55 protein-coding genes and 1 pseudogene are annotated in these 56,089 nt (G+C 61.3%); 42 read left to right on the top strand and 14 right to left on the bottom strand.

Features of this window, described 5'->3' with window-relative positions:
* Positions 1-221: 221 nt before the first annotated feature.
* The 20 genes from iscR (at position 222) to RGM2987_RS22015 (ending at position 17,741) form a co-directional block, all read left to right on the top strand.
* Positions 222-713 (top strand): Fe-S cluster assembly transcriptional regulator IscR, encoded by a 492-nt coding sequence (iscR, locus tag RGM2987_RS22110; RefSeq protein ID WP_245144941.1) that lies wholly within the window; start codon positions 222-224, stop codon positions 711-713.
* A 50-nt stretch (positions 714-763) separates the two neighbouring features.
* The gene (locus RGM2987_RS22105) at positions 764-1,978 is read left to right on the top strand and encodes an IscS subfamily cysteine desulfurase (RefSeq protein ID WP_030139598.1); all 1,215 of its coding nucleotides are present in this window, start codon (positions 764-766) and stop codon (positions 1,976-1,978) included.
* A gap of 43 nt (positions 1,979-2,021) precedes the next feature.
* Entirely contained in the window at positions 2,022-2,408 is a 387-nt protein-coding gene (gene iscU / locus RGM2987_RS22100) for a Fe-S cluster assembly scaffold IscU (protein WP_003185157.1), read from the top strand.
* A gap of 24 nt (positions 2,409-2,432) precedes the next feature.
* Entirely contained in the window at positions 2,433-2,756 is a 324-nt protein-coding gene (iscA, locus tag RGM2987_RS22095) for an iron-sulfur cluster assembly protein IscA (protein WP_030139597.1), read from the top strand.
* Positions 2,757-2,764: 8 nt separating this feature from the next.
* The gene (gene hscB, locus RGM2987_RS22090) at positions 2,765-3,286 is read left to right on the top strand and encodes a co-chaperone HscB (protein WP_245144940.1); all 522 of its coding nucleotides are present in this window, start codon (positions 2,765-2,767) and stop codon (positions 3,284-3,286) included.
* A gap of 50 nt (positions 3,287-3,336) precedes the next feature.
* Entirely contained in the window at positions 3,337-5,199 is a 1,863-nt protein-coding gene (gene hscA, locus RGM2987_RS22085; protein ID WP_245144939.1) for a Fe-S protein assembly chaperone HscA, read from the top strand.
* A 3-nt stretch (positions 5,200-5,202) separates the two neighbouring features.
* Entirely contained in the window at positions 5,203-5,544 is a 342-nt protein-coding gene (gene fdx / locus RGM2987_RS22080) for an ISC system 2Fe-2S type ferredoxin (RefSeq protein WP_214380818.1), read from the top strand.
* A 13-nt stretch (positions 5,545-5,557) separates the two neighbouring features.
* A complete protein-coding gene (gene iscX, locus RGM2987_RS22075) occupies positions 5,558-5,758 on the top strand; it encodes a Fe-S cluster assembly protein IscX (RefSeq protein WP_245144938.1) in 201 nt (66 codons plus the stop codon).
* An 88-nt stretch (positions 5,759-5,846) separates the two neighbouring features.
* Positions 5,847-6,272 carry a nucleoside-diphosphate kinase gene (gene ndk / locus RGM2987_RS22070; protein WP_245144937.1) on the top strand — a complete coding sequence of 142 codons (426 nt, stop codon included), beginning with the start codon at positions 5,847-5,849 and terminating at the stop codon, positions 6,270-6,272.
* 28 nt (positions 6,273-6,300) lie between these two features.
* Positions 6,301-7,446: a 23S rRNA (adenine(2503)-C(2))-methyltransferase RlmN gene (rlmN, locus tag RGM2987_RS22065; RefSeq protein ID WP_245144936.1), complete on the top strand. Its 1,146-nt coding sequence runs from the start codon at positions 6,301-6,303 to the stop codon at positions 7,444-7,446.
* 12 nt (positions 7,447-7,458) lie between these two features.
* Positions 7,459-8,220, top strand: a complete 762-nt coding sequence (gene pilW / locus RGM2987_RS22060) for a type IV pilus biogenesis/stability protein PilW (protein WP_245144935.1) — start codon at positions 7,459-7,461, stop codon at positions 8,218-8,220.
* The gene (locus tag RGM2987_RS22055) at positions 8,217-9,236 is read left to right on the top strand and encodes a RodZ domain-containing protein (protein WP_245144934.1); all 1,020 of its coding nucleotides are present in this window, start codon (positions 8,217-8,219) and stop codon (positions 9,234-9,236) included. Before pilW ends, RGM2987_RS22055 begins: the two co-directional genes overlap by 4 nt.
* A gap of 3 nt (positions 9,237-9,239) precedes the next feature.
* Complete coding sequence (ispG, locus tag RGM2987_RS22050) at positions 9,240-10,349, top strand: flavodoxin-dependent (E)-4-hydroxy-3-methylbut-2-enyl-diphosphate synthase (RefSeq protein WP_245144933.1); 1,110 nt, start codon at positions 9,240-9,242, stop codon at positions 10,347-10,349.
* 22 nt (positions 10,350-10,371) lie between these two features.
* Positions 10,372-11,661, top strand: a complete 1,290-nt coding sequence (gene hisS, locus RGM2987_RS22045) for a histidine--tRNA ligase (RefSeq protein WP_245144932.1) — start codon at positions 10,372-10,374, stop codon at positions 11,659-11,661.
* 40 nt (positions 11,662-11,701) lie between these two features.
* The gene (locus RGM2987_RS22040; protein WP_245144931.1) at positions 11,702-12,343 is read left to right on the top strand and encodes a tetratricopeptide repeat protein; all 642 of its coding nucleotides are present in this window, start codon (positions 11,702-11,704) and stop codon (positions 12,341-12,343) included.
* Complete coding sequence (gene bamB, locus RGM2987_RS22035; RefSeq protein WP_245144930.1) at positions 12,336-13,487, top strand: outer membrane protein assembly factor BamB; 1,152 nt, start codon at positions 12,336-12,338, stop codon at positions 13,485-13,487. The genes RGM2987_RS22040 and bamB overlap by 8 nt, the downstream gene beginning before the upstream one ends.
* A gap of 115 nt (positions 13,488-13,602) precedes the next feature.
* A complete protein-coding gene (der, locus tag RGM2987_RS22030; RefSeq protein WP_215002174.1) occupies positions 13,603-15,075 on the top strand; it encodes a ribosome biogenesis GTPase Der in 1,473 nt (490 codons plus the stop codon).
* A 268-nt stretch (positions 15,076-15,343) separates the two neighbouring features.
* Entirely contained in the window at positions 15,344-16,492 is a 1,149-nt protein-coding gene (locus RGM2987_RS22025; protein ID WP_245144929.1) for a pyridoxal phosphate-dependent aminotransferase, read from the top strand.
* Entirely contained in the window at positions 16,480-17,271 is a 792-nt protein-coding gene (locus RGM2987_RS22020; protein WP_245144928.1) for an amidohydrolase, read from the top strand. Before RGM2987_RS22025 ends, RGM2987_RS22020 begins: the two co-directional genes overlap by 13 nt.
* A 68-nt stretch (positions 17,272-17,339) precedes the next feature.
* Positions 17,340-17,741 (top strand): hypothetical protein, encoded by a 402-nt coding sequence (locus tag RGM2987_RS22015; RefSeq protein WP_245144927.1) that lies wholly within the window; start codon positions 17,340-17,342, stop codon positions 17,739-17,741.
* A gap of 202 nt (positions 17,742-17,943) precedes the next feature.
* Here RGM2987_RS22015 and leuA read toward each other — a convergent pair whose 3' ends face one another.
* From leuA to xseA, 3 genes are all read right to left on the bottom strand, one after another.
* Entirely contained in the window at positions 17,944-19,623 is a 1,680-nt protein-coding gene (leuA, locus tag RGM2987_RS22010) for a 2-isopropylmalate synthase (protein ID WP_245144926.1), read from the bottom strand.
* A 440-nt stretch (positions 19,624-20,063) separates the two neighbouring features.
* The gene (locus RGM2987_RS22005; RefSeq protein WP_245144925.1) at positions 20,064-20,885 is read right to left on the bottom strand and encodes a peptidoglycan DD-metalloendopeptidase family protein; all 822 of its coding nucleotides are present in this window, start codon (positions 20,883-20,885) and stop codon (positions 20,064-20,066) included.
* A 3-nt stretch (positions 20,886-20,888) separates the two neighbouring features.
* Positions 20,889-22,268 (bottom strand): exodeoxyribonuclease VII large subunit, encoded by a 1,380-nt coding sequence (gene xseA, locus RGM2987_RS22000; RefSeq protein ID WP_245145018.1) that lies wholly within the window; start codon positions 22,266-22,268, stop codon positions 20,889-20,891.
* Between the two features lie 254 nt (positions 22,269-22,522).
* Here xseA and RGM2987_RS21995 point away from each other — a divergent pair, with 254 nt between their 5' ends.
* The 4 genes from RGM2987_RS21995 (at position 22,523) to guaA (ending at position 27,291) form a co-directional block, all read left to right on the top strand.
* Positions 22,523-23,290 (top strand): sulfite exporter TauE/SafE family protein, encoded by a 768-nt coding sequence (locus tag RGM2987_RS21995; RefSeq protein WP_245144924.1) that lies wholly within the window; start codon positions 22,523-22,525, stop codon positions 23,288-23,290.
* Between the two features lie 67 nt (positions 23,291-23,357).
* Complete coding sequence (locus RGM2987_RS21990) at positions 23,358-23,906, top strand: sugar ABC transporter ATPase (RefSeq protein ID WP_245144923.1); 549 nt, start codon at positions 23,358-23,360, stop codon at positions 23,904-23,906.
* Positions 23,907-24,164: 258 nt separating this feature from the next.
* A complete protein-coding gene (gene guaB, locus RGM2987_RS21985) occupies positions 24,165-25,634 on the top strand; it encodes an IMP dehydrogenase (RefSeq protein WP_245144922.1) in 1,470 nt (489 codons plus the stop codon).
* Between the two features lie 79 nt (positions 25,635-25,713).
* Positions 25,714-27,291 (top strand): glutamine-hydrolyzing GMP synthase, encoded by a 1,578-nt coding sequence (gene guaA, locus RGM2987_RS21980; RefSeq protein ID WP_245144921.1) that lies wholly within the window; start codon positions 25,714-25,716, stop codon positions 27,289-27,291.
* Between the two features lie 75 nt (positions 27,292-27,366).
* On the opposite strand, the gene RGM2987_RS21975 is transcribed toward guaA, so the two are convergent.
* Positions 27,367-28,026 (bottom strand): TetR/AcrR family transcriptional regulator, encoded by a 660-nt coding sequence (locus tag RGM2987_RS21975; protein ID WP_245144920.1) that lies wholly within the window; start codon positions 28,024-28,026, stop codon positions 27,367-27,369.
* Between the two features lie 109 nt (positions 28,027-28,135).
* On the opposite strand from RGM2987_RS21975, the gene RGM2987_RS21970 reads away from it, so the two are divergent.
* The 6 genes and pseudogenes from RGM2987_RS21970 (at position 28,136) to tadA (ending at position 32,595) form a co-directional block, all read left to right on the top strand.
* Entirely contained in the window at positions 28,136-29,029 is an 894-nt protein-coding gene (locus RGM2987_RS21970; RefSeq protein ID WP_245144919.1) for an NAD(P)/FAD-dependent oxidoreductase, read from the top strand.
* A 146-nt stretch (positions 29,030-29,175) separates the two neighbouring features.
* Positions 29,176-29,583 (top strand): DUF6632 domain-containing protein, encoded by a 408-nt coding sequence (locus RGM2987_RS21965; RefSeq protein ID WP_245144918.1) that lies wholly within the window; start codon positions 29,176-29,178, stop codon positions 29,581-29,583.
* A gap of 183 nt (positions 29,584-29,766) precedes the next feature.
* Positions 29,767-30,039 (top strand): annotated as a pseudogene (locus RGM2987_RS21960) (hypothetical protein).
* A 4-nt stretch (positions 30,040-30,043) separates the two neighbouring features.
* Positions 30,044-30,568 carry a DNA-binding protein gene (locus tag RGM2987_RS21955; protein ID WP_245144917.1) on the top strand — a complete coding sequence of 175 codons (525 nt, stop codon included), beginning with the start codon at positions 30,044-30,046 and terminating at the stop codon, positions 30,566-30,568.
* Between the two features lie 153 nt (positions 30,569-30,721).
* The gene (locus RGM2987_RS21950; RefSeq protein ID WP_245144916.1) at positions 30,722-32,098 is read left to right on the top strand and encodes a multicopper oxidase family protein; all 1,377 of its coding nucleotides are present in this window, start codon (positions 30,722-30,724) and stop codon (positions 32,096-32,098) included.
* Positions 32,098-32,595 carry a tRNA adenosine(34) deaminase TadA gene (tadA, locus tag RGM2987_RS21945; RefSeq protein WP_245144915.1) on the top strand — a complete coding sequence of 166 codons (498 nt, stop codon included), beginning with the start codon at positions 32,098-32,100 and terminating at the stop codon, positions 32,593-32,595. Before RGM2987_RS21950 ends, tadA begins: the two co-directional genes overlap by 1 nt.
* Positions 32,596-32,789: 194 nt before the next feature.
* On the opposite strand, the gene cmoB is transcribed toward tadA, so the two are convergent.
* The 8 genes from cmoB to ccsA all read right to left on the bottom strand — a co-directional run bounded on the left by cmoB (position 32,790) and on the right by ccsA (position 42,259).
* The gene (cmoB, locus tag RGM2987_RS21940; protein ID WP_245144914.1) at positions 32,790-33,746 is read right to left on the bottom strand and encodes a tRNA 5-methoxyuridine(34)/uridine 5-oxyacetic acid(34) synthase CmoB; all 957 of its coding nucleotides are present in this window, start codon (positions 33,744-33,746) and stop codon (positions 32,790-32,792) included.
* On the bottom strand, positions 33,743-34,486 hold the full coding sequence (gene cmoA / locus RGM2987_RS21935) for a carboxy-S-adenosyl-L-methionine synthase CmoA (protein ID WP_245144913.1): 744 nt from the start codon (positions 34,484-34,486) through the stop codon (positions 33,743-33,745). The genes cmoB and cmoA overlap by 4 nt, the downstream gene beginning before the upstream one ends.
* 170 nt (positions 34,487-34,656) lie before the next feature.
* A complete protein-coding gene (locus tag RGM2987_RS21930) occupies positions 34,657-35,292 on the bottom strand; it encodes a lysoplasmalogenase (RefSeq protein ID WP_245144912.1) in 636 nt (211 codons plus the stop codon).
* 2 nt (positions 35,293-35,294) lie between these two features.
* Positions 35,295-35,687: a protease inhibitor I42 family protein gene (locus RGM2987_RS21925; RefSeq protein ID WP_245144911.1), complete on the bottom strand. Its 393-nt coding sequence runs from the start codon at positions 35,685-35,687 to the stop codon at positions 35,295-35,297.
* Between the two features lie 208 nt (positions 35,688-35,895).
* The gene (gene lon / locus RGM2987_RS21920) at positions 35,896-38,310 is read right to left on the bottom strand and encodes an endopeptidase La (protein WP_245144910.1); all 2,415 of its coding nucleotides are present in this window, start codon (positions 38,308-38,310) and stop codon (positions 35,896-35,898) included.
* Positions 38,311-38,481: 171 nt separating this feature from the next.
* Positions 38,482-39,795 carry an MFS transporter gene (locus RGM2987_RS21915; RefSeq protein ID WP_245144909.1) on the bottom strand — a complete coding sequence of 438 codons (1,314 nt, stop codon included), beginning with the start codon at positions 39,793-39,795 and terminating at the stop codon, positions 38,482-38,484.
* A 406-nt stretch (positions 39,796-40,201) separates the two neighbouring features.
* Entirely contained in the window at positions 40,202-41,443 is a 1,242-nt protein-coding gene (locus tag RGM2987_RS21910; RefSeq protein ID WP_245144908.1) for a transporter associated domain-containing protein, read from the bottom strand.
* Positions 41,444-41,455: 12 nt separating this feature from the next.
* Positions 41,456-42,259, bottom strand: a complete 804-nt coding sequence (gene ccsA / locus RGM2987_RS21905; protein ID WP_245144907.1) for a cytochrome c biogenesis protein CcsA — start codon at positions 42,257-42,259, stop codon at positions 41,456-41,458.
* Positions 42,260-42,474: 215 nt separating this feature from the next.
* Here ccsA and ffh point away from each other — a divergent pair, with 215 nt between their 5' ends.
* From ffh to xerD, 6 genes are all read left to right on the top strand, one after another.
* Complete coding sequence (ffh, locus tag RGM2987_RS21900; protein ID WP_205889994.1) at positions 42,475-43,851, top strand: signal recognition particle protein; 1,377 nt, start codon at positions 42,475-42,477, stop codon at positions 43,849-43,851.
* 251 nt (positions 43,852-44,102) lie between these two features.
* Entirely contained in the window at positions 44,103-44,354 is a 252-nt protein-coding gene (gene rpsP, locus RGM2987_RS21895; protein WP_003198088.1) for a 30S ribosomal protein S16, read from the top strand.
* A 5-nt stretch (positions 44,355-44,359) separates the two neighbouring features.
* The gene (gene rimM, locus RGM2987_RS21890) at positions 44,360-44,896 is read left to right on the top strand and encodes a ribosome maturation factor RimM (RefSeq protein ID WP_245144906.1); all 537 of its coding nucleotides are present in this window, start codon (positions 44,360-44,362) and stop codon (positions 44,894-44,896) included.
* Positions 44,878-45,651 (top strand): tRNA (guanosine(37)-N1)-methyltransferase TrmD, encoded by a 774-nt coding sequence (trmD, locus tag RGM2987_RS21885; RefSeq protein WP_170845966.1) that lies wholly within the window; start codon positions 44,878-44,880, stop codon positions 45,649-45,651. The genes rimM and trmD overlap by 19 nt, the downstream gene beginning before the upstream one ends.
* Positions 45,652-45,696: 45 nt before the next feature.
* The gene (gene rplS / locus RGM2987_RS21880) at positions 45,697-46,047 is read left to right on the top strand and encodes a 50S ribosomal protein L19 (RefSeq protein WP_003175895.1); all 351 of its coding nucleotides are present in this window, start codon (positions 45,697-45,699) and stop codon (positions 46,045-46,047) included.
* A gap of 131 nt (positions 46,048-46,178) precedes the next feature.
* Entirely contained in the window at positions 46,179-47,075 is an 897-nt protein-coding gene (gene xerD, locus RGM2987_RS21875; RefSeq protein WP_245144905.1) for a site-specific tyrosine recombinase XerD, read from the top strand.
* Between the two features lie 5 nt (positions 47,076-47,080).
* Here the strand turns inward: xerD and RGM2987_RS21870 are convergent, their stop codons facing one another.
* Positions 47,081-47,344 (bottom strand): acyl carrier protein, encoded by a 264-nt coding sequence (locus RGM2987_RS21870; protein WP_245144904.1) that lies wholly within the window; start codon positions 47,342-47,344, stop codon positions 47,081-47,083.
* 821 nt (positions 47,345-48,165) lie between these two features.
* On the opposite strand from RGM2987_RS21870, the gene RGM2987_RS21865 reads away from it, so the two are divergent.
* The 5 genes from RGM2987_RS21865 (at position 48,166) to RGM2987_RS21845 (ending at position 53,780) form a co-directional block, all read left to right on the top strand.
* Positions 48,166-48,897, top strand: coding sequence for a DsbC family protein (locus RGM2987_RS21865; protein ID WP_042730057.1), 732 nt, complete (start codon positions 48,166-48,168; stop codon positions 48,895-48,897).
* A gap of 132 nt (positions 48,898-49,029) precedes the next feature.
* A complete protein-coding gene (locus tag RGM2987_RS21860) occupies positions 49,030-50,334 on the top strand; it encodes a homoserine dehydrogenase (protein ID WP_245144903.1) in 1,305 nt (434 codons plus the stop codon).
* Between the two features lie 102 nt (positions 50,335-50,436).
* Positions 50,437-51,846, top strand: a complete 1,410-nt coding sequence (gene thrC, locus RGM2987_RS21855; RefSeq protein WP_245144902.1) for a threonine synthase — start codon at positions 50,437-50,439, stop codon at positions 51,844-51,846.
* 118 nt (positions 51,847-51,964) lie between these two features.
* Positions 51,965-53,329, top strand: a complete 1,365-nt coding sequence (locus RGM2987_RS21850; RefSeq protein ID WP_245144901.1) for a transporter substrate-binding domain-containing protein — start codon at positions 51,965-51,967, stop codon at positions 53,327-53,329.
* 163 nt (positions 53,330-53,492) lie between these two features.
* Positions 53,493-53,780 (top strand): DUF3509 domain-containing protein, encoded by a 288-nt coding sequence (locus tag RGM2987_RS21845; protein WP_245144900.1) that lies wholly within the window; start codon positions 53,493-53,495, stop codon positions 53,778-53,780.
* Positions 53,781-54,114: 334 nt separating this feature from the next.
* Here the strand turns inward: RGM2987_RS21845 and RGM2987_RS21840 are convergent, their stop codons facing one another.
* Positions 54,115-55,314: a CaiB/BaiF CoA-transferase family protein gene (locus RGM2987_RS21840; RefSeq protein WP_245144899.1), complete on the bottom strand. Its 1,200-nt coding sequence runs from the start codon at positions 55,312-55,314 to the stop codon at positions 54,115-54,117.
* 146 nt (positions 55,315-55,460) lie between these two features.
* Between RGM2987_RS21840 and RGM2987_RS21835 the strand changes: the two genes are divergently transcribed.
* Positions 55,461-56,003 (top strand): YaeQ family protein, encoded by a 543-nt coding sequence (locus RGM2987_RS21835; RefSeq protein WP_245144898.1) that lies wholly within the window; start codon positions 55,461-55,463, stop codon positions 56,001-56,003.
* Positions 56,004-56,089: the final 86 nt, after the last annotated feature.

The following is a 56,089-nucleotide window of genomic DNA, read 5'->3' as shown; positions in this document are numbered from 1 at the left end:
CCTTAATGCGCCGATTGTGTGTGCACCGGTGATCCAATGTGGGAGCGGGCTTGCTCGCGAAGAACGATAACGCAGTATCACTGGTCCTGCCCGCCAAGCCTTTGCTATCATGCGCCCGCTCTTTCGCGGGTAAACCCGAGTAACCCACTAGGTCTTATACTTGACTTAAATACTCGGGAATTGCATACTCGCCCCCATTCCGAACTCCGTGGTAATTGTCCATGCGACTGACTACAAAAGGCCGATACGCCGTGACCGCGATGCTGGATCTGGCATTGCACGCGCAGCACGGGCCGGTGTCCCTGGCCGATATCTCCGAGCGCCAGGGCATTTCCCTGTCTTATCTCGAGCAACTGTTCGCCAAGCTGCGCCGCAGCAACCTGGTTTCCAGTGTCCGCGGTCCCGGCGGCGGCTATCAGCTGTCCCGTAACATGCAGGGCATCCAGGTCGCCCAGGTGATCGATGCGGTGAACGAATCGGTCGATGCGACCAAATGCCAGGGCCTTGGCGACTGCCATGGCGGCGATACTTGCCTGACCCACCACTTGTGGTGCGACCTGAGCTTGCAGATCCACGAATTTCTAAGCGGTATCAGCTTGGCTGACCTTGTCACCCGCCGTGAGGTGCAAGAAGTAGCCCAGCGTCAGGACCAGCGCCGTTGCAATGGCAAGGCGCCGCACCTGGACAAGATTGAAGCGTCCGCCGTCGAATGACCGCCGCAGAGCAAGCGGAACGCCAGCCAGCCTGATTTAGGAGAGAGTCCATGAAATTGCCGATTTACCTTGATTACTCTGCGACCACCCCGGTTGATCCGCGTGTTGCGCAAAAAATGAGTGAGTGCCTGCTGGTCGACGGAAACTTCGGTAACCCGGCGTCCCGCTCCCACGTGTTCGGCTGGAAGGCCGAAGAGTCGGTCGAGAATGCCCGTCGCCAAGTGGCTGACCTGGTCAACGCCGACCCACGTGAAATCGTCTGGACCTCCGGTGCCACCGAGTCCGACAACCTGGCCATCAAGGGTGTCGCGCATTTCTACCACACCAAGGGCAAGCACCTGATCACCTCCAAGATCGAGCACAAAGCGGTCCTGGACACCACGCGCCAACTGGAGCGTGAAGGCTTCGAAGTCACCTACATCGAGCCGGGTGAAGACGGCCTGATCACCCCGGCCATGGTTGAAGCCGCCCTGCGCGATGACACCATCCTGGTTTCGATCATGCACGTGAACAACGAAATCGGCACCGTCAACGACATCGCGGCCATCGGCGAACTGACCCGCTCCAAGGGCGTGTTGTTCCATGTCGACGCGGCCCAGTCCACCGGCAAGGTCGACATCGACCTGTCCAAGCTCAAAGTCGACCTGATGTCGTTCTCCGCCCACAAGACCTATGGCCCGAAAGGCATCGGCGCGCTGTACGTGAGCCGCAAGCCACGTGTTCGCCTTGAAGCGACCATGCACGGCGGCGGTCACGAGCGCGGCATGCGTTCCGGCACCCTGGCGACCCACCAGATCGTCGGCATGGGCGAAGCGTTCCGTGTTGCCAAGGAAGACATGGCCGCCGAGAACGTGCGCATCAAGGCCCTGAGCGACCGGTTCTTCAAGCAGGTCGAGCACCTGGAAGAACTCTACGTCAACGGCAGCATGACCGCCCGCGTCCCGCACAACCTGAACCTGAGCTTCAACTACGTTGAAGGCGAGTCGCTGATCATGGCGCTCAAGGATCTGGCCGTGTCGTCCGGTTCGGCGTGCACCTCGGCGTCGCTTGAGCCTTCGTACGTACTGCGCGCCCTGGGCCGCAACGACGAACTGGCCCATAGCTCGATCCGCTTCACCTTCGGCCGCTTCACCACCGAAGAGGAAATCGATTACGCCGCGCAGAAAGTCTGCGAGGCCGTGACCAAGCTGCGCGCTCTGTCGCCGCTCTGGGACATGTACAAAGACGGCGTCGACATCTCGAAGATCGAGTGGGCGGCGCACTGAAGAAGTCGCCACCAGAGCGACTCACTGATGAGGATTGAAGCAAATGGCATATAGCGAAAAGGTCATCGACCACTACGAGAACCCGCGCAACGTCGGCAAGATGGACGCGCAGGATCCTGATGTCGGCACCGGCATGGTCGGCGCCCCGGCGTGCGGCGACGTGATGCGCCTGCAGATCAAGGTCAACGAGCAAGGCATTATCGAAGATGCCAAGTTCAAGACCTACGGCTGCGGCTCGGCCATCGCGTCCAGCTCCCTGGCTACCGAGTGGATGAAAGGCAAGACCCTCGATGAAGCCGAAACCATCAAGAACACCCAGCTGGCCGAAGAACTGGCCCTGCCGCCAGTGAAGATCCACTGCTCGGTACTCGCCGAAGACGCCATCAAGGCCGCCGTTCGCGATTACAAGCAGAAGAAAGGCTTGATCTGATCCGCGCACCGGTAAGGAGTTTGCATGGCTATCCAGATGACAGAAGCGGCAGCTAAACATGTGCAGCGGTCCCTCGCGGGCCGCGGCAAGGGCGAGGGTATCCGCCTGGGTGTTCGCACCACGGGCTGCTCTGGCCTTGCCTACGTGCTGGAGTTCGTCGACGAAGTGGGAGAGGACGATCAGGTATTCGAGAGTCATGGTCAGAAAGTGATCATCGACCCGAAAAGCCTGACGTACCTGGACGGCACTGAGCTGGATTTCGTCAAGGAAGGGTTGAACGAAGGCTTCAAGTTCAACAACCCCAACGTGCGCGGTGAATGTGGCTGCGGCGAAAGCTTCAACATCTGAGGCGGCTCGTGGGTACTCCTTGTCATTTTGCGTTATTCCAGTTGCAGCCTGCTTTCCAGCTGGATCTCGATCAGTTGTCCGCGCGATACCTGGAACTGGCCCGTGGTGTTCATCCGGACCGTTTCGCTGATGCCTCCGAGGCCGAGCAGCGGCGGGCGCTGGAGCAGTCGGCGAACCTCAATGAGGCCTACCAGACGCTCAAGCACCCGGCCAAGCGCGCGCGATACCTGCTCGCCATCAGCGGCCACGAGCTGCCCCTGGAAGTCACCGTCCACGATCCCGAGTTTCTCTTGCAGCAGATGCAATGGCGCGAAGAACTCGAAGACCTGCAGGACAGTGCCGACCTGGCCGGTGTTGCCGCCTTCAAGCGCCGCCTGAAAGACGCCCAGCAGCAACTGAACGACAGCTTCGCAGCCTGTTGGAACGATGCCGCGCAACGCGAACAGGCTGAACGCCTGATGCGGCGCATGCAGTTCCTCGACAAGCTCACTTACGAAGTGCGCCAGCTCGAAGAGCGCCTCGACGATTAACCCAGTGCCGCTCCGGTCGCACGCCTGATTACAGATAAGACCTGATTACGATGGCCCTACTGCAGATCGCCGAACCCGGCCAAAGTCCACAACCCCACCAGCGTCGCCTGGCGGTGGGAATCGACTTGGGTACTACCAATTCCCTGGTCGCTGCCTTGCGCAGCGGTCTCTCCGAACCGCTGGCCGATGAGCAGGGGCGGGTGATCCTGCCGTCTGCCGTGCGCTACCACGCCGACCGCGTCGAAGTTGGCGAGTCGGCCAAGCTGGCCGCCGCCACCGATCCGCTGAACACCATTGTCTCGGTCAAGCGCTTGATGGGTCGTGGTCTGTCCGACGTCAAGCAATTGGGCGACCAGCTGCCGTACCGCTTCGTCGGTGGCGAATCCCACATGCCGTTCATCGAGACCGTACAGGGCCCGAAAAGCCCGGTGGAAGTCTCCGCGGACATCCTCAAGGTGCTGCGCCAGCGCGCCGAGGCCGCATTGGGTGGTGAGCTGGTGGGTGCGGTCATCACCGTCCCGGCCTATTTCGACGACGCCCAGCGCCAAGCCACCAAGGACGCGGCCAAGCTGGCCGGCCTGAACGTGCTGCGTTTGCTCAACGAGCCGACCGCTGCGGCGGTGGCCTACGGTCTGGACCAGCACGCCGAAGGCCTGGTCGCCATCTATGACCTGGGCGGTGGCACCTTCGATATTTCTATCCTGCGCCTGACCGGCGGGGTTTTTGAGGTCCTGGCCACCGGCGGCGACAGCGCCCTGGGCGGTGACGACTTCGACCACGCCATCGCCGGCTGGATCATCGAGCAAGCGGGCCTGTCCGCTGACCTCGATCCGGGCGCACAACGCCATCTGCTGCAAACCGCCTGCGCCGCCAAGGAAGCTTTGACCGATGCGGCGAGCGTTGAAGTGGTCTACGGCGAATGGAAAGCCTCGCTGAGCCGTGAAGCCTTCGATGCACTGATCGAGCCGATGGTCGCCCGCAGCCTCAAGGCCTGCCGCCGCGCCGTGCGTGATTCCGGTGTGGAGCTCGAAGACGTCAAGGCCGTGGTCATGGTCGGCGGTTCGACCCGCGTGCCTCGGGTTCGCGAAGCCGTGGCCGAGGCCTTCGGTCGCCAACCGCTGACCGAAATCGACCCGGACCAGGTGGTCGCCATTGGCGCCGCGATCCAGGCCGATACCCTGGCCGGCAACAAGCGCGACGGCGGCGAATTGTTGTTGCTCGACGTGATTCCGTTGTCCCTGGGCCTGGAAACCATGGGTGGCTTGATGGAGAAGGTGATCCCGCGCAACACCACGATCCCCGTTGCCCGTGCCCAGGATTTCACTACTTATAAAGACGGCCAGTCGGCCATGATGATTCACGTGCTGCAAGGCGAGCGTGAACTGATCAGCGACTGCCGTTCCCTGGCGCGTTTCGAATTGCGCGGCATTCCGGCGATGGTCGCCGGTGCGGCGAAGATCCGCGTGACCTTTCAGGTCGATGCCGATGGTTTGCTCAATGTTTCCGCCCGCGAACTGGCTTCCGGCGTCGAGGCGAGCATTCAGGTCAAGCCATCCTACGGCCTGACCGACGGCGAGATTGCCCGGATGCTCAAGGATTCCTTCCAGTATGCCGGCGATGACAAGGTGGCCCGCGTCTTGCGCGAGCAGCAGGTCGACGCCCAGCGCCTGATCGAGGCCGTGCAGGGTGCCCTGGAGGCCGACGGCGACCGTCTGCTGGACGCCGAAGAGCGGATGGTCATCGAAATGCAGGTGCAGGAATTGTCCGAACTGATCAAAGGCACCGATGGCTATGCCATCGAGCAGCAGACCAAGCGTCTGTCCAGCGTCACCGATGCCTTTGCCGCCCGCCGCCTGGATTCAACGGTCAAAGCCGCCCTGGCGGGGCGTAACCTGAATGAAATCGAGGAGTAATTGATGCCGCAGGTGATTTTTTTGCCCCACGAGAAGTTCTGCCCCGAGGGCATGGTAGTGGAGGCTGAGCCTGGGACGTCTATCCTTGAGCTGGCCCACGAGCACCATATCGAGATGGAAAGCGCCTGTGGCGGTGTCTGCGCCTGCACGACCTGCCATTGCATCATTCGTGAGGGCTTCGATTCGCTGGAAGAAGCGGACGAACTGGAAGAAGATTTCCTCGATCGTGCCTGGGGACTTGAGGCGCAATCGCGCCTGGGTTGCCAGGCTATCGTCGGTACGGAAGACCTGACCGTCGAAATCCCGAAATATTCGCTTAACCATGCGGCCGAAGCGCCGCACTGATGGTGACACTGTCATGAGCTATGGTTGGAATGATGTACAACGCATCGCTGAGGAATTGGCCGAAGCGAAGCCGGACGTGAACCCGATGGCTGTCAATTTCGTCGATCTGCAGCGTTGGATCATGGAGCTTCCTGACTTCGACAGTACCGCTGGCCGTTGTGGCGAGAAGGTCCTTGAGGCGGTCCAGCAGCTCTGGATCGAGGAAATCGACTGATCGACCTTGCAGGTTAGGCAATACCCCTGAACCCGCGTATAATTCGCGGGTTTAATTTTTCACACATTACCGATTCTGGAGCTACACCATGGCTGTTCAACGTACTTTCTCCATCATCAAGCCTGACGCCGTTGCTAAAAACGTGATCGGCAAGATCGTTTCCCGTTTCGAAGACGCTGGCCTGCGCGTTGTAGCTTCGAAAATGAAGCAACTGTCCAAGGCCGAAGCCGAAGGCTTCTACGCTGAGCACAGCGAGCGCGGCTTCTTCGGTGAGCTGGTTGCGTTCATGACTTCCGGTCCGGTTGTCGTTCAGGTGCTGGAAGGCGAAAACGCCATCGCTCGCAACCGTGAGCTGATGGGCGCTACCAACCCTAAAGAAGCGGCTGCCGGTACCATCCGTGCTGACTTCGCCGAGTCCATCGACGCCAACGCCGTCCACGGTTCGGACTCCGAAGCCGCTGCTGCTCGCGAAATCGCTTACTTCTTCGCAGCTACTGAAGTAACCACTCGCTAAGCATTGGCTTGAGAGTGAAGGTGAATCCATGACGACATCGACTGTTAAAACCAACCTGCTGGGGCTGACCCAACAGGAAATGGAAAAATTCTTCGACTCAATCGGGGAGAAGCGTTTCCGTGCCGGCCAGGTGATGAAATGGATTCACCACTTTGGCGTCGACGATTTCGACGCCATGACGAATGTCGGCAAGGCCTTGCGTGAAAAACTCAAGGCAGTTGCCGAGATTCGCGGCCCCGAAGTGGTCAGCCAGGACATTTCCAGCGACGGCACCCGCAAGTGGGTGGTGCGCGTGGCGTCCGGCAGCTGCGTCGAGACCGTGTACATTCCCCAGGGCAAACGCGGCACCTTGTGCGTTTCGTCCCAGGCAGGCTGTGCCCTGGATTGCAGTTTCTGCTCCACCGGCAAGCAAGGCTTCAACAGCAACCTCACCGCCGCCGAAGTGATCGGCCAGGTGTGGATTGCCAATAAATCCTTTGGCAGCGTCCCGGCAACCGTCGACCGTGCCATCACCAACGTGGTGATGATGGGCATGGGTGAGCCGCTGCTGAACTTCGACAACGTCGTTTCCGCCATGCACCTGATGATGGACGACCTGGGCTATGGCATTTCCAAGCGCCGGGTGACCTTGTCTACCTCTGGCGTGGTGCCGATGATCGATGAGCTGGCCAAGCACATCGATGTCTCCCTGGCGTTGTCGCTGCACGCACCCAATGACGCATTGCGTAACCAACTGGTGCCGATCAACAAGAAATACCCGCTCAAGATGCTGCTGGAGTCATGCCAGCGCTACATGTCGGCCTTGGGCGAAAAGCGCGTGCTGACCATCGAGTACACCCTGCTCAAGGATGTGAACGACAAGGTCGAGCACGCGGTCGAGATGATCGAGCTGCTAAAGAACATCCCGTGCAAGATCAACCTGATCCCGTTCAACCCGTTTCCGCATTCGGGCTACGAGCGTCCGAGCAACAATGCGATCCGGCGCTTCCAGGATCAGCTTCACCACGCTGGCTTCAATGTCACCGTGCGCACCACCCGTGGCGAAGACATCGATGCCGCGTGTGGCCAATTGGTAGGGCAGGTGTTGGACCGCACCCGTCGCAGCGAACGCTACATTGCCGTGCGCGAATTGAACGCCGCCGACGATGTCGTGAACGCGGCGAACCGTCACTAAGAGAGGATCTCTATGTCCCTGCGCTTCGCGCTCGTTTTGCTGTTGGCCGGTCTGTGCACCGGTTGTGTCCTGTCGGGCGACTACAACCCGATGAGAACCAGCAAGGGGCGCGACGAGGCACGTGCGGCCTATGTGCAACTGGGGATCGGCTACTTGCAACAGGGCATGACCGAACGGGCCAAGGTGCCGCTCAAGAAAGCCCTGGAGCTCGACGATTCAGACGCCGATGCCAATGCGGCCCTGGCCCTGGTGTTCCAGGCCGAGCTGGAGCCGGAGCTGGCCGACCAGCATTTTCGCAAGGCATTGTCGGCCCGTCCGCAGGACGCTCGGATCCTGAACAACTACGGCAGCTTTCTATACGAGCAGAAGCGTTACAAGGATGCCTACGAGCGCTTCGAACAGGCCGCTGCCGACACCCTTTATCCGGAGCGTTCGCGGGTCTTCGAGAACCTCGGCATGACCGCCGCCCAGCTCGGCCAGCGCGACCTGGCCCGCCAGCAGCTGGAAAAGGCCCTGCGGCTCAACCGCCAGCAGCCACGGGCGTTGCTGGAAATGGCTGAGTTGTCTTACGAAGACAGGCATTATGTGCCCGCGCGCGACTACTACGAGCGGTTTAGCCTGCTCAGCGAGCAAAATGCACGTAGTCTATTGCTCGGCGTCCGGCTGGCTCATGTGTTTGAAGACCGTGACAAAGCCGCAAGCTACGGCCTGCAACTAAAAAGACTCTATCCCGGTACGCCGGAATATCAGCAATACCTGTCGGAGCAAAGATGAAAGCGGCGCATCCCGAAGTTGTAGCAGCCACTCGCGTAAACCCTGGTGAGACCCTGCGTCAGGCCCGTGAAAGCAATGGTTGGTCGCTGGCCCAGGTGGCCGTCAAGCTCAATCTCACCGTGACTTCGCTGAGCAATCTGGAAGCGGGCGCGTTCGACAAGCTGCCGGGGCATACCTTTGCTCGCGGCTACATCCGCGCCTACGCCAAGCTGCTCGACATGGACCAGACCGTGCTGGTCCAGCAATTCGACCAATACACCGGTTCCGATGCCCAGGGCAGCAGCGTGCACAGCCTGGGTCGTATCGAAGAGCCGGTTCGCGTTTCCCACACCATCCTGCGGCTGGTCAGCCTGTTGCTGCTGATCGGCGTGATTGGCGGCGGTTTCGTCTGGTGGCAGGATCAGACTGCCCTGCGCACCAAGGAACCGGTGGCCCTGGCTCCTGAGCACGTGGAAGTGGAGGGCGCCGACGGCACCACCCGGATCCATCCGCTGGACGAGCCGGAAGACCAGGCCGTGCTGGAAGGCCAGGCCGAGGGCGAAACCGCGCTCGCGCTGCCGCAGGGCCAGGAAGGCACCGAAGCCGGTGCCGAGCCAAGCGCGCCTGCCACTGCGCCAGCCACACCGACCGCTCCCGCGCCGGCCACCAGCGCACCAGTGGCCCCGGCGCCCGCTGTTCCTGCCACCCATGCGCCGACCGTAGCGACTCCGGCTGCTCCAACTGCCGCGCCGGCTGCACCAGTGGCTCCAGTGGTACCCGCAGCACCGGCAGCAGGTGAAGGCCAGGTACAGATTCAGTTCATTGCCGATTGCTGGACGCAGATCACCGACGGCAATGGCAAAGTCTTGTTCAGCGGCCTCAAGCGCAAGGGCGACAGCACCTCCATCAATGGCAAACCACCGTTTGCCGTGCGCCTGGGCTATGCCCGTGGCGCGCAGGTCAGCTACAACGGCCAGCCGGTCGACGTGGCTCCGTTCACCAGTGGCGAGACCGCTCGCCTGAAGTTGGGTCAATAAGTCATGCACGGCGAATCTCCAATCAAACGTCGCGAATCGCGCAAGATCTGGGTCGGTAACGTGCCCGTAGGCGGCGATGCGCCTATCGCTGTGCAGAGCATGACCAACAGCGATACCAACGATGTGGCCGCTACCGTGGCCCAGATCAACCGCCTGGAAGCCGCCGGTGTCGACATCGTGCGGGTCTCGGTGCCGGATATGGACGCCGCCGAGGCGTTCGGCAAGATCAAACAGTTGGTCAAGGTGCCGCTGGTAGCCGACATTCACTTCGACTACCGCATTGCCCTGCGCGTGGCCGAGCTGGGTGTGGATTGCCTGCGCATCAACCCGGGCAACATCGGTCGCGAGGACCGCGTGCGCGCGGTGGTGGATGCCGCCCGCGACCGTGGCATTCCGATCCGCATCGGCGTGAACGCCGGTTCCCTGGAAAAAGACCTGCAAAAGAAATATGGCGAACCGACCCCGGCGGCGCTGGTAGAGTCGGCGCTGCGCCATGTCGAGCACCTCGAACGCTTGAATTTCCAGGACTTCAAGGTCAGCGTGAAGGCCTCCGACGTGTTCATGGCCGTCGAAGCCTACCGCCTGCTGGCCAAGGAAATCGTCCAGCCGCTGCACTTGGGTATCACCGAAGCCGGTGGGTTGCGCTCGGGTACGGTGAAATCCGCCGTCGGCCTCGGTATGCTGCTCGCCGAAGGGATTGGCGATACCATCCGCATCTCGTTGGCGGCGGACCCGGTCGAGGAAGTGAAAGTCGGCTACGACATCCTCAAGTCCCTGCATTTGCGGTCCCGTGGGATCAACTTCATTGCCTGCCCGAGCTGCTCGCGGCAGAACTTCGATGTAGTCAAGACCATGAACGAGCTGGAAGGGCGTCTCGAAGACCTGCTGGTGCCGCTGGATGTCGCGGTGATCGGTTGCGTGGTCAACGGGCCGGGCGAAGCCAAGGAGGCCCATATCGGCCTGACGGGCGGTACGCCGAACCTGATTTACATCGACGGCAAGCCGTCGCAGAAACTGACGAATGACAATCTGGTGGATGAGCTGGAACGGCTGATCCGCGAGAAGGCGGCCGAGAAGGTCGAAGCCGACGCAGCGCTTATCGCACGCGGCTGATCGAACGAATTAAGGAAATTTTGTGAGCAAGTCTCTGCAAGCCATTCGTGGCATGAACGACATCCTGCCCGAACAGACGCCCCTGTGGCGCTATTTCGAGGGCACCGTGGCGCGTCTGCTGGATAACTACGGTTACCGGCAGATCCGCATGCCGATCGTCGAGTTCACCGAGCTGTTCAAGCGCTCCATCGGTGAAGTGACCGACATCGTCGAAAAAGAGATGTACACCTTCGATGACCGTAACGGCGACTCCCTGACCCTGCGCCCCGAAGGCACGGCAGCCTGCGTGCGTGCGGTGCTGGAGCACGGCATCACCGGCGGCGGCCAGGTGCAGAAACTCTGGTACATCGGCCCGATGTTCCGCCACGAACGCCCGCAGAAAGGTCGTTATCGCCAGTTCCACCAGATCGGCCTGGAAGTGTTCAACCTCGACGGTCCGGACATCGACGCCGAGCTGATCGTCATGACCTGGCGCCTGTGGGGCGAGCTGGGCCTGCGTGACGCGGTGAAGCTTGAGCTCAACAGCCTGGGTACCAGCGAGTCCCGTGGTCGTTACCGTGAAGCGTTGGTGGAGTTTCTTTCCGCGCACCTGGACAAGCTCGACGAAGACAGCCAGCGCCGCCTGAAGACCAATCCTCTGCGGGTGCTCGACACCAAGAATGCCGACACCCAAGCGGTCCTGGTCGATGCTCCGAAAATGGCCGATTACCTCGACGACGAATCCCGTGCGCACTTCGAAGGGTTGAAGGCGCGCCTGGACGCCGTGGGCATTCCTTATGTGATCAACCCGAAGCTGGTCCGTGGCCTCGACTACTACAGCAAGACCGTCTTCGAATGGGTCACCGACAAGCTCGGCGCCCAAGGCACCGTGTGTGCCGGCGGCCGTTATGACGGGCTGGTGGAACAGATGGGCGGCAAGCCGACCCCGGGCGTGGGCTTTGCCATGGGCATCGAACGCCTGGTGCTGATGCTTGAGGCCCTGGACAAGGTGCCTGAAGAACTGGCCCGTCAGGTCGACGTCTACCTGTGCGCTTTCGGCGAGGCCGCCGAACTGGCCGCCCTGGCTTTGAGCGAGCGGGTTCGCGACCAGTTGCCCAACCTGCGCCTGCAGATCAATGCCGGCGCTGGCAGCTTCAAGAGCCAGTTCAAGAAAGCCGACAAGAGCGGTGCGCTGTATGCACTGATCCTGGGTGACGACGAACTGGCCCAACAAGTGGTAGGTTTCAAACCCCTGCGTGGCCAGGGCGAACAACAAAGTATTGCCTGGGATGCGCTTGCTGCACACCTGGCCACCTGCGTCGTGCAGGGTTGAAGCTGTCAAACAGCCGATTTAGCGATTAAGGAGTATTGGGGTGTCGAGTACCGAAGATGAACAGCTGGCGGATTTGAAGGACTGGTGGACGCGCAACGGCAAGCCGCTGGTCACTGGCGGCCTGTTGGCGCTGGTCATCGTGTTCGGCTGGCAGGCCTACCAGAAATACCAGAGCAATCAGTCGCAAGGCGCCTCGATGCTCTATCAACAGTTGCTGGAGACCACCCTGACCCCGGACGGCAAGCCTGACGCTGCCCGTGTGGCGGACCTGGCCGGCAAGCTGGACAAGGAATTCGGCGGCAGCGCCTACGCGCAGTACGGGCGCCTGTTCGTGGCCAAGGTGGCGGTAGACAACGGCAAGCTGGACGACGCGGCCACCGAGCTCAAGGGCATTGTCGACAAACCGGCCAACCGGACCCTGGGCGAAGTGGCGCGTCAGCGCCTGGCGCAGGTGCTGGCGGCGCAGAACAAGACCGAAGACGCACTGAAGCTGCTCGAAGGCGATGCCGACAAGGCATTCCTGGCGACCCGCGAAGAGCTCAAGGGCGACCTGCTGGTACAGCTGGGCCGTGCCGATGAGGCCCACGCGGCCTACCAAAAAGCCAAGGCTGCGCTGTCGGATGAAGCCGCAGTCGGTGGCCTGCAAATCAAGCTGGACGACCTGGCCAAAGGGGATGCGTGACGTGATCCGTTGGAAACATGCAGCATTGCTGGCCCTGGCCATTCTGGCCGCGGGTTGCAGCAGCAACAGCAAGAAAGAACTGCCTCCGGCCGAGCTGACCGACTTCAAAGAAGAAGTCGTGCTGCAGAAGCAATGGAGCCGTTCCATCGGCGACGGCCAGGGCGAAACCTACAACATGCTGGTGCCGGCCATCGACGGCGACACCATCTATGCCGGTGACGTCACCGGCGTGGTCATGGCGATGGATCGCAGCAATGGCGACGTGAAATGGAAGCAGGATCTCGAACTGCCAGTGTCCGGCGCCGTTGGCGTGGGTTACGGGCTGGTCATGATCGGCACGCTCAAGGGCGAGATCGTTGCCCTCGACGCCAGCAATGGCGAAGAGAAGTGGCGTTCCCGTGTGACCAGCGAAGTGCTCGCGCCACCGGCTACCAATGGTGACGTGGTCGTGGTCCAGACCCAGGACGACCGTCTGATCGGCCTGGATGCCGCCACCGGCAACCAGCGTTGGGTGTATGACAGCACCCCGGCGGTGCTGACCCTGCGTGGCACCAGCGCGCCAGTCGTGACCAACCGTCTCGCTGTAGCGGGTTTGTCCACCGGTAAAGTGGTCGCCCTGGATATTTCCAACGGCGTGCCGGTGTGGGAACAGCGCGTGGCGATCCCGCAAGGTCGTTCGGAGCTGGAGCGCGTGGTCGACATCGACGGTGGTCTGCTGCTGTCCGGCGGCACGCTGTACGTCGCCAGCTACCAGGGCCGTGTCGCGGCACTGGACCTGGAAAGCGGTCGCCCGCTGTGGCAACGCGATGCGTCCAGCTACGCCGGTGTCGCCCAGGGTTTCGGCAGCGTCTACGTGAGCCTGTCCTCGGGCACGGTCGAAGGCGTCGACGAGCGTTCCACCACCGCGTTGTGGAGCAACGATTCCCTGGCCCGTCGTCAACTGTCGGCCCCGGAAGTGTTCTCCAGCTACGTTGCAGTGGGTGACCTGGAAGGTTACCTGCACCTGCTCAGCCAAGTGGACGGTCGCTTCGTCGGCCGCGAGCGTATCGACAGCGACGGCCTGCGTGCCCGACCGCTGGTGGCGGGCAACATGATCTATGTGTATGGCAATAGCGGCAAACTGGAAGCCCTGACCATCAAGTAAGACTATGCTTGGGGCTAGACCCCAAGCGGCCTGCCTTTGTAGGGCAGTCTCCGAGCACCAGCCGCTGCCTCGCAGCGGCTTTTGTATTTTCTGAAATAACGAAGTGGAGAGCCGCATGGTTCCCGTAATCGCCCTGGTGGGTCGACCTAACGTCGGCAAGTCCACCTTGTTCAACCGCCTGACCAGGACTCGCGACGCCATCGTCGGCGACTTGTCCGGTCTGACCCGTGATCGCCAATACGGTGAGGCCAAGTGGCAAGGGCGTACCTATATTCTGGTCGACACCGGCGGCATCTCCGGTGATGAACACGGCATGGACGAAAAAATGGCCGAGCAGTCGTTGCTCGCCATCGAAGAAGCCGATGTAGTGCTGTTCCTGGTAGACGCCAAGGCCGGTTTTACCGCCGCCGACCAGATGATCGCCGAGCATTTGCGCAAACGTAACAAGCGTTCCTACGTGGTTGCCAACAAGGTCGACAACATCGACCCGGAGATGGCCCGCGCCGAATTCGCACCGTTGGGCATGGGCCACGCGATCCCGATCGCCGGCGCCCACGGACGCGGCATCACCCAGATGCTGGAAATCGCCCTGGCGGATTTCCCGAAAGACGATGAAGACGAGCCGGAAGACGGCGAAGAAGAAATCGTTGCCGAAGGCGAGGAAGCCAAGCGCATTCCAGGCCCGAGCGAAAAAGACGGGATCAAGATCGCCATCATCGGCCGCCCGAACGTGGGCAAGTCGACGCTGGTCAACCGCATGCTCGGTGAAGACCGGGTCATTGTGTACGACCAACCCGGCACCACCCGTGACAGCATCTACATCCCGTTCGAGCGTAACGAAGAGAAGTACACGCTGATCGACACCGCCGGTGTGCGCAAGCGCGGCAAGATCCACGAAGAAGTCGAGAAATTCTCCGTGGTCAAGACCCTGCAAGCCATCAAGGACGCCAACGTGGTGATCTTCGTGATGGACGCCCGCGAAGGCGTGGTCGATCACGACCTGAACCTGCTGGGCTTTGCCCTGGAAGCCGGTCGGGCGCTGGTCATCGCGATCAACAAGTGGGACGGCATGACGCCGAGCGAGCGCGATTTTGTGAAGATCGAGTTGCAGCGCCGGTTGTTCTTCGTCGAGTTCGCCGACATCCACTTCATCTCGGCCCTGCATGGCACGGGGGTGGGCAACCTCTACGCGTCGGTGCAGAACTCCTTCAAGTCGGCGGTCACCCGCTGGCCGACCAACCGCCTGACCCAGATCCTCGAAGACGCTGTGGGCGAGCACGCGCCACCGATGGTCAACAACCGCCGGATCAAGCTGCGTTATGCCCACCTGGGTGGCGCCAACCCGCCGATCATCGTGATCCACGGTAACCAGATCGAGAAGGTGCCCAAGTCGTACGTCCGGTACCTGGAAAACACCTATCGCCGCGTCCTGAAGCTGGTCGGCACGCCGATCCGCATCGAGTTCAAGGGCGGCGAGAACCCGTACGAAGGCAACAAGAACACGCTCACCGATCGCCAGGTCAACAAGAAGCGCCGCTTGATGTCGCACCACAAGAAGGCTGACAAGAAGCGCCGGGACAAGCGCTGAGTCGCCAGCGATTTGTGAGCTTTTGTGGCGAGGGAGCTTGCTCCCGCTGGGTTGCGAAGCAACCCCAGGATGTATTTGCCCAGCAGTGCATCAGACAAAACCCAAGGGGCTGCTGCGCAGCCCAGCGGGAGCAAGCTCCCTCGCCACGGTTGTCTGGCGAGATGAAAAGGGTGCCTCTCGCGGCACCCTTTTTCATGCCCGGCGATTGGGCTATCCTCGATCTCTCCCGCGCCGCGCCAGAGCCGGGCGCAGACGCAGAGAAGCCTTGATGATCACCAGCAAGCTGCCGAATGTCGGCATCACCATTTTTACCCAGATGTCCCAGCTGGCCGCACAGACCGGTGCGCTGAACCTGTCCCAGGGCTTTCCTGATTTTGATGGCCCGCAGGCCCTGCGCGATGCGGTCGGCCGGCACATTGCCCAAGGCCATAACCAATATTCCCCCATGACCGGCCTGCCGGCCCTGCGTCAGCAGATTGCGGTGAAGATCGCCCGCAGCTATGGCGCGAGCGTCGATGCCGATCAGGAAATCACCGTGACCCCCGGCGCGACCCAGGGGATTTTCTGCGCCATCGCCGCGGTGGTCCACGCCGGTGACGAAGTGATCGTGTTCGATCCGTGCTACGACAGCTACGAGCCCGCCGTCGAATTGGCCGGCGGGCGTTGCGTGCACGTGCAACTGGGCCTGGAAGACTTCGCCATCGACTTCCAGAAGCTCGGCGAAGCCTTGAGCCCACGCACGCGAATGATCATTCTCAACACCCCGCACAACCCCAGCGGCGCCCTGATCAGCCGGGCCGAGCTGGATCAGCTGGCGGCGCTGATCCGCGACCGCGACATCTACCTGGTCAGTGATGAAGTCTATGAACACCTGGTATTCGACGGCGTGTCCCATGCCAGTGTGCTGGCCCACGAGGAACTGTACCGACGGGCCTTCGTGGTCAGTTCGTTCGGCAAGACTTATCACGTCACCGGCTGGAAAACCGGCTACGTCGTGGCCCCGCCGGCCTTGACCGCTGAACTGCGAAAGGTCCACCAGTACGTCAGTTTCTGCGGCGTGACGCCGCTGCAATACGCCCTGGCCGACTATATGGCCGCGCACCCGGAGCACGTCGACGAGTTGCCGGATTTCTACCAGGCCAAGCGCGACCTGTTTTGCGATTTGCTGGCGCCGTCGCGGTTCAGCTTCAAGCGCGTGACCGGGACCTATTTCCAGCTGGTGGATTATTCACGGATCCGTCCGGACCTGAACGACGTCGATATGGCGGTGTGGATGACCCGCGAACACGGCGTGGCGACGATTCCGGTCTCGGTGTTCTACCAGGACCCACCCCAAGGCCAGCGCCTGGTGCGCCTGTGCTTTGCCAAGCGCGAGGAGACGCTGCGTGAAGCGGCGGAAAAACTATGCGTGATCTGAGCGCGTTGCCAAACCTGAACATTGCCCTGGTCCAGACCACCCTGGCCTGGCACGACCGTCGGGCCAATCTGGAACATTTCGAGGTGCTGCTGGAACAGGCGCGCGGGGCCGACCTGATCATCCTGCCGGAAATGTTCACCACCGGTTTCTCCATGGAATCCGAGACCCTCGCCGAGCCGGAAAATGGCCCGGCGCACCAGTGGCTCAAGGCCCAAGCGGTGAAGCTGAACGCGGTCATTACCGGCAGCGTGATTGTCCAGGCCGGCGACCGCAGCCATCGCAATCGCCTGCTCTGGGCGCGGCCGGACGGCGAAGTGCTGCATTACGACAAGCGTCACCTGTTTCGCATGGCCGGGGAGCACAACCACTACACACCCGGCGAGCGGCAGGTGTTGTTCGAACTCAAGGGCTGGCGGATTCGTCCGTTGATCTGCTACGACCTGCGCTTCCCGGTGTGGAGCCGGGATGCCGAGGACACCGACCTGCTGCTGTACACCGCCAACTGGCCGGGAGCCCGTCGCCAGCACTGGAACCGGCTGTTACCGGCGCGAGCAATCGAAAACCTGTGCTACGTGGCAGCGGTGAACCGCATCGGCACCGACGGCAAGGGCTTTGCCTACACCGGTGACAGCCAGGTGCTGGACTTCCAGGGCGAGACCCTGCTCAGTGCCGGCGAAGCGGACGGGGTATTCACGGTCTGTTTGAATTCGGCGGACCTGGCGCTCTATCGCACCCGGTTCCCGGCGAACCTGGATGCCGATCAATTCGAATTCATCTGATTGAAACGTTTCAGTCCTCAAGAAGCGTCAGGGTAGGCCGATATACGGGGCAGCCAAGGAGAATACCCATGACCACTATTAGCGCAACGATTGCCAGCCCGTACTCGATTTCGACCCCTAAAGTCTCGATCAAAGGGACTGACGATACGACGTCGTCGACAGACGCCGGCAGCGAAAAGGAAAAGTCACTGAAAGTCGATACCAGCGGCGCCAACGTCGCCGGTGCTCCCGCCAGCAAGGGGGTGGATGTCATCGAGCAGATCAAGAAGCAGATCGAACAAACCGAAAAGCTGTTGGCCCAACAGCAAGCGCAATTGGCCCGAGTGCAAAAGAGCCAGGCCAGCGAAGAGCAGAAGGCTCAGCAGGCAATGGCTATCCAGACCCAGATCATGGGCACCCAGGCCGCTTTGCAGACCCTGCGCGGCGCGTTGCTCCAGGCCATGACGGTGGGGGTTGATACCCACGCCTGACATGCTTGTCGTCTGGTAGGGCCCCTTCGCGAGCAAGCTCGCTCCCACAGGAAATTTGTGGTGACCATAGATCCAGTGTGGGAGCGGGCTTGCTCCGGGCGGCGATCCGACGAAGAGGCCAGAACAGTCAGCATAAAACTACCGGTCAAACAAAAGGCCCCGAGGTTCGCACCTAGGGGCCTTTTTGCATTTCAGCAATGGATCAAGCCGCTTTAGCCTCAGGCTGGCTCAGCGAGCGGTTCAGTGCGCTGAACAGGGCCTTGAAGCTGGCAGTGGTGATGTTTTCATCGATGCCCACGCCATGCACTGCACGTTCACCGTTGACCCGCAGTTCGATGTACGCCGCAGCCTTGGCGTTGGTGCCGGCGCCAATGGCGTGTTCGTTGTAGTCCATGATTTCCACGGGAATCGGCAGACCGGCCACCAGCGCTTCCAGTGCGCCGTTACCCTTGCCGCGCCAGTGCAGGTTGGTCTCGCCCTGGCCTTTGCTTGCCACTTCCACTTCCACGGCGCTGTTGCCGTTTTCTTCCTGCAGGCGATGGCTGACCAGCGCATACGGGGTGTTGGCTTGCAGGTATTCGCGTTGCAGCAAGCTGTAGATTTGCTGGGCGGTCATTTCCAGGCCGAGACGATCGGTTTCACCTTGCACCACTTGGCTGAATTCGATCTGCATGCGACGCGGCAGGCTGATGCCGTATTCCTGTTCCAGCAGGTAGGCGATGCCGCCTTTGCCGGACTGGCTGTTCACCCGGATCACTGCCTCGTAGCTGCGACCGATATCGGCCGGGTCGATCGGCAGGTACGGCACTTCCCACAGGCCATCGGATTTCTGCTGGGCGAAGCCCTTGCGGATCGCGTCCTGGTGCGAGCCGGAGAACGCGGTGTGAACCAGGTCGCCGACGTACGGATGACGCGGGTGCACCGGGATCTGGTTGCACTCTTCGACCACTTTGCGCACGCCGTCGATATCGGAGAAGTCCAGTTCAGGGTCGACGCCCTGGGTGTAGAGGTTCAGGGCCACGGTCACCAGGTCAACGTTGCCGGTGCGCTCGCCGTTGCCGAACAGGCAGCCTTCGACGCGGTCGGCGCCGGCCATCAGGCCCAGTTCGGTGGCGGCCACGCCGGTGCCACGGTCGTTGTGGGTGTGCAGGCTGATGAGCACGCTGTCGCGACGGCTGATGTTGCGGTGGAACCACTCGATCTGGTCGGCATAGATGTTCGGGGTGGCGACTTCAACGGTGGCAGGCAGGTTGAGGATCACCTTGCGCTCGGGCGTCGGGTTCCAGACTTCAATCACTGCGTCGCAGACTTCCTTGGCGAATTCCAGTTCGGTGGCGCTGAAAGTCTCGGGCGAGTATTCGAACTGCCATTGGGTTTGCGGCTGCTGCGCGGCGTATTTGACGAACAGCTTGGCCGCGTTGACCGCAATTTCCTTGACGCCTTCCTTGTCCTGGTTGAACACGATGCGGCGGAACGACGGGCAAGTGGCGTTGTAGAGGTGGACGATGGCCTTTTTCGCACCGCGCAGGGATTCGAACGTACGGGCGATCAGGTCTTCACGGGCCTGGGTCAGCACCTGAATGGTGGTGTCGTCCGGGATGTGGCCTTCTTCGATGAGGGTGCGCACGAAATCGAAGTCGGTTTGCGAAGCCGCCGGGAACGACGCTTCGATCTCCTTGACGCCCACGGCCACCAGAGTTTTCCAGAAGCGCAGCTTCTTGACTGCGTCCATCGGCTCGATCAGCGACTGGTTACCGTCACGCAGGTCGGAACTGCACCAGATAGGCGCGGTAGTGATGGTCTTCGACGGCCAGGTGCGATCCGGCAGGTTGATGGTCGGGAAGGCGCGGTATTTGGAAGATGGGTCTTTGAGCATGCTCATCGTGGGAATCCTTTTATTGTCGTGGCCGGAAAAAGGCGGCCTGCCGGTGGTTCGAATGGGGTGGCGTCAGAGCCTGGGACGAGGTGCCGCGATTCAGCCCGGCAGTCGTGCGCTGACGAGGCACAGGCTGCGGTGCTGGCGAAGCTGAATGAGGGTGTGAGAGGTTTTCATGCCCTCAACCCTAACCGCGTGGGGGAAGGATCGCAAGCAGTCGGGGAAAATTGAGAGAAGTTCTGTTTTTGGAAGGTTTTGCGAGATTTAATCGCGTATTCTTCGTGGAATTGTAGTTTTATTGCGTCGATGTTTGGGGTTCGGCAATCCTTTGGATGTGGGCGGATGCAGCTTAAGCCTTCGCGAGCAAGCCCGCTCCCACAGGTACGGTGTCGATCCTGTGGGAGCGGGCTTGCTCGCGAAGAGGCCGGTAGCCTTGCAACAAAATCTCAGGGCTGAAACGCCCCGATAAAAATCGCCGGATCCACCCGAGCATCGTTGAGGCTGACATTCCAGTGCATATGCGGCCCGGTCGCCCGGCCGGTGGAACCGACCTTGCCCACCACCGTGCCCCGGGCCAGTTGCTGGCCGACCTTCACGTCGATCTTCGACATGTGGCAGAACATGCTGATAAAGCCCTGCCCATGGTCGACGAACACCGTGTTGCCATTAAAAAAGTAGTTACCGGTCAGGATCACCTTGCCGGCGGCCGGGGTCTTGATCGGCGTGCCAGCGGGTACGGCGAAATCCAGGCCAGCGTGGGGGTTGCGCTCTTCGCCGTTGAAGAAGCGGCGTACGCCGAACTTGCTCGAAAGCGGACCGGCGACCGGTTTGTCCAGCAGCAGGTTGCTGGGGATGTTCGGGCTGAAACTGCGATAGGCCTTCAACTGCACAGCCAACTCGGCGTCGATGCGCGCAAGGTCTGCCGGGTTCGGGTTGACCTGGCGCTTGTTCGCCAAGGTGATGTGCTGCTCAGGGTACTTCTTGTAGCCGACCACGAACGGCTGGGTGCTGCCGCCACTCTTGATCTGCTGGGTACCAGGCTGGACGGTCAGCGGGATGCCGACAATCGCCAGCCAGTTGTCCTGTTCCTTGACCACCAGCACTGGCTTGCCCTGATAACTGGCTTTCGGTGCCTGGGGCGCGCTGCCCAGGTCCACTACCGCGACGCCGCCGGGCACCGGTTTGTTCAGCAGGCGGGTAATGTAGCTGTCGGCGTGGGCATTGAAGGTCAGGCAGAGCAACAGCAGGGGCGCTAGAAATCGCGGCATGGATCAATCCAGTAGAGAAAGGGTGACCGGTGTCAGGTGATTGTCTTCGACCCGCACCAACAGTTCGCCTTCGCCGAGGCGGGCGCTCAGGCGCTGGCCGGTCTGGGTCTGGCTGGCGCTGCGGATGGCATGGCCACGTTCGTCCAGCAGAATGCTGTAGCCACGGCCAAGGGTCGCCAACGGGCTGACAATGTGCAGGGTCTGCATCTGGTTGTGCAATTGCAACCGTCGCGCTTTCAAGCCTTCGCGCATGACACGCGGCAGGCGTTCGGCGAGGCTGTCCAGGCGATGGCGCAACAATGCCAGGTGCCGACCGGGATGTTGTCCGGCGAGACGGGTTTCCAGGCGGATCAGCCGTTCACGGCGGATATTGAGGCTGCGCTCGAAGGCCCGGCGCAGGCGCATGTCCAGGTCATCCAGGCGCTGGGCTTGCTGGCGCAGGCGCTCGCCTGGATGGCGCAGACGCCGGGTCAGGCCTTCAAGGCGCAGTTGATCGCGCATCAACCGGTCGCGCATGCGCATCACCAGTCGGCGATGCAGGCTCTCGACCCGGCGCACCAGGTCGCCGGCATCCGGCGCCAGCAGTTCGGCGGCGGCGGAGGGCGTCGGGGCGCGCACGTCGGCGACGAAATCGCTGATGGACACGTCTGTTTCATGGCCGACGGCACTGACGATCGGCGTCACGCATTCATCCACCGCCCGGGCCACGGCTTCTTCGTTGAAACACCACAAGTCTTCCAGCGAACCACCGCCCCGGGCCAGGATCAGCGCATCGAAGCCTCGGGCGTCCGCCAGTTTCAAGGCGCGGACGATCTGCGCGGTGGCTTCGCGGCCCTGTACGGCGGTTGGGATCAACGTCAGGGCAATCTGCGGTGCGCGGCGGCGGAACACGCTGATGATGTCGCGGATCACCGCGCCAGTGGGCGAGCTGATGATGCCAATGCGTTGCGGATGAGCGGGCAGCGGCACCTTGCGCTCGGCGCTGAACAGGCCTTCGGCGCTGAGCTTGTCCTTCAAGGCATCGAAGGCCAGGCGCAGGGCGCCGTCACCGGCCGGCTCCACGGTGTCAAGGATCAGTTGATAGTCGCCACGGCCCTCGAACAGCGAGACCTTGCCACGCACCTTCACCGCCAGCCCGTCCTTCAGCGCCTGGCGGACCCGCGCGGCGTTCTGCCGGAACAGCGCGCAACGCACCTGGGCGCCGCTGTCCTTGAGGGTGAAGTACACGTGGCCGGAGGCCGGACGGGCGAGGTTGGATATTTCGCCCTCGACCCAGATGTTGCTGAACACGTCTTCAAGCAACACCCGCGCACGGCCGTTGAGCTGGCTGACAGTCAGGACCTCACGGTCCAGGCCCAGTCGGGCAAAGGGATCTTTAATCATGGGCGGCATGATAAGGGCATTCGTGGCTGAATCTCCATGTGTGGAGACAATTCCTCCTGCACAGTACCTGTCAGGCCGAGTCGCTCCCTTCGCGAGCAAGCCCGCTCCCACAGGGATATCAGCGATCTGAATATCAGCGCTGTCCCTGTGGGAGCGGGCTTGCTCGCGAAGACAATAGGTCTGTCACCACAAATACTGGATATGCCGCCCGGCACTTGGCTAAAGTCGCCCCTCCGCCATCAAGGAAGTGCGCAATGGATCCTCTGTCATGGTTAGGCCAATGGGCATTCGCCCCTGTGGAGTGGTTGGTCATCGGCCTGGCCATCGCCCTGGCGTATATCGTGTTCGGCATCGCCGGGTTCGGCACGGCACTGGTGGCAGCGCCGATCCTGTTGCTGTTCCTGCCCCTGTCGAAAATCGTCCCGCTGCTGGTGCTGTTGGATTTCGTCGCGGCGTTCGGCAATCTCTTGCCGTCGCGTCGGGATGTTTCCCGGGCGGAGCTGCTGCGCTTATTGCCCTGCATGGCCCTGGGCTGCACCCTGGGGGTGATTTTCCTGCTCAACCTCAAGTCCGACTTGTTGCTGCTGATGATGGGGCTGTTCATCAGCTGCTATGCGATTTACAGCCTGCTGATCAAGACCCGGCCGACGCAGTTGTCATCGTTGTGGGCATTCCCGATGGGCACGGTGGGCGGTTTGTTCGGCGCGTTGTTCGGCAGTGGCGGCTTCCTATATGCCATTTACCTGAACAGCCGGCTGCCCAAGGATCTGGCCCGGGCCACGCAAAGTGCGCTGATCAGTTGCAGCACCGTGGTGCGCTTGAGCCTGTTTGCCATCGCCGGGGTGTATGCCGAGCTACCCTTGTTGGTATTGGCGTTGTGCCTGTTGCCGGCCATGGCGCTGGGCCTCTGGATCGGCCGGCGCCTGACCATGAAAATGTCCCGCGAGGCGTTCGTGCGCCTGGTGACCTGGCTGGTGCTCGCCAGCGGCATCGCCTTGATCGGGCGCTACCTGAGTGCTTGACCTGGCTGGGCCAGGGATTAAGCTGCCGGCCTTCGATTGCACCCGCCAGAGAACCCCAGGCCTCGCCATGAACTCCCAAAGCATCATCGTTCCGAAAATTTCCACCTTGCCCGTCCACGAGCCGCGGGCCCGGGCGATCGTGCGCTGGCTGGTGCGCAAGAATATCGTCGAAGAGCAGCTGACCACCTGCGGGCGCACCGGCAATCGCATGGCCCACGCCATCGCCCCCGGCGCCCGTAACGTGGTGTTGCACCCCGATGCCTTGCCGTTCGGCGAATCGGTCAATGGCCTGGAGATCATCACCAAGCGCTGCATCTATACGCCGGCCAAGGGCTTTCTCGAAGAGGCCGGCTGTGCCGAATGTCGCAAGGAAGTTGGCGAGGCGCTGTTCGAGAGCCTGGAAGACTGGATGCCCGCGCGCACCGACAACTTCACCTGCCCCGAGTGCGGGCATGAAGATGACATCAACGGGTTCCTGTTCCTGCAACCGTGCGGCTTCTCGAACCTGGGCTTCATCTTCAACAACTGGCTGGAGGCCGGGTTCAAGCAGGCGTTTCTCGATGAGTTCGCCGATTGGCTGGACCAGCCGGTGAGTTGGGTGAAGGTGGAGTTGTAGGTAACCGCCTGGAGGATGGCTCTTTGTGGCGAGGGAGCTTGCTCCCGCTGGGCTGCGAAGCGGCCCTGGCTTTTGGCGGTCGCTGCGCAACCGAGCGGGAGCAAGCTCCCTCGCCACAGGTTTCGGCGTATGGCCAAATATGAGTGCTGTTTCGCCCATCAATCGCCCCGGCAATAATAGACAGAGTTTTACATTGAGCCCGGCGGGGTGCATGAGTATAATGGCGCGCTTCCATTTTCCCGCTCGGGAGCCCCCGCGATGCTGCGTATCAGCCAAGAAGCCCTGACCTTCGACGACATTCTCCTAGTACCCGGTTATTCCGAGGTGCTGCCTAACGAAGTCAGTCTCAAAACCCGTCTCACCCGTGGCATCGAACTGAATATCCCCCTGGTTTCCGCCGCCATGGACACCGTGACCGAAGCCCGTCTGGCGATTGCCATGGCCCAGGAAGGCGGTATCGGGATCATCCACAAGAACATGACCATCGAACAGCAGGCCGCCGAAGTGCGCAAGGTCAAGCGGTTCGAGGCTGGCGTGGTCAAGGATCCGATCACCATCGAGGCTGACGCCACGGTTCGCGATCTGTTCGAACTGACCCGCATGCACAACATCTCCGGCGTTCCGGTGCTGCACGATGGCGACCTGGTCGGCATCGTCACCTCTCGCGACGTGCGTTTCGAGAACCGCCTGGACGCCACCGTCCGCCAAGTGATGACGCCCAAAGAGCGCCTGGTCACGGTCAAGGAAGGCACCAGCAAGGACGACGTCCGCGAGTTGCTACACAAGAACCGCATTGAGCGCGTGCTGATCGTCGACGACAAATTCGCCCTCAAGGGCATGATGACCGTCAACGACATCGAAAAAGCCAAGGCCTACCCACTCGCCAGCAAGGATGACCAGGGTCGTCTGCGCGTAGGCGCTGCGGTCGGTACTGGCAAGGACACCGGTGAGCGCGTCGCCGCCCTGGTCAATGCCGGCGTCGACGTGGTGGTGGTGGACACTGCCCACGGCCATTCCAAAGGCGTGATCGACCGTGTTCGCTGGGTCAAGCAGAACTTCCCTGAAGTGCAGGTGATTGGCGGCAACATCGCCACCGGCGCTGCCGCCAAGGCCCTGGCCGAAGCCGGCGCCGACGCGGTCAAGGTCGGTATCGGCCCAGGCTCGATCTGCACCACTCGCATCGTCGCCGGTGTCGGCGTGCCGCAAATCAGCGCCATCGCCAACGTCGCCGCGGCCCTTGAAGGCACCGGTGTTCCGTTGATCGCCGACGGTGGCATCCGCTTCTCCGGTGACCTGTCCAAGGCCATCGTTGCCGGTGCCTACAGCGTGATGATGGGTTCGATGTTCGCCGGTACCGAAGAAGCACCGGGCGAGATCGAACTGTTCCAGGGCCGTAGCTACAAGGCGTATCGCGGCATGGGCTCGCTGGGCGCCATGTCCCAGGCCCAGGGCTCTTCCGACCGTTACTTCCAGGACTCCTCCGCGGGCGCCGAGAAGCTGGTGCCGGAAGGCATCGAAGGTCGCGTGCCGTACAAAGGCACCCTGAGCGCCATCATCCATCAGTTGATGGGCGGCCTGCGTTCTTCCATGGGCTACACCGGCAGCGCCAACATCGAAGAGATGCGCACCCAGCCGGAATTCGTCCGCATCACCGGCGCCGGCATGGCCGAGTCCCATGTCCACGACGTGCAGATCACCAAGGAAGCGCCGAACTACCGCGTAGGTTAAGGCTTCCAGCAAAACGTTAATCACCGGGGCTGTGCATTCAGCCCCGAGTTGTTTCTGATTCATTACATGAGACTGAGTCATGGCCCTCGACATTCACGCTCACCGCATCCTGATCCTCGACTTCGGTTCCCAGTACACCCAACTGATTGCCCGCCGCGTGCGTGAAATCGGCGTGTACTGCGAATTGCACCCGTTCGACATGGATGACGAAGCGATTCGCGAATTCGCGCCCAAGGGCGTCATCCTCGCCGGCGGTCCCGAGTCCGTGCACGAAGCCAACAGCCCGCGTTGCCCGCAAGCGGTGTTCGACCTGGGCGTACCGGTCTTCGGCATCTGCTACGGCATGCAGACCATGGCCGAGCAACTGGGCGGCAAGGTAGAAGGCTCCGACCTGCGTGAGTTCGGTTATGCCCGCGTCGACGTGGTCGGCAAGAGCCGCCTGCTGGACGGCATCGAAGACCACATCGATGCGGATGGCCTGTTCGGCCTCGACGTATGGATGAGCCACGGTGACAAAGTCACCAAGATGCCGGAAGACTTCCACATCCTGGCAAGTACCCCGAGCTGCCCGATTGCCGGCATGTTCAACGATGATCGTCGCTACTACGGCGTGCAGTTCCACCCGGAAGTGACCCACACCAAGCAGGGCGGTCGCATCCTGTCGCGCTTCATCCTCGACATCTGCGAGTGCGAAGCCCTGTGGACCCCGTCGAAAATCGCCGAAGACGCCATCGCCCAGGTTCGCGCCCAGGTCGGCACCGACAACGTGCTGCTGGGCCTGTCCGGCGGCGTCGACTCCTCGGTGGTTGCTGCACTGCTGCACAAGGCCATCGGCGACCAGCTGACGTGCGTTTTCGTCGACAACGGCCTGCTGCGCCTGCATGAAGGCGAGCAAGTGATGGCCATGTTCGCCGAGAACATGGGCGTCAAGGTGATCCGCGCCAACGCCGAAGAGCAGTTCCTGAACAACCTGGCCGGCGAATCCGACCCGGAGAAAAAGCGCAAGATCATCGGTCGCACCTTCATCGACGTGTTCGATGCCGAATCCTGCAAGCTGGACAACATCAAGTACCTGGCCCAAGGCACCATTTACCCTGACGTGATCGAGTCGGCCGGCGCCAAGAGCGGCAAGGCCCACGTGATCAAGTCCCACCACAACGTCGGTGGCCTGCCGGAAGAAATGAACCTCAAGCTCGTCGAACCACTGCGCGAGCTGTTCAAGGACGAAGTGCGTCGCCTGGGCCTTGAACTGGGCTTGCCGTACGACATGGTCTACCGCCACCCATTCCCAGGCCCTGGCCTGGGCGTGCGGATCCTCGGCGAAGTGAAGAAGGAATACGCCGACCTGCTGCGTCGCGCCGACCACATCTTCATCGAAGAACTGCGCAAGGCCGACTGGTACCACAAGGTCAGCCAGGCCTTCGTGGTGTTCCAACCGGTGAAATCGGTCGGCGTGGTCGGCGATGGCCGTCGCTACGCCTGGGTCGTGGCCCTGCGCGCGGTGGAAACCATCGACTTCATGACCGCTCGCTGGGCACACCTGCCGTACGAGCTGCTGGAAACGGTTTCCGGTCGGATCATCAACGAAATCGACGGTATCTCCCGCGTGACGTATGACGTGTCGAGCAAGCCGCCGGCGACGATTGAGTGGGAATGATCCCGGGTCCGGCCTAACCGGCACAAAGCGCATTGAAGTACCTTAAGCCCGCGTAATTGCGGGCTTTTTGCGTCTTCAGCCTGGCACTGTCTGATCGGCGGCAGCTTGCGTCACGTGCGCGGCGATAAACATGGCAACGGCCGACCGGCAATAGGATTCGATTTCGTTGTCGTCCTCTGCTTTCGCCTCATCGAAGCGCGCGATGATCAAGAGATCGGATCCTTTGATAAGCGCGGCAAACAAGCGGGCGGACTGGCGAGGGTCGGGCACGTTCAGAACCGCCTTCGCGTGCAGCTGACGCAACAGGGCCTCGATTTGCCCGATGACATAGTCGGGGCCGGCTTCGTATTGGCGCTTGCTTAGCGACTTTTGATTCGTCTTGTCGGCCATGATCATGGCTTCGACACTGCGCACGTCCGGGCTCAACAACGTGCGAAGCAGGGTTGATCCCACCGCCATGAGCTGATCTTCGGCCGAACCGTCGACGCCTGCAAAAAGGGCCTGGGGGGCAAACTGCTGGCAGTGGGCCGCGATGGCCGCGCTGAATAACGCCTCCTTGTTCTCGAAGTGCCGATAGATGCTTAGCTTGGATATCTTCGCCCGCTGGGCGACCTTGTCCATGGTCGTCGCTTGAAAACCCAATTCCACAAAGAGCTCGCCCGCGGCGTCGATTATCGTTTGGCCAAGCGCATCGTTGACGGGCCGGCCGCGCCGGGCCTGGCTGTTGTCGTTCATAAGAAAAATTCCAGTACTTGACAGTATCTAAATTCGTGATTTATGGTACTTCAAAGTATCTTAAGGCTGCAAATCAATCTCCCTCATCCACAGCGCGGAGCCTTTCACCATGAATGACGTCATCATCATCGGCGGCAGTTTTGCCGGCCTCGCCGCTGCCTTGCAGCTCGGCCGTGCCCGCCGCAAGGTCACCGTTCTCGACACCGGCCTGCCGCGAAATCGCTTCGCCGACCACTCCCATGGCCTGCTCGGCCACGACCACAAGCCGCCGCTGGAAATCCTGGCCGAGGCGCGGCAGCAACTGGTGCGCTATCCCACGATCAGGCTGGTCAATGCCCGGGCCGAGAGCATCTCCGGCGCCATCGACGACTTCTCTGTCTTCACTGGCGATGGTGAAAGCCTCAGGGCGCGTCGCCTGATCCTGAGCTATGGCGTCGCCGACCAGATGCCTGAAATTCCCGGCTTTGCCAAAGGCTGGGGCAGCTCCATCGTGCCTTGCCCCTACTGCGACGGCTTTGAGGTTGCTGGTCGGCATTGGGGCCTCGTCTGGTCCGGCCCGCCGTCGCACAACTACGTCAGGCTGTACCACGACTGGACCGACACGCTGACGGTCTTCGCCGATGGTCACGACATTCCAGCCGATATTCGGGCCGATCTGGCGCGCCGCCATATACCTGTCGTCGATGGCCGGATCACTGAAATCGACCATGACGAGAGCCATAACGCCACCGTCAGGCTCGACGCTGGCGCCCCTGTCGCGGTCGACATCCTGTTCGCGCATCCGCGCAACAAGCCGTCCGCGCGCCTGCATGAATCGCTGGGCCTAGCCACGGTCGATACGCCCCAGGGCATCGCCCTCAAAGTCGACGAACGCCGCGAAACCAGCATGCCTGGTATCTACGCCGCAGGCGATCTCGCCAATCCCCAAATGCCCTCGGTCACCACGGCATCATGGCAAGGCGCGATGGCGGGTATCTTTGCCCAGCAGTCGATGCTGGTTTGAGCGTACAGATTCCCTCCGGCCCAAGTAAGGATCTGCAACCCCGGGGCCCGCTTGTCAGGCCGTCACATATATTGTAATGAGCAAGGCGTCCTATACTCCTGGGCACCCCACTGATGGCGACGGTCACGCCGCATTAGGAATCCGCCATGAACGACACCCAAAAACTCGCGGCCTTGCGCATGGTTCTGATCGTCGTGGGCTTGATTTCCGTGTTCGCAATCGGCCCGTTGATGCTGCTATGGCCGTCCGGCTGGACTTGGCACAACGGTCATTCCGACTATCCGTTGATGATCGTCGGCATCTACGCGACGCTCGGTGTGTTCCTCTTGAGAGCTTCACGCGATCCGATGAAGCACCTGAGCCTGATCTGGTTTACGGTGTGGTCGAGCGTCGTGCACGGCGCGATCATGGCTGTGCAGTCCTTTGGCGTCGGAATGGATGGAATGAGCCACTACGGCCATCTACTCGGCGACGTACCTGCGCTGTTCGTTGTTGCTGCGGCGCTGGCGTTCTTCACGCCCCGTGGCGAGAAGGCGCGTTTGCTGGCGGGTTGATCCTGCATTTTTTTCATTCAGGTGACCGACGTGTCCTGGCTTCCGTCGGCAAAGCCTCTCGGTACTGTCACCTTTCACTACGATTCGGCCCTTATTGGTGCGCCGAGAATGCCTATCATCTAGAAAAAGGATCGAGTTGTCATTTGACAACTAAGCAGGTCATACGAATACTGGAGAGCACTGATGATTCGTCCCTCGCATCCGAAAAAAGAAGTCGAAGAAACACTGAGGCATGCCGAAGCGTTGGGTGGCGCGTAGAGGTCGGTGGCAGTCACGCCTGGGGGCGGGCTTTATTGTCCGTATAACGACGAGGAATGTCGTTGCGGTGAGTCCTGTATCACATCGATATGGAGCACGCCGAAAAACCCTGGCAATCATGCGCGAGCACTACGGCGCGTCGTGGACAATTGCACTACCCATCGCAGTCGTTGCGAGACTGATGATGTTGAGGAATAAGACAATGGAATACACCTTTACCCTGAAATATCAGCTAGCTGACGATGACCGTACCTCGGGTGAACTGGTCGAGCGGCTGGGTGAAGCTGGCTGCGACGACGCCCTGGTAGGCATTGGGCAGCCGGGACGACTGGCGCTTGAGTTCACTCGCGAGGCACCTGATGCGATTCAGGCAGTGCTCAGTGCACTGGGGGACGTGCGTCGTGCCGTGCCATCGGCCCGGCTGATCGAGGTTGCTCCTGATCTGGTCGGGCTGACCGACGTGGCCCAGATCGTAGGCGTGTCTCGGCAGAACATGCGCAAGCTGATGTTGGCCCACCCGAGCAGTTTCCCGGCGCCCATGCACGAGGGCAGTGCGTCTATCTGGCACCTGGCAGACGTTTTGACCTGGTTGCAAAGCAAGGGCAGCTATTCGTTTGGCAAGCATGTGCTGGAAGTGGCCCAGGTAGCCCTGCAGGTCAACGTGGCGAAAGAAGGCCGACGGTTACCCGTGTTGATGTTCAAAGACCTGGACGCTTTGGTTGGCTGACAAGCCTGGAGGAGAGGGCGCCGTGAGGCGCCTCGCCACATCCGGCGAGACCGCGCGACAATCCTTCACTTAATATTTCTCAATTGCAGGTGTATCGTATTCGCCTTTTGCGGGCCCACGGGTTCGCCGCAGATTCAATAGGTGGTTGCGTTCATGTCGTTTACCCGTCGCCAAATCCTCGGTGGCCTGGCCGGTCTTGTTGTTGTGGGCGTTGGCGCAGGAGGCGCGTCGCGGTATTGGTTGGGCAAGATGGCGGATGCCGAGGCCGGTCACGACTATGAGTTGATCGCCGCGCCCCTGGACGTCGACTTGGTGGCCGGGCACAAGACCCAGGCCTGGGCCTTCGGCCCGTCGGCGCCGGGTACCGAGCTGCGGGTGCGTCAGGGCGAGTGGTTGCGGGTGCGCTTCATCAATCACCTGCCGGTTGCCACCACCATTCACTGGCACGGCATCCGCCTGCCGCTGGAGATGGACGGCGTGCCGTATGTCTCGCAACTGCCGGTGCTGCCGGGTGAATACTTCGATTACAAATTCCGCGTGCCGGACGCCGGCAGCTATTGGTATCACCCCCACGTCAACAGCAGCGAGGAACTCGGGCGGGGCCTCGTCGGGCCGCTGATCATCGAGGAGCGTGAACCCACCGGCTTCAAATATGAGCAGACCCTGAGCCTGAAGAGCTGGCATGTGGATGAGCAGGGCGAGTTTGTCGCCTTCAGCATCCCGCGCGAAGCGGCCCGTGGTGGGACGGCAGGGCGGCTGGCGACCATCAACGGCGTGCCGCAGGCGGTGATCGACCTGCCCGCCGGGCAGATCACCCGGGTACGCTTGCTCAACCTGGACAACACCCTGACCTACCGCATCAATATTCCGGGCGTCGAGGCACAGATCTATGCGCTGGACGGCAACCCCGTCGAGCCACGCCCGTTGGGCAAGGAATACTGGCTTGGCCCCGGCATGCGTATTTGCCTGGCGATCAAGGCGCCCCCCGCCGGGCAAGAGTTGTCGTTGCGCAACGGTCCGGTGCGCCTGGGGACGCTGCGCTCGGTGCCCAACAGTGATGCGCCGGCCCAGTGGCCGCCCGCGCTGCCGGCCAACCCGGTGTCCGAGCCGGACCTGGCCAATGCCGAGAAACTCAACTTCAATTTCGAATGGGTCGGTTCGGTGTCGGTCGACGTGGACAACGGCAAGCCGCCAAGCCTGTGGCAGATCAACGGTAAGGCTTGGGACATCACCGACAAAACCTGTTCCGATCGGCCGATTGCCACGCTGAAAAAAGGCCAGAGCTACATTTTCGAATTGAAGAACATGACTCAGTACCAGCACCCGATCCATTTGCACGGCATGAGCTTCAAAGTGATCGCCTCCAACCGGCACAAGGTCATCCCGTATTTCACCGACACCTACCTGCTGGGCAAGAACGAGCGGGCGCAGGTAGCACTGGTGGCGGATAACCCGGGGGTGTGGATGTTCCACTGCCATGTGATCGACCACATGGAAACCGGCCTGATGGCCGCCATCGAGGTGGCGTGATGAGCCAGATTCGTCCAGCCCGGATCATCGACCGCAGCCGTGACCAGGACTTCATGCGCGAAGCCCTGGATCTCGCCGCACAAGGCGCGGCCCTGGGCGAAGTGCCGGTGGGAGCGGTGCTGGTGCAGGACGGCGAGATCATCGGGCGCGGCTTCAACTGCCCGATCAGCGGCCACGACCCCAGCGCCCACGCGGAAATGGTCGCCATCCGCGCCGCCGCCCAGGCCGTGAGCAACTATCGCCTGCCCGGCAGTACCCTCTATGTAACGCTCGAACCGTGCAGCATGTGCGCCGGCCTGATCGTTCACTCACGCATTGCCCGGGTGGTCTATGGAGCCTTGGAACCCAAGGCCGGCATCGTGCAGAGCCAGGGGCAGTTTTTCAGTCAGGGTTTTCTGAATCACCGGGTGATGTTTGAGGGTGGAGTGTTGGCTGAGGAATGCAGTGCGGTGTTGAGTGAGTTTTTCAGGGCGAGAAGGGCGAAATCGCAAGGTTGAACACCTAGCCCTGTGGCGAGGGAGCTTGCTCCCGCTGGGCTGCGCAGCGGCCCCAAACCATTCAACACAGTGCCTCAGGAAAAACCGGTTGGCAGATTTTACGGCTGCTGCGCAGCCGAGCGGGAGCAAGCTCCCTCGCCACAATGATTGGCAGCCTAAAGTGAACAGGGACCGGCTCACATAAGGGGGGCGATTTATTTACGCGCCACAATCACCGCCCGCATCGGCGCCGGCAGGCCTTCGATGGTTTTGCTGTGGTCCTCAGGATCGAGGAAATCACTCAATGACTGGTACTTCATCCACTCAGTGCTGCGCTGTTCCTCGACGGTGGTCAGGCTCACGTCCACGCAACGCACATCACTGAACCCGGCGCGGCGCAGCCAGCGTTCCAGGGCCGGCACCGAAGGCAGGAACCACACGTTGCGCATCTGCGCGTAGCGGTCCTCGGGCACCAGCACCTGATGTTCGTCGCCCTCGATCACCAGGGTTTCCAGCACCAGTTCGCCGCCTTTCACCAAGCAGTCTTTCAGCGCCAGCAAATGCTCGATCGGCGAGCGACGATGGTAGAACACGCCCATGGAAAACACCGTGTCGAAGCCTTCCAGGTCCGGCGGCAGGTCTTCGAAGGGGAACGGCAGGTGCCAGGCATTGGGCTGGGAAAGATAGCGCTGCACCGCCTGGAACTGGCAGAAGAACAGCCAGTTGGGATCGACGCCAATTACCGTGTCGGCCCCGGCGCCAAGCATTCGCCACATGTAGTAACCATTGCCGCAGCCCACATCGAGAATGCGTTTGCCGACAAGATCCAAGTGCGGCGCCACCCGTGACCACTTCCAGTCGGAACGCCATTCGGTGTCCACGTGCACGCCGAACAGGTCGAACGGGCCTTTGCGCCACGGCGACAACCCCATCAAGGCTGTCCGCATTTGCGTCCGGGTTTCGTCGGCGCAGTCAGTGTCCAGGGTCAGGCCGTTCAGCAGGTCGATCTCGGTCGGCTGCAGGGCCGGCAAGGCGTCGAGGGCGCTTTGCCAGCGCTCCAGGTCGCCGTGACCCTTTTCCATTTTGCTGTCGAGTTGCGTCTGCAGCGTCGCGGCCCAGTCGGCCAGGGGAGTGCCGGCCAAGCGGCGGGCGAGGGGAGACAGATCAATCATGGCAGGGCGATCAACGAGGCGAAATTCAGGCATTGGAACCATGGCACGACTTTCGAGAAACCAGCCGCCAGCAGGCGTTCGCGGTGTTCTTCGAGGCTGTCGGGCTTCATGACGTTTTCGATGGCGCTGCGTTTCTGGGCGATTTCCAGCTCGCTGTAGCCGTTGGCACGCTTGAAGGCCACGTGCAGATCGGTGAGCAGCGCGTGCTCCTGGACATCGTTGAAGCGCAATTTTTCCGAGAGGATCAGGGCGCCGCCGGGCAACAGCGACTGGCGAATGCGGCTCAACAGAGCGGTGCGCTGGTCTGGCGCGATGAATTGCAGGGTGAAGTTCAGCGCCACCACCGAAGCCGGCTGGAAGGTCAGCGCGAGGATGTCGCCTTCGATTACCTCGACCGGCAGCAGCTCCTGGAACATCGAGTCCTGGCCGTTGAGATATTCACGGCAGCGCTCGACCATGGCCGCTGAGTTATCCACAGCGATCACCCGGCACCCGTCGGTGCGCACATGGCGGCGCAGCGCCTGGGTTACCGCGCCAAGAGACGCGCCCAGGTCATAAAGCACGCTGTTCGGCTGGGCGAATTGCGCGGCGAGCACGCCGAGGTTTTCGACGATGGTCGGGTAACCCGGCACGGAACGCTTGATCATGTCCGGAAACACCCGCACCACGTCCTCGTTGAAGGCGAAGTCCGGCACTTGGGCCAGGGGTTGGGCGAATAGGCGGTCGGGCTCTTTGCTCACGGCGGTTCCAGCGGAATGGGTGGTGAAAAGGCCGGCATTTTAACTAAAAAACCTGTGGGAGCGAGCCTTTGTGGGAGCCGAGCTTGCTCGCGATGAAGGCGCTGCGGTCCAGGGTAAGGCCGCGTTATCGTTCATCGCGAGCAAGCTCGGCTCCCACAGGGATCTTTGACTCAATACGGTTTTCGGGTGAAGGCCGACGCGGTAATCCCCCACTGGCCCAGCCAATAGCTGACGATGATCAGGTAAGGCGCGGCCTGGAAGGGCGATACGAACCGGTCGATGCCGATCAGGCTGTCGGAGAACACGAACGCCAGCGCCCCGGCGGCGGCCAGCCAGGCCGAGCGCTGGGGAACGTCGGTGCCCAGTCGCGCCAGCGCTCGCCAGAGCATGGCACTGATGGCCAGGCCGTAGACCAGCACCGGAACCAGTAACGGCCCGAGACCACTCGACATCAATATGCCCAAGAGCGCCGCGCCGATGCCCAGGGCCAAGGCCAATGGCAGCAACGCCGGGCGGCGGCAATCGCTCAAGTAGGCTTTCAGATAAGCCAGGTGCGCCAGCAAGAACGCGCCGAGCCCGAACACGAACAGGTCCCCCGGCCAGGCCAGCAACACATCGCCGATCAGCGAAAAAATCAGCCCGAGGCTGATCCAGCGCCGGTAATCGCCGGGCGGTGCATCGTGCAGCCAACCGAGCAGGGCCAGCACCGGCATCGGCTTGACCAGCAGGCACAGCAGCGTGGCGTGAACGCTCAGGCCATACAGATAGGTGGCCGCACCCATCAGCGCGAGGACCAGCCAACCCATGCTCAGTTCACCGCGATGGCGCAGTCGAAGGTTTCCACGGGCGGGACTTCAGGCGCCCAGGGTTGTTGATAAGTCAGGCGCAGGCGCCCGGTGCCGGCGGCGAACGCCTGGAAACGCCAGGTCGATACGCCCGCAGCACCAACGATGCCGGCGTCTTCCGGGTTGCGATACACCTCGGGCCCCAGGCTTTTCAACACGCCGCCGGCCGAGTCCTGGATCGCCCAGCGATAACCTGTGGTGGGATTGCTGGGCAGGCTCAGGATCAGGTTTTGTCCGCTGTTGAGGCGCACTGGGCACTGGCTCAGTTTTTCCACGGTCACGTTGTGTTTCGGTTGCGTGGCGCAGGCGCTCAGCAGGGCGAGGCTCAAGGGCACGAGCAGGCGGGTGGGGGACATAGGGGCTCCGGCATTTACGACGAATGGGGGAGCATAACCGAAGATGCTACCGGGTGTGTCAGGTGGTCAGGTGTTGCGGCTGATGACGCCTTCGCGGGCAAGCCCGCTCCCACAGTGGAAGGTGTTGTTCATAACATCTGTGATTTACACCGAACCCTGTGGGAGCGGGCTTGCCCGCGAAAGCAGTAGCGCAGTCGCTACAGGAACATCAGAACAACACCTTCGCCACATCCGCAAACCGCTTGGCAAAGTGCACCGTCATGCCTTCCTTGAGGTAGTCCGGCAGTTCTTCGAAGTTGCCCCGGTTGGCTTCCGGCAGGATCAGTTCGTTGATTTTCTGCCGCCGCGCGGCGATCACTTTTTCGCGCACCCCACCGATCGGCAGAACGTGTCCGGTCAGCGTCAGTTCGCCAGTCATGGCCACGCCTTTTTTCGGTGGCTGGTTACGGGCCAGGGACAGCAGGGCGCTGGCCATGGTCACTCCGGCGCTCGGGCCATCCTTGGGCGTGGCGCCTTCCGGTACGTGCAGGTGGACGAAGGCCTCGTCGAAGAACTTCGTGTCACCGCCGAACTGCTTCAGGTGCGAGCTGACATAGCTGTGGGCAATTTCCGCCGATTCTTTCATCACCTCACCCAATTGGCCGGTCAGCTTGAAACCGCGGTTGAGGGTGTGGATGCGCGTGGCTTCGATCGGCAAGGTCGCCCCGCCCATGCTGGTCCAGGCCAGGCCGGTGATGACCCCAACGCCGGACAGCACCTGCTCGTTGCGAAATACCGGTTTGCCCAGGGAGGCCTCGAGGTCCTTCGGCCCGAGCTTGATCACCGCCTTCGGGTCGTCGATCAGCTTCATCACCGCCTTGCGTACCAGTTTGCCGAGTTGCTTCTCCAACTGGCGCACGCCGGCTTCACGGGCATAACCGTCAATCAGGGCTTTGAGGGCAGTGTCGCTGATGCTCAGGCTGCCCTTGGATACGCCGGCCTTGGCCAGTTGCTTGGGCCACAGGTGACGCTTGGCGATGGCGACCTTTTCTTCGGTGATATAGCCCGACAGGCGAATCACTTCCATCCGGTCCAGTAGCGGGCCAGGGATCGAATCCAGGGTGTTGGCGGTGCAGACGAAGAGCACTTTCGACAGGTCCAGGCGCATGTCCAGGTAGTGGTCGAGAAACTCGACGTTCTGTTCCGGGTCGAGGGTTTCCAGCAGCGCCGAGGCCGGGTCGCCCTGGTAGCTCTGGCCCATCTTGTCGATCTCGTCGAGCATGATCACCGGGTTCATTACTTCGACATCTTTCAGCGCCTGCACCAGCTTGCCCGGCTGGGCGCCGATGTAGGTGCGACGGTGACCCTTGATCTCGGCTTCGTCGCGCATGCCGCCGACGCTGAAGCGATAGAACGGCCGCCCGAGGGACTCGGCGATGGACTTGCCGACGCTGGTCTTGCCCACGCCCGGCGGGCCCACCAACAGCACGATGGAGCCGCTGATCTCACCTTTATAGGCGCCGACGGCGAGGAACTCCAGGATCCGGTCCTTGATGTCGCCCAGGCCGGCATGGTGCTGGTCGAGCACCTTGCGCGCGTGCTTGAGGTCGAGCTTGTCCTGGCCATAGACGCCCCACGGCACCGATGTCGCCCAATCAAGATAATTGCGGGTGACGGCGTACTCCGGCGAGCCGGTTTCCAGGATCGACAGTTTGTTCATTTCCTCTTCGATGCGCTTCTGCGCCTGGGCCGACAACACCTTGCCTTCCAGGCGCTGCTCGAACTGTTCGAGATCGGCGCTGCGGTCATCCTTGGTCAGCCCCAGCTCCTGCTGGATGACCTTGAGCTGTTCCTTGAGGAAGAATTGGCGCTGATGTTCGCCGATCTTGTTGTTGACCTCGGCGGAAATCTCTTTTTGCAGCCGCGCCACTTCGACTTCCTTGCGCAGCATCGGCAGGACTTTTTCCATGCGCTTGAGCATGGGCACGCAGTCGAGCACTTCCTGCAACTCACTGCCGGTGGCGGAAGTGAGTGCGGCGGCAAAGTCAGTCAGGGGCGACGGATCGTTGGGGCTGAAGCGGTTGAGGTAGTTCTTCAGTTCCTCGCTGTACAGCGGATTGAGCGGCAGCAGTTCCTTGATCGCATTGATCAGCGCCATGCCATAGGCCTTGACCTCGTCGGTCGGCTCGCTCGGCTGGTGCGGGTACTCGACTTCCACCAGGTAGGGCGGGCGATGGTGCTTGAGCCAGGTGCGGATGCGCACGCGGGTCAGGCCCTGGGCGACGAATTGCAGTTTGCCGCCTTCGCGACTGGCGTGGTGCACCTTGACCAGCGTGCCGTACAGCGGCAGCGCCGAGGTGTCGAAATGCCGTGGGTCTTCCTGGGGCGTGTCCATGAAGAACAGCGCCAGGGAGTGATGTTCGGATTTGGCCACCAGTTCCAGGGTCTCGGCCCAGGGTTCTTCGTTGACGATGACCGGCAATACCTGGGCCGGGAAGAACGGGCGATTGTGGATTGGGATGATATAGACCTTGTCCGGCAGGTTCTGGCCGGGCAGGGCCAGGCCGGTGCCGGAGGAGGTGTGTTCGATGTGGTCGGGGTCAGCGTAGTCGTTCTTGGCTTCAGTAGAGTGCTGGTCGCTCATGGGGCACCTGCGCAATGGAGTATGGGTCTTAGATGGGGCAGGTGGGGGGTGGTTTCAATGGTGGGGGATTGTTAGCGGGTATTTCATCAGCCACTGTTCAGGTTTGTGACACATGGCTGGCAAAGGCGCTGGTTGGGATGAGGAAGCTGGCTCCCCCACCCCATTGAGTTCTCACGCGACCCGGTTCAAATCGTTATGACGGGTTTCCTTCAGGCACAGCACCGCGATGACGCTGAGCACCGCAGCGGCTGAAACATAGCCTCCGACATAGGCCAGGCCACCCATCGCCACCAGTTTCTGGGCGAAGAACGGCGCGGCCGAGGCACCGACGATGCCGCCCAGGTTGTAGGCCGCCGAGGCGCCGGTATAGCGCACGTGGGTCGGGAACAGCTCCGGCAGCAGCGCGCCCATGGGGGCGAAGGTCACGCCCATCAGGAACAGTTCGATGCACAGGAACAACGCCACGCCTGCGGTCGAGCCCTGGGTCAGCAACGGCTCCATGGCGAAACCCGAGGCAATCGCCAGCACGCCGCCCACGATCAGCACCGGTTTGCGGCCAAAACGATCACTGGCCCAGGCCGATAATGGCGTGGCGGCGGCCATGAACAGCACGGCAAAGCACAGCAGGCCGAGGAACGTCTCGCGGCTGTAGCCGAGGGTGGCTACGCCGTAGCTCAGGGAGAACACCGTCGAGATGTAGAACAGCGCATAACACACCACCATCGCTGCCGCACCGAGCAAGGTCGGCGCCCAGTACTGGCTGAACAGCTCGACCAGCGGCACTTTCACCCGCTCCTGGCGCGCCATGGCGTTGGCGAACACCGGGGTTTCATGGAGCTTGAGCCGGACGTAGAGACCGACGATCACCAACACCGCACTGAGCAGGAACGGAATCCGCCAGCCCCAGGAGCGGAACTGCTCGTCGTCCAAGGTCATGGCCAGGGTCAGGAACAGCCCGTTGGCCGCCAGGAAGCCGATGGACGGCCCGAGTTGTGGAAACATGCCGTACCAGGCGCGCTTGCCTTTGGGCGCGTTCTCGGTCGCGAGCAGCGCCGCGCCGCCCCATTCACCGCCCAATCCAAGGCCCTGGCCGAAACGCAGCAGGCACAGCAGGATCGGTGCCCAGGCGCCTATGCTGGCGTAGCCGGGCAGCACGCCGATCAGCGTCGTGCACACGCCCATCAGCAACAAGGAGGCCACCAGCGTGGACTTGCGCCCGATCCGGTCGCCAAAGTGACCGAACAGCGCGGAACCCAGCGGACGGGCAAGGAAAGCGATGCCGAACGTCAGGAACGACGACAGCATCTGTGCCGTGCCTGAGGTTTGCGGGAAGAACACCGGCCCGATCACCAGGGCGGCGGCCGTGGCGTAGACATAGAAATCGTAGAACTCGATGGCGGTGCCGATGAAACTCGCGGTCGCCACGCGGCTGGCTGAGTTGGTCGGCTGGGCAGGCACAGCGTCGTTGCAAGTGATGGTCGTCATGCGGTGATCCCTGACAGTCATGTGCTCCGTTGGAGCGAATTATTATGGTCGAACACCCAGGGATGTGGGCAGAGGTCCTGTCGCCGTTTCAGGTAGGAACAGTCGCAGGGTTGGGGCGGATTGTGTCGATGGTCGGGCCGGAACTGGCTGAGTGCAGGGTAGGCACTGGGTTCGGGCGGTGCTGGGTAAGCGGGGTGAGTATAGGAAGGAGGCTAACGAATCGACAAGGGCGTTGGAACGCAATAGCGATGTCTGCGCAGCGCCGTGTGGCGAGGGAGCTTGCTCCCGCTGGGTTGCGCAGCAACCCCAACACATGCGAATGCGGTCAACCTGGCGCACTGCGGCGACCTGTTCAGGGGCTGCTTCGCACCCCAGCGGGAGCACGCTCCCTCGCCACAGGGGGAGATCAGAGAACCGCGGACACCGAGCTGTTATGCCACGCCAGCACCTGGCTGACGCGATTGTCCACGGTCTCGACGATCTCCAGCCGATAGCGGCCGATCTTCAGGCACACCGGGCTCTCGGGAATGGTTTCCAGCGCCTCGGTCACTAGCCCGTTGAGGGTCTTGGGGCCGTCGCAGGGCAGGTGCCAGCCCAGGGTCCGGTTCAGCTCGCGGATCGACGCCGCGCCATCGATCATCAGGCGACCGTCGGGTTGGGGATGGACGTGGGGGTTGTCGAGGCTGTGCTCGCTTTCGAACTCGCCGACGATTTCTTCGAGGATGTCTTCCAGGGTGACGATGCCCAGCACCTCGCCATATTCGTCCACCACCATGCCCAGGCGCCGTTGCTGCTTGTGGAAATTCAGTAATTGCAGTTGCAGGGGCGTGCTTTCGGGGACGAAGTACGGTTCGTGGGAGGCGACCAGCAGCGCTTCCTTGGTCAGGCTCGCGTCTGCCAGCATGTGGCGGATCTGGCGGGTGTTGAGCACCGCTTCGACCTGGTTGATGTCGCTGTGGAACACCGGCAGGCGGGTCCGACGGTTCAGGCGCAGTTGTTCGATGATCTCGCCGATGGGGTCGTCCAGGTTGATCCCGTCGACCTCGCTGCGGGGTACCAGGATGTCATTGACGGTAATGTTGTCCAGGGCATGAATGCCGGAAATCGGTTGCAATCGACTGCCGTTGTGTTCGGGTTCATGCTCGCTGCGCGGTGGAGTGGGCATTTCGTCGTCGCTTTGTTGCACCACTTTGGTCTTGCGGGCAAATGGTCGCAGCAACGATTGGCTGAGGCTGTTCAGCAGCCAGGCAAACGGATAAAGAATCTTCAATGGCACGCCAAGCAAGGTATTGCCCAGTGCCAGCACTGCATCGGCCTGGCGTACGGCCAGGGTGCGTGGCAGATAATCGGCGAACACCAGCAGGGCTGCGCTGGTGCCCAGCCAGGCCATCCAGGGGCCGTTTTCCTGCCAGCTGAAAATCCCCAGCAGGGTGCCGATCACCATGGCCATGGCACGGCACAGGGTATTGCACAGGATCAGGCTGGGCAGCGGGAAGTTCAGCGTCGCCAGCGGCTTGTCGGCAGCGCGCGAGGCCTTGCGTTGGGCCCGCAGGTGTTGCTGGGCGGCTTCGATGGCGGTGAACAGCGCTGACCAGAGAATCAGTACGACCAACACGGCGAGCAGCGGCGCCACGGGCAACGTATCCATCAGGGCCGTCCGTCAGATATGCAGGATGTATTCACGGACCAGTTTGCTGCCAAAGTAAGCCAGCATCAGCAGGCAGAAGCCGGCCAGGGTCCAGCGAATTGCTTTATGGCCACGCCAGCCGAGACGGTTGCGGCCCCACAGCAGCACGCTGAACACCACCCACGCCAGGCAGGCCAGGAGGGTCTTGTGCACCAGATGCTGGGCGAACAGGTTTTCGACGAACAGCCAGCCGGAAATCAGCGACAGCGACAGCAGCGTCCAGCCGCCCCAGAGGAAGCCGAAGAGCAGGCTTTCCATGGTTTGCAGCGGTGGGAAGTTGCGGATCAGCCCGGACGGGTGCTTATGCTTGAGCTGGTGGTCCTGCACCAGCAGCAGCAACGCCTGGAACACCGCGATGGTGAACAGCCCATAGGCGAGGATCGACAGCAGGATGTGGGCAAGGATGCCCGGCTCTTCGTCGATGACCTGCACCGTGCCCGACGGCGCGAACTGCGCCAGCAGCACCGTGGCCAGCCCCAGCGGGAAGAGCAGCACCAGCAGGTTTTCCACCGGGATGCGCGAGCAGGCGATCAACGTCAGGGCGATCACGGCCACGGCGATCAGGCTGGCGGCGTTGAAAAAGTCCAGGCCCAGGCCGATCGGTGTCATCAGGTGGGTGTAAAGGCTGGCCGCATGGCCGAGCAGCGCCAGCACGCCAAGCGTGACCAGCAGGCGTTTGTTCGCCTTGGCGCCGGACGCCAGGCGAGAGCCTTGGTAGAGGGTCGCAGCGGCATATAGGCAGGCGGCGACGAGCGAGGCAAGCAAACTGGGTGACAAGGGGAGCATAAATCCTGTTAGGCAGGCCCGAAAGGCGCTGAGTTTGGCATAGAACCCCCATCGCACGAAAGACCGCCGGCACCGACAGCGAGGTGTACGCGGCACGCTTCTTCGCTATAATCCGCGACCTGCCCACGCCGCAGGCTCGCCGAGCACATTTTTCACGGTCTGGGCCGCCATTATCCCGGTCTCATCTGGGCCTGAAAGGATCGCGCATGTTTGAAAACCTAACCGACCGTCTCTCGCAGACGCTGCGCCATGTCACCGGCAAGGCGAAACTGACCGAGGACAACATCAAAGACACCCTGCGCGAAGTGCGCATGGCGCTGCTTGAAGCCGACGTCGCCCTGCCGGTGGTCAAGGACTTCGTCAATTCGGTCAAGGAACGCGCCGTCGGCACCGAAGTGTCGCGCAGCCTGACGCCGGGCCAGGCGTTCGTGAAGATCGTCCAGGCCGAACTCGAAAGCCTGATGGGCGCCGCCAACGAAGACCTGAACCTGAGCGCCGTGCCGCCCGCCGTGGTGTTGATGGCCGGCCTGCAGGGCGCGGGCAAGACCACGACCGCCGGCAAGCTGGCGCGCTTGCTCAAAGAGCGCAAGAAGAAGTCGGTGATGGTGGTGTCTGCGGACGTCTACCGTCCGGCGGCCATCAAGCAGCTGGAAACCCTGGCCAACGACATCGGCGTGACGTTCTTCCCGTCCGACCTGAGCCAGAAGCCGGTGGACATCGCCCAGGCTGCTATTAAGGAAGCAAAACTCAAATTCATCGACGTGGTCATCGTCGACACCGCCGGTCGCCTGCACATCGATGAAGAGATGATGGGCGAGATCAAGGCGCTGCATGCCGCGATCAATCCGGTGGAAACCCTATTCGTGGTCGACGCCATGACCGGCCAGGACGCGGCCAACACCGCCAAGGCGTTTGGCGACGCACTGCCGCTGACCGGCGTGATCCTGACCAAGGTCGACGGCGACGCCCGTGGCGGTGCCGCGCTGTCGGTCCGGGCCATCACCGGCAAGCCGATCAAGTTCATCGGTATGGGCGAGAAGAGCGAAGCCCTGGAACCGTTCCACCCCGAGCGTATCGCCTCACGGATCCTGGGCATGGGCGACGTGCTCAGCCTGATCGAGCAGGCCGAGCAGACCCTCGACAAGGACAAGGCCGACAAACTGGCCAAGAAGCTGAAGAAGGGCAAGGGCTTCGACCTCGAAGACTTCCGCGATCAGCTGCAACAAATGAAGAACATGGGCGGCCTCGGCGGGCTCATGGACAAACTGCCGAACATTGGTGGCGTAAACCTGGCGCAGATGGGCAATGCCCAGGGCGCGGCTGAAAAGCAGTTCAAGCAGATGGAGGCCATCATCAACTCCATGACCCCGGCCGAGCGCCGTGACCCTGAACTGATCAGCGGTTCGCGCAAGCGCCGGATCGCCATGGGCTCCGGCACCCAGGTGCAGGACATCGGTCGCTTGATCAAGCAGCACAAGCAGATGCAGAAGATGATGAAGAAATTCTCCGCCAAAGGCGGGATGGCCAAGATGATGCGCGGCATGGGCGGTATGTTGCCCGGCGGCGGCATGCCGAAAATGTAAAGAATCTGCGCCGACTGTCATGTCGGCGTTGCCCCGCACGGATGCGGGGATCTCCAGCAAACCCGCGCTACGCGGGAGCTGACTTGCCGTTTTTCATGACGGCTCTATGGCAAATCTTGATCGCATGGCGCCAGGCGCCGGAAAAAGACATTTGCAAAAGTCCGGATATTCCTTAGAATATGCGGCCTTTCGGGCACCTATGCCCGCTGTGCATTTAGATTTGCAGCACCGACTACAGGAACGATGTTCACATGCTAACAATCCGTCTTGCCCTTGGCGGCTCCAAAAAGCGCCCGTTTTACCACCTGACCGTAACCGACAGCCGCAACCCGCGTGACGGTTCCCACAAGGAACAGGTTGGTTTCTTCAACCCTGTTGCCCGTGGTCAGGAAGTTCGTCTGTCCGTGAACCAAGAGCGCGTAGCCTACTGGCTGAGCGTTGGTGCACAGCCTTCTGAGCGCGTTGCTCAGTTGCTGAAGGAATCGGCTAAGGCTGCGGCCTGAGCAATATGAACGCGACGCCAAAAGCTGCTGATGATTTGATCGTTGTCGGCAAGATCTATTCTGTTCATGGCGTTCGCGGCGAAGTGAAGGTGTATTCCTTTACTGATCCGATCAAAAACCTGTTGGACTACAAAACCTGGACGCTCAAGCGCGAAGGCAGCGAGAAACAGGTTGAGCTGGTCAGCGGACGTGGGAACGACAAGTTCCTGGTCGCAAAGCTCAAGGGTCTCGATGACCGTGAAGAAGCACGTCTTCTGGCCGGTTATGAGATCTGCGTGCCGCGCAACCTGTTCCCTGAACTGACCGACGGCGAGTACTACTGGTACCAGCTGGTGGGTCTGAAGGTCATCGACCAACTCGGGCAAATGCTCGGGAAAATCGATCACCTGCTCGAGACCGGTTCGAACGATGTCATGGTGGTCAAGCCTTTCGTCGGTAGCCTGGATGATCGCGAACGTCTGTTGCCTTATACCGAGCAATGCGTGTTGGCCGTCGACCTGGCAGCAGGCGAGATGAAGGTGGAATGGGATGCGGATTTCTAAACGTGGCTAATTTGCGCGTTGAAGTCATCACGTTGTTTCCCGAGATGTTTTCCGCCATCAGCGAATACGGCATAACCAGCCGCGCGGTGAAACAGGAGCTGTTGCAGCTCACTTGTTGGAATCCGCGGGACTACACCACGGATCGACATCACACTGTGGACGATCGCCCGTTTGGCGGTGGTCCGGGCATGGTGATGAAGATCAAGCCCCTGGAAGATGCGCTGGTTCAGGCCAGGACGGCAGCCGGGGAGGGTGCGAAGGTGATCTACCTGTCGCCCCAAGGCCGCCAGCTGACTCAGTCGGCGGTACGCGAGCTGGCGAATTCGGATGCATTGATCCTGATTGCCGGCCGTTATGAAGGCATTGACGAGCGTTTCATTGAAGCTCATGTCGATGAAGAGTGGTCGATTGGCGACTATGTCCTGTCTGGCGGCGAGCTGCCGGCGATGGTCCTGATCGATGCGGTTACACGACTGCTGCCTGGAGCTTTAGGGCATGCAGATTCCGCTGAGGAAGATTCCTTTACGGATGGTCTGCTGGATTGCCCGCACTACACCCGACCGGAGGTGTATGCGGATCAGCGTGTTCCCGACGTGTTGCTAAGTGGCAACCACGCGCACATCCGGCGTTGGCGTTTGCAGCAGTCCCTTGGTCGGACCTACGAACGACGCGCCGATCTTCTGGAAAGCCGCTCGCTTTCTGGAGAAGAGAAGAAGCTGCTCGAGGAATACATCCGCGAGCGGGACGATAGTTAACAACGTATCGATGGTGAGTCCGACGACTTGCCTTAGGAGCACAGCATGACTAACAAAATCATCCTTGCACTCGAAGCAGAGCAGATGACCAAAGAAATCCCTACCTTTGCCCCAGGCGACACCATTGTCGTTCAGGTGAAAGTGAAGGAAGGCGACCGTTCGCGTCTGCAAGCGTTCGAAGGCGTTGTTATCGCCAAGCGTAACCGCGGCGTAAACAGTGCATTCACCGTTCGCAAAATCTCCAACGGTGTTGGCGTAGAGCGTACTTTCCAGACCTACAGCCCGCAAATCGACAGCATGGCTGTGAAGCGTCGCGGTGACGTGCGTAAAGCCAAGCTGTACTACCTGCGTGACCTGTCCGGTAAAGCAGCGCGCATCAAGGAAAAACTGGCTTAAGTCCAGCTTCCGATGCAAAAAAAGCAGCCTGCGGGCTGCTTTTTTGTTGCCTGCGATTTGGTCTTTGAGCACCCTGCATACCTTCGCTTTCTATTTCGATGCAGCGCGTGCCTGCATCCTTCTGAGTTTTTATGCCAGCCATCGATCACCCTCTGATAGACCAGTTTCTCGACGCCTTGTGGTTGGAGAAGGGGCTGTCCGATAACACCCGCGACGCCTATCGCAGTGACCTGGCCCTGTTCAACGGCTGGTTGCAGGAGAAGAACCTGGAGCTGGCCAATGCCGGGCGGGAGTTGATCCTCGATCATCTGGCGTGGCGCCTGGAACAGAACTACAAGCCGCGCTCAACCGCACGGTTTCTCTCCGGCTTGCGTGGGTTCTATCGCTATTTGCTGCGGGAAAAGCTGATTGCGCTGGATCCGACCCTGCGCGTGGAAATGCCGCAACTGGGCCGGCCGCTGCCCAAATCCCTCTCGGAAGCCGATGTGGAAGCGCTGCTGGCGGCGCCGGACCTCAGCGAAGCCATCGGCCAGCGCGACCGGGCCATGCTGGAGGTCCTGTACGCCTGCGGCCTGCGTGTCACTGAGTTGATCAGCCTGACCCTGGAACAGGTCAACCTGCGTCAGGGCGTGCTGCGGGTGATGGGCAAGGGTAGCAAGGAGCGCCTGGTGCCGATGGGCGAAGAGGCGATCGTCTGGGTCGAGCGCTATATGCGCGACGCCCGCCACGAGCTGCTTGGCGGACGCCCCAGCGACGTGCTGTTCCCAAGCCGCAACGGCGACCAGATGACCCGCCAGACCTTCTGGCACCGCATCAAGCACCAGGCCAAGGTGGCCGGCATCGCCAAATCCCTTTCGCCCCATACCTTGCGCCATGCCTTCGCCACCCACCTGCTCAACCACGGCGCCGACCTGCGGGTGGTGCAGATGCTGCTCGGCCACAGTGACCTCTCCACCACCCAGATCTACACCCACGTCGCCCGGGCGCGGTTGCAGGACTTGCATGCCAGGCATCATCCGCGGGGTTGAGGTTTTCAGATGCCTTTGGTTTGGCGCAGGATCAGCTCAACGATTTGTCTGATTGTCGTGATGGTATCCCAGTCTTTTTGAGATGAGCCCAGGGAAAATTTCCATTCGACCTGCATCACGAAGCAGGTCAGGTCGTCATCGATGATATTGAAGTCATGGATGAAGTCAGTCTGTTCTGTCACCTGATCCGGAGCGATGAAGCCGATGGTCTCGACAAATAGCTGAATAACCTGTCTGGTAATGTCTTTCCGGTGACCGTTATCTTCCATTTTTCGCCTCATACGCACATAAGCCGATGCTAACGAGATCGAAGACAGCCAAGCCTGCCGCGACAAAGGGAATACCCCGACCAATAATGCCAAAAACCCGCACGGTCCGGTAACCGAAGATGCTATATGGACTGCGGTCTGGATTTTAAAAAAGACAGTGAAAATAGACAGATCTGATGGTTTAGGGGGAATCGGCCTACATATGTTTCTTTGAAAGAAGCTACTGGCCCCCAGCAACCTCTTCAGCACCCAGATCTACACCCACATCGCCTGGGCACGGTTGTAGGACCTGTACGCCAAGCACCCTCCACGAGGCTAAGTGAGGTCGCTTGATGCTGTCCCTGCTAGAGCGAGCTCGCGATGATGGTGATACATCCAGCAACCCTGCAATCTGACAGGCCGCTATCGCGAGCAGGCTCGCCCCCACATTGATTTGTGAGGTCCGGTTATTTTGTGTTCACCGCCATTCCCCTGTGGGAGCGGGCTTGCTCGCGAAGACGGCGGCACATCCCAACAACTGTGCAAGCTGATCCACCGCTTTCGCGAGCAAGCCCGCTCCCACAGGATATCTGTGGCGAATGCTGTATGCGCAGCACTGAGTAACTCCTGTGGGAGCGAGCTCGCTCGCGAAGACGGCAGTATGTTCAGCGAATGTCCCAAGCCAGGCCCCACAAAAAAGCCCTCGCCAACGTCTTGCATCACCGGCATTCGGCCCCGCGGGCCTTATGTGATAGGCTTTGCCGGTTTGCACAGTGGGCGGCTGGAACCCGGATCCAAGGGTCGGCGTTTCCTCGTCCCATTTGTTCGCCTCAGGAGTCCTCATGCGTTTGATCCAGATGTTCACCGCCGCCGCCATCGCGCTGGCAAGCACCTTTGCCATCGCCGACGATGCGGCCGACAAGGCTATTCGCAAGAGCCTGGAAAACCTTCAGCTCGAAGTACCGATCGAAGCCATCTCGGCCAGCCCGATGTCCGGCCTGTATGAAGTCAAGCTCAAGGGCAGCCGCGTGCTCTACGCCAGCGCCGACGGGCAGTATATCGTCCAGGGCAACCTGTTCGAGCTCAAGGACGGCAAGCCGGTCAACCTCACCGAAATTACCGAGCGCCAGGGCATTTCCAAGTTGATCAACGGCATCCCGGTTGCCGAAACCGTGGTCTACCCGGCCGTTGGCGAAACCAAATCCCATATCACCGTGTTCACCGACACCACGTGCCCGTATTGCCACAAGCTGCACGCCGAAGTGCCGGAGCTGAACAAGCGCGGCATCGAAGTGCGCTACGTGGCGTTCCCGCGCCAGGGCCTGGGCTCGCCGGGTGACGAGCAATTGCAGGCGGTCTGGTGCTCCAAGGACAAGAAAGCGGCCATGGACAAGATGGTCGACGGCAAGGAAATCAAGGCCGCCAAGTGCGAGAACCCGGTCTCCAAGCAGTTCGCCCTCGGCCAGTCCATCGGTGTGAACGGCACGCCGGCCATCGTATTGGCTGACGGCCAGGTGATTCCGGGCTATCAGCCGGCGCCACAAGTCGCCAAACTGGCCCTTGGCGCCAAATGATCATGGGTGATCCGTTTTTGAAGGTCACGGCTCGGCGAAAACCTTCGTCGGGCCGTTAAAAACAAAGCCGCGTTGCTGCGCGGCTGTATTCACGGCCGACCCTAGCGTCGGCCGTTTCATGGGGAGTCAAGAGTGAATCCGGTCAAAGTAGGCATCTGTGGGTTAGGTACCGTCGGTGGCGGCACCTTCAACGTACTTCAGCGCAACGCCGAGGAAATTGCTCGTCGTGCCGGGCGTGGAATCGAAGTGGCACAAATTGCCATGCGCACGCCAAAGCCTCAGTTCCAGACGACCGGTATTGCGATTACCAACGATGTGTTCGAAGTGGCCACGAACCCTGAGATCGACATCGTCATAGAACTGGTGGGCGGCTATACCGTTGCCCGCGAGCTGGTACTCAAGGCCATCGAGAATGGCAAGCATGTGGTCACCGCGAACAAGGCGCTCATCGCCGTTCACGGTAATGAAATTTTCGCCAAGGCCCGCGAGAAGGGCGTGATCGTGGCTTTCGAAGCCGCCGTGGCCGGTGGTATCCCGGTGATCAAGGCGATCCGCGAAGGCCTGTCGGCCAACCGCATCAACTGGGTGGCCGGGATCATCAACGGCACCGGCAACTTCATTCTCACCGAGATGCGCGAGAAGGGTCGCACCTTCGAGGACGTGCTCGCCGAAGCCCAGGCCCTGGGTTACGCCGAAGCCGATCCAACGTTCGACGTGGAAGGCATCGACGCAGCGCACAAGCTGACGATCCTGGCGTCCATTGCATTCGGCATTCCGTTGCAGTTCGACAAGGCCTACACCGAAGGCATCACCAAGCTGACCACCGCTGACGTGAACTACGCCGAAGCCCTGGGCTACCGCATCAAGCACCTGGGCGTGGCGCGCAGCACCGCCAGCGGCATCGAGTTGCGCGTGCACCCGACGCTGATTCCGGCCGACCGCCTGATCGCCAACGTCAACGGCGTGATGAACGCGGTGATGGTCAATGGCGATGCCTCCGGCTCGACGCTGTTCTACGGCGCTGGCGCGGGCATGGAACCGACTGCCTCTTCGGTGGTGGCCGACCTGGTGGACGTGGTTCGCGCCATGACCTCGGACCCGGAGAATCGTGTACCGCACCTGGCCTTCCAGCCGGATTCGCTGTCGGCTCATCCGATTCTTCCGATCCAGGAGTGCGAAAGCTCCTACTACCTGCGCATCCAGGCCAAGGATCATCCGGGCGTACTGGCCCAGGTGGCGAGTATCCTGTCTGAGCGTGGCATCAACATCGAGTCGATCATGCAGAAGGAAGTCGAGGAGCACGACGGCCTGGTGCCGATGATCCTGCTGACCCACCGCGTGGTCGAGCAGCGCATCAACGACGCGATTGCCGCGCTGGAAGCGCTCCAGGGCGTTGTCGGCCCGGTGGTCCGGATCCGCGTTGAACATTTGAACTAAGCAGCTACAAGCTGCAAGCTGCGAGCTACAAGTCAAAGCCGACCGGCTTTTACTTGCGGCTCGTGGCTCACAGCTCGCAGCTCAAACCGAAGGTTTGCCCTTATGCGCTATATCAGCACCCGCGGCCAGGCACCGGCCCTGAATTTCGAAGATGTCCTGCTGGCCGGCCTGGCCACGGACGGCGGTCTCTATGTGCCGGAAAACCTGCCACGCTTCACCCAGGAAGAAATCGCCTCCTGGGCCGGCTTGCCGTATCACGAGCTGGCGTTCCGGGTCATGCGCCCGTTCGTCAGCGGAAGCATCCCTGACGCCGACTTCAAAAAAATCCTGGAAGAGACCTACGGGGTCTTTTCCCACAACGCCATCGCGCCGCTGCGTCAGCTCAACGGTAACGAATGGGTGATGGAGCTGTTCCACGGCCCGACCCTGGCGTTCAAGGATTTCGCCCTGCAGTTGCTTGGCCGCCTGTTGGACTACGTGCTGCAAAAGCGTGGCGAGCGGGTGGTGATCGTTGGTGCGACCTCCGGCGACACCGGTTCGGCGGCCATCGAAGGCTGCAAGCATTGCGAAAACGTCGACATTTTCATCCTGCACCCGCACAACCGTGTCTCGGAAGTGCAACGTCGGCAGATGACGACGATTTTCGGCGATAACATCCACAACATCGCCATCGAAGGTAACTTCGATGACTGCCAGGAAATGGTCAAGGCCAGTTTCGCCGACCAGGGTTTCCTCAAGGGCACGCGGTTGGTGGCGGTAAACTCGATCAACTGGGCGCGGATCATGGCCCAGATCGTTTATTACTTCCACGCGGCGCTGCAACTGGGCGGCCCGGCCCGTTCCGTGTCGTTCTCGGTGCCCACCGGCAACTTCGGCGATATCTTCGCCGGCTACCTGGCGCGCAACATGGGGCTGCCGATCAACCAGCTGATCGTCGCCACCAATCGCAATGACATCCTGCATCGCTTCATGAGCGGTAACCAGTACGTCAAGGAAACCCTGCACGCCACGTTGTCGCCGTCGATGGACATCATGGTGTCGTCGAACTTCGAACGCCTGCTGTTCGACCTGCACGGGCGTAACGGTGCGGCGATTGCCGGGCTGATGGACAGCTTCAGGCAGGGCGGTGGCTTCAGCGTCGAGCCCGAGCGCTGGACCGAAGCCCGCAAACTGTTCGACTCCCTGGCGGTAGACGATGAGCAAACCTGCGAAACCATCGCCGAGGTGTTTGCTCAGAGTGGCGAGCTGCTCGATCCACACACGGCCATTGGCGTGCGTGCTGCCCGGGAATGCCGTCGCAGCCTGGACATCCCGATGGTGACCCTGGGTACGGCCCACCCGGTCAAGTTCCCGGAAGCAGTGAAGAAAGCCGGCGTAGGAAAAGCGCTTGAACTACCTGCACATCTTTCTGATTTGTTTGAGCGAGATGAGCGCTGCACTGTGCTGCCAAATGACCTGAAGGCCGTGCAGGCCTTTGTCAGCCAGCATGGCAACCGCGGCAAGCCGCTCTGACCGCTGGAACCTGTCACATTTTGAAGCCCGTCTCCTGACGGGCTTTCTTGTTTCTGCATGCCAAACTGGCCGGGTTTTCGCCTTGGAGGAGGGGCGAGTCATCTCGAAGGAAGTGCAGATGTCATTTTTTATCAGAAGCAAGCCAGCGCTGGGTTGGGTAATGGGTTTGGCCTTGATGTACTGGGCGCAATGGAGCAGCGCGGCACAATCGGCGGTCCTCGAAACGCCACCGCCTGATGTGCGGCCGGTGCTGGATGCCCTGGAGTTGAAGTGGATCAAGGAGAACCCTCGGGTCATCGTCGCCTCGATGCAGTTTCCGTTGTACCTGTTCAAGAATGAGCTGGGACGCTGGGACGGCCTCAATCAGGACATTCTCCAGCGCATCGCGCAGATGACCGGGCTTGAGTTCGTGCATCGAGAGTCATTTTCGCCGGACCAGTTGATGACGATGCTGGAGAACGGCGAAGCCGACATGACCACCACCCTGGCAATGAATGACGAGCGTAGGAATTTCCTGAGTTTCAGCCATGCCTTTGGCGGTTACGGCTGGGTGTTTGTCGGGCGTGAAGGCGAGTCCGCGCTGTATTCGCTGGAGCAACTCAATGGCAAGGTCCTGGCGCTGCCGGCACGGCACGCCCTGGAAGCGGAAATCCGCCGCGACTACCCGGCCATCAAGCTGCGTACGGTCAAGACCAACGGCGAGGCGCGGGCGCTGGTGGAGAGCCGGGAAGCCCACGCCACCATCGAAAACGAAACAGGGGTGCATCTCTATCCGACAGGGCAGTTGCAGGTAGGCACCAGCGTGGAGGGCAAATGGGAACCGGACTACCTGGCCGTGCGCCAGGACCTGATACCGTTGCTCAATATTCTGAATAAGGCGCTGGAAGTCTTCCCGGCCGAGGAGATGCGCGCGCTGCGCTCCAAATGGATGGCCGGCAGCGCGCCCGCCCAGGAGCCGTCGTTCTGGAGACGGCTGTCCAGTTGGGGTTACTGGTGCGTAACGGTGGTGCTGATATTCGGCTTGCTGTCGGTGCTATGGAACCGCCGCCTGAAAGTACAGATCGATCAGCGCCTCAGGGCCGAGGCTGTGCTCAAGGACCAGTTGATGCTCCAGAGCGCCTTGATGGACGCCATCCCCGACCCGATTTTCATCCGGGACCTGGAAGGCCGCCTGATCATGTGCAACAAAAGCTATGAGGACCAGTTCGCGACCCGCTTCGAACGGCTGCGGGGGACGCGGCTGATCGACTGCGCGGCGTTCCCGCCGGCCACGGCCGAGTTGCTGCACGGGGAAGTCATGGAGCAACTGCGCACCGGCCAGCCTCGATACGTCGACCGCCAGCTGATGTTTCGCAGCGGCCTGCGGGAAATCTACCATTGGTCGGTACCCTTCTATGGCGCCGATGGTCAACTGCGCGGCCTGCTTGGGGGCTGGATCGACATCGGGCGTCGTTGGAGCCGGTCCGACCGGTTCCTGGCCTGAGGCGGGCCGATGCAGGCTGTTGTCTACCTGTCATATTGGACGCGCATGCTCGATTGAACGGGTTCCGGCGTGCCGGCTCGGTGCGCTAACGAACTTTCTGCTGCGGCCCACGGTCACTTAGTGTGTACATGCAGTTGTTTTCGGACTATTGAAGGGTGAGCGAATGGAAAGTATCAGCCTATTGCTGGGTGAGGCTTTGAGCCCGTATCAGGTCACGCTGACTCCCTCTGGCGCCAAGGGCGAATGCCTGGTGACACTGAAGAATACCTCTGGGGCGATCATGGTTGAACGGGTGTTCAACCAGGCCCAATTGACCGACAAACGTCAGTTGACGGACGTGGTCGATGGCTTGCATCGCGATGTACTGATTGCCGAGGGCCGCCTGGAGCCTTGTGTGATCGCAGCGCTGCGTAACCTGGCCGCCGACAAGGTTATGGCCGCCCCGAATTGACTGAGATTTCGTGGGAACCTTCCTACACTCTGGAGAGTCAGACTTTTTACCAACAAGAGCGAGCATTGTGCTCCGGTGCTCGTCGCTTGTTGTACGAACCTTGATATGGGTTACGTTTAACCCCGAGTTGTCTCCCCACTTCTCGGGGTTTCTTTTTGCCCGGCGTTTTGTCTGGCGTTCAAACTTCAGTGTGACGCTTTTTGTGGGAGCGAGCCTGCTCGCGATAGCGGTGTGTCAGTCACATCAAGTCGACTGACCCGACGCTATCGCGAGCAGGCTCGCTCCCACAGTTGGTCCTTCGGCAGTCACGGACTCTCGTTCGCAGCACGGCTCGTCAAATGGCACCGTCGCTACGTAGTTTGGCGATCTGTTGCGCATCGTAGCCCAGGGCACCAAGCACCTGTTCGTTGTGCTCACCCAGTCCCGGCCCGACCCATTCGGACGTCCCGGGCGTGTCGGAGAGTTTCGGTACAATGCCCGGCATCTTGAACGCCTTGCCGTCCGGCAGTTTGGCCTGCAGGAACATTTCCCGAGCCAGGAACTGTGGGTCGCTGAACATATCTTCGGCGCTGAAAATCCGGCTGGCCGGCACCTCGGCCCGGTTCAGCTGCTCGATCACGCTATCGAGCGGCAGCGAATTGACCCAGCGATCAATCACCCCATACAACTCGTCGCGTCGCCCGTCTCGACCGTCATTGCTGGCCAATTGCGGGTCGTTTGCCAGGTCATCCCGACCGATGACCTGCATGAAACGCTTGAAGATCGCATCGCCGTTGGCGCCGATTTGCACATGTTTGCCGTCGGCGCTGGTGTGGATGGACGAAGGCGTGATGCCGGGCATGATGTTACCGGTGCGCTCGCGGATGAATCCGAACACGTCGAATTCCGGCACCATGCTTTCCATCATGGCGAAAATCGCTTCGTACAAGGCCACGTCGACCACTTGTCCGGCGCCGCCGTTGACCTCGCGGTGGCGTAGGGCCATGAGCGCACCGATCACACCCCATAAGGCGGCGATGGAGTCGCCGATGGAGATCCCGGTGCGCACCGGCGGGCGATCCTCGAACCCGGTGATGTAGCGCAGGCCGCCCATGGATTCGCCCACCGCGCCAAACCCCGGCTGGTCTTTCATCGGTCCGCTCTGGCCGAACCCCGAAAGCCGCACCATCACCAGTTTGGGATTGAGCGCGTGCAGGACCTCCCAGCCCAGGCCGAGCTTTTCCAACACCCCGGGACGAAAGTTCTCGATCAGGATGTCCGCGTCGCCGATCAGCTTCTTCAGGATCGCCAGGCCTTCGGGGTGTTTCAGGTTCAAGGTCAGGGACTTCTTGTTGCGGGCCTGGACGAACCACCACAAGGACGTGCCTTCATACAGCTTGCGCCACTTGCGCAGAGGATCGCCGCCGTCGGGCGATTCGACCTTGATCACCTCGGCGCCGAACTCCCCGCAGATCCGCGAGGCAAAAGGCCCGGCGATCAAGGTGCCGAGTTCGATGACTTTGACGCCCGCGAGCGGTTTGGCAGTAAGCGACATGACGGATCCTGTAGGACAAAAGCAAATCGGTAGAGCGTTTTATCATAGGCCAGCCGCAGTCGCCGCAGGTTGATGGTCGGCAATTCGTGGATTGGCCGCGTCATCGGTTAGACTTGCCGCCTTTCCTCGTATCAAGAAGCCCGTTCATGGCCCAGCCGTCCACGACTTACAAATTTGAACTGAACCTCACCGACCTCGACCGCAATGTGTACGAGAACGTGAAGCAGACCATCGCCCGCCATCCTTCGGAAACCGAAGAGCGCATGACCGTGCGCCTGCTGGCCTACGCCTTCTGGTACAACGAGCTGCTGTCGTTTGGTCGCGGTCTGTCGGATGTCGATGAACCAGCGCTGTGGGAAAAGAGCCTGGATGATCGTGTGTTGCACTGGATCGAAGTCGGCCAGCCTGACGCCGAGCGCCTGACCTGGTGTTCGCGACGTACCGAGCGCACCAGCTTGCTGGCCTACGGCAGCTTGCGGGTCTGGGAAGGCAAGGTGATCCCGGCGGTCAAGGGCCTGAAGAACGTCAACATCGCCGCCGTGCCCCAGGAAGTGCTGGAAACCCTGGCCCAGGACATGCCCCGCGTGATCAAGTGGGATGTGATGATCAGCGAAGGCACGATTTTCGTGACCGACGACCGTGGTCAGCATGAAGTGCAGTTGCAATGGTTGCTGGGTGAGCGCGGTTGATCGATTGACTAGAGATTGAGTGAGCCCGATTCAGGACTCATGTGGCGAGGGAGCTTGCTCCCGCTTGGGTGCGCAGCGCCCACAAA

Origin of the sequence: Pseudomonas sp. RGM2987, from assembly GCF_022952855.1 — a bacterium.
In the GTDB taxonomy this organism is placed as follows: domain Bacteria; phylum Pseudomonadota; class Gammaproteobacteria; order Pseudomonadales; family Pseudomonadaceae; genus Aquipseudomonas.
The sequence above is the reverse complement of the archived record's forward strand: the minus strand, read 5'-3'. Positions and strand labels throughout refer to the sequence as shown.

What these genes read in the sequence shown, in the direction of transcription:
- RGM2987_RS22020 (WP_245144928.1), top strand. Translation starts at nt 16,480, where the DNA reads ATGCGTGATCTGAGCGCGTTGCCAAACCTGAACATTGCCCTGGTCCAG.
- iscX (WP_245144938.1), top strand. Translation starts at nt 5,558, where the DNA reads ATGAGCTATGGTTGGAATGATGTACAACGCATCGCTGAGGAATTGGCC.
- RGM2987_RS21915 (WP_245144909.1), bottom strand. Translation starts at nt 39,795, where the DNA reads ATGACGACCATCACTTGCAACGACGCTGTGCCTGCCCAGCCGACCAAC.
- tadA (WP_245144915.1), top strand. Translation starts at nt 32,098, where the DNA reads ATGAGCCAGATTCGTCCAGCCCGGATCATCGACCGCAGCCGTGACCAG.
- RGM2987_RS21975 (WP_245144920.1), bottom strand. Translation starts at nt 28,026, where the DNA reads ATGAACGACAACAGCCAGGCCCGGCGCGGCCGGCCCGTCAACGATGCG.
- lon (WP_245144910.1), bottom strand. Translation starts at nt 38,310, where the DNA reads ATGAGCGACCAGCACTCTACTGAAGCCAAGAACGACTACGCTGACCCC.
- RGM2987_RS21930 (WP_245144912.1), bottom strand. Translation starts at nt 35,292, where the DNA reads ATGGGTTGGCTGGTCCTCGCGCTGATGGGTGCGGCCACCTATCTGTAT.
- cmoB (WP_245144914.1), bottom strand. Translation starts at nt 33,746, where the DNA reads ATGATTGATCTGTCTCCCCTCGCCCGCCGCTTGGCCGGCACTCCCCTG.
- ndk (WP_245144937.1), top strand. Translation starts at nt 5,847, where the DNA reads ATGGCTGTTCAACGTACTTTCTCCATCATCAAGCCTGACGCCGTTGCT.
- RGM2987_RS21850 (WP_245144901.1), top strand. Translation starts at nt 51,965, where the DNA reads ATGTCATTTTTTATCAGAAGCAAGCCAGCGCTGGGTTGGGTAATGGGT.
- RGM2987_RS21840 (WP_245144899.1), bottom strand. Translation starts at nt 55,314, where the DNA reads ATGTCGCTTACTGCCAAACCGCTCGCGGGCGTCAAAGTCATCGAACTC.
- RGM2987_RS21845 (WP_245144900.1), top strand. Translation starts at nt 53,493, where the DNA reads ATGGAAAGTATCAGCCTATTGCTGGGTGAGGCTTTGAGCCCGTATCAG.
- RGM2987_RS21870 (WP_245144904.1), bottom strand. Translation starts at nt 47,344, where the DNA reads ATGGAAGATAACGGTCACCGGAAAGACATTACCAGACAGGTTATTCAG.
- xerD (WP_245144905.1), top strand. Translation starts at nt 46,179, where the DNA reads ATGCCAGCCATCGATCACCCTCTGATAGACCAGTTTCTCGACGCCTTG.
- RGM2987_RS22005 (WP_245144925.1), bottom strand. Translation starts at nt 20,885, where the DNA reads ATGCCGCGATTTCTAGCGCCCCTGCTGTTGCTCTGCCTGACCTTCAAT.
- ispG (WP_245144933.1), top strand. Translation starts at nt 9,240, where the DNA reads ATGCACGGCGAATCTCCAATCAAACGTCGCGAATCGCGCAAGATCTGG.
- RGM2987_RS22015 (WP_245144927.1), top strand. Translation starts at nt 17,340, where the DNA reads ATGACCACTATTAGCGCAACGATTGCCAGCCCGTACTCGATTTCGACC.
- RGM2987_RS21970 (WP_245144919.1), top strand. Translation starts at nt 28,136, where the DNA reads ATGAATGACGTCATCATCATCGGCGGCAGTTTTGCCGGCCTCGCCGCT.
- fdx (WP_214380818.1), top strand. Translation starts at nt 5,203, where the DNA reads ATGCCGCAGGTGATTTTTTTGCCCCACGAGAAGTTCTGCCCCGAGGGC.
- RGM2987_RS22105 (WP_030139598.1), top strand. Translation starts at nt 764, where the DNA reads ATGAAATTGCCGATTTACCTTGATTACTCTGCGACCACCCCGGTTGAT.
- RGM2987_RS21910 (WP_245144908.1), bottom strand. Translation starts at nt 41,443, where the DNA reads ATGGATACGTTGCCCGTGGCGCCGCTGCTCGCCGTGTTGGTCGTACTG.
- der (WP_215002174.1), top strand. Translation starts at nt 13,603, where the DNA reads ATGGTTCCCGTAATCGCCCTGGTGGGTCGACCTAACGTCGGCAAGTCC.
- iscU (WP_003185157.1), top strand. Translation starts at nt 2,022, where the DNA reads ATGGCATATAGCGAAAAGGTCATCGACCACTACGAGAACCCGCGCAAC.
- RGM2987_RS21835 (WP_245144898.1), top strand. Translation starts at nt 55,461, where the DNA reads ATGGCCCAGCCGTCCACGACTTACAAATTTGAACTGAACCTCACCGAC.
- rpsP (WP_003198088.1), top strand. Translation starts at nt 44,103, where the DNA reads ATGCTAACAATCCGTCTTGCCCTTGGCGGCTCCAAAAAGCGCCCGTTT.
- rimM (WP_245144906.1), top strand. Translation starts at nt 44,360, where the DNA reads ATGAACGCGACGCCAAAAGCTGCTGATGATTTGATCGTTGTCGGCAAG.
- ffh (WP_205889994.1), top strand. Translation starts at nt 42,475, where the DNA reads ATGTTTGAAAACCTAACCGACCGTCTCTCGCAGACGCTGCGCCATGTC.
- bamB (WP_245144930.1), top strand. Translation starts at nt 12,336, where the DNA reads ATGCGTGACGTGATCCGTTGGAAACATGCAGCATTGCTGGCCCTGGCC.
- rplS (WP_003175895.1), top strand. Translation starts at nt 45,697, where the DNA reads ATGACTAACAAAATCATCCTTGCACTCGAAGCAGAGCAGATGACCAAA.
- RGM2987_RS21965 (WP_245144918.1), top strand. Translation starts at nt 29,176, where the DNA reads ATGAACGACACCCAAAAACTCGCGGCCTTGCGCATGGTTCTGATCGTC.
- RGM2987_RS21925 (WP_245144911.1), bottom strand. Translation starts at nt 35,687, where the DNA reads ATGTCCCCCACCCGCCTGCTCGTGCCCTTGAGCCTCGCCCTGCTGAGC.
- RGM2987_RS21955 (WP_245144917.1), top strand. Translation starts at nt 30,044, where the DNA reads ATGGAATACACCTTTACCCTGAAATATCAGCTAGCTGACGATGACCGT.
- trmD (WP_170845966.1), top strand. Translation starts at nt 44,878, where the DNA reads ATGGGATGCGGATTTCTAAACGTGGCTAATTTGCGCGTTGAAGTCATC.
- RGM2987_RS22055 (WP_245144934.1), top strand. Translation starts at nt 8,217, where the DNA reads ATGAAAGCGGCGCATCCCGAAGTTGTAGCAGCCACTCGCGTAAACCCT.
- rlmN (WP_245144936.1), top strand. Translation starts at nt 6,301, where the DNA reads ATGACGACATCGACTGTTAAAACCAACCTGCTGGGGCTGACCCAACAG.
- RGM2987_RS22025 (WP_245144929.1), top strand. Translation starts at nt 15,344, where the DNA reads ATGATCACCAGCAAGCTGCCGAATGTCGGCATCACCATTTTTACCCAG.
- RGM2987_RS21950 (WP_245144916.1), top strand. Translation starts at nt 30,722, where the DNA reads ATGTCGTTTACCCGTCGCCAAATCCTCGGTGGCCTGGCCGGTCTTGTT.
- xseA (WP_245145018.1), bottom strand. Translation starts at nt 22,268, where the DNA reads ATGATTAAAGATCCCTTTGCCCGACTGGGCCTGGACCGTGAGGTCCTG.
- leuA (WP_245144926.1), bottom strand. Translation starts at nt 19,623, where the DNA reads ATGAGCATGCTCAAAGACCCATCTTCCAAATACCGCGCCTTCCCGACC.
- guaA (WP_245144921.1), top strand. Translation starts at nt 25,714, where the DNA reads ATGGCCCTCGACATTCACGCTCACCGCATCCTGATCCTCGACTTCGGT.
- RGM2987_RS21995 (WP_245144924.1), top strand. Translation starts at nt 22,523, where the DNA reads ATGGATCCTCTGTCATGGTTAGGCCAATGGGCATTCGCCCCTGTGGAG.
- guaB (WP_245144922.1), top strand. Translation starts at nt 24,165, where the DNA reads ATGCTGCGTATCAGCCAAGAAGCCCTGACCTTCGACGACATTCTCCTA.
- iscR (WP_245144941.1), top strand. Translation starts at nt 222, where the DNA reads ATGCGACTGACTACAAAAGGCCGATACGCCGTGACCGCGATGCTGGAT.
- hscA (WP_245144939.1), top strand. Translation starts at nt 3,337, where the DNA reads ATGGCCCTACTGCAGATCGCCGAACCCGGCCAAAGTCCACAACCCCAC.
- RGM2987_RS21865 (WP_042730057.1), top strand. Translation starts at nt 48,166, where the DNA reads ATGCGTTTGATCCAGATGTTCACCGCCGCCGCCATCGCGCTGGCAAGC.
- thrC (WP_245144902.1), top strand. Translation starts at nt 50,437, where the DNA reads ATGCGCTATATCAGCACCCGCGGCCAGGCACCGGCCCTGAATTTCGAA.
- pilW (WP_245144935.1), top strand. Translation starts at nt 7,459, where the DNA reads ATGTCCCTGCGCTTCGCGCTCGTTTTGCTGTTGGCCGGTCTGTGCACC.
- RGM2987_RS21990 (WP_245144923.1), top strand. Translation starts at nt 23,358, where the DNA reads ATGAACTCCCAAAGCATCATCGTTCCGAAAATTTCCACCTTGCCCGTC.
- iscA (WP_030139597.1), top strand. Translation starts at nt 2,433, where the DNA reads ATGGCTATCCAGATGACAGAAGCGGCAGCTAAACATGTGCAGCGGTCC.